At 50.1% G+C, this 57,671-nt stretch carries 43 protein-coding genes, 1 tRNA gene and 1 pseudogene (2 of these 45 running past the window's edge); 32 read left to right on the top strand and 13 right to left on the bottom strand.

What is annotated here, in order from left to right; genetic code table 11:
• Nucleotides 1-84, top strand: partial view of an MATE family efflux transporter gene (locus ACGCCZ_RS14870; RefSeq protein WP_411656410.1) — the final stretch only. The gene continues 1,254 nt to the left of window position 1, outside the view; 84 of the gene's 1,338 nt are visible here — the last part of the coding sequence; the start codon falls outside the window, past its left edge; its stop codon occupies nt 82-84.
• Between the two features lie 31 nt (nt 85-115).
• Here ACGCCZ_RS14870 and ACGCCZ_RS14865 read toward each other — a convergent pair whose 3' ends face one another.
• The 5 genes from ACGCCZ_RS14865 to ACGCCZ_RS14845 form a co-directional block, all read right to left on the bottom strand.
• Nucleotides 116-421, bottom strand: coding sequence for a hypothetical protein (locus tag ACGCCZ_RS14865; RefSeq protein WP_411656409.1), 306 nt, complete (start codon nt 419-421; stop codon nt 116-118).
• A 1,131-nt stretch (nt 422-1,552) separates the two neighbouring features.
• The gene (locus ACGCCZ_RS14860) at nt 1,553-9,268 is read right to left on the bottom strand and encodes a glycoside hydrolase family 2 TIM barrel-domain containing protein (RefSeq protein ID WP_411656408.1); all 7,716 of its coding nucleotides are present in this window, start codon (nt 9,266-9,268) and stop codon (nt 1,553-1,555) included.
• Between the two features lie 1,395 nt (nt 9,269-10,663).
• Nucleotides 10,664-10,740, bottom strand: a tRNA-Arg gene (locus tag ACGCCZ_RS14855).
• 265 nt (nt 10,741-11,005) lie between these two features.
• Nucleotides 11,006-12,916: a glycoside hydrolase family 13 protein gene (locus ACGCCZ_RS14850; protein WP_411656407.1), complete on the bottom strand. Its 1,911-nt coding sequence runs from the start codon at nt 12,914-12,916 to the stop codon at nt 11,006-11,008.
• Nucleotides 12,917-13,158: 242 nt separating this feature from the next.
• The gene (locus tag ACGCCZ_RS14845) at nt 13,159-15,630 is read right to left on the bottom strand and encodes a glycogen/starch/alpha-glucan phosphorylase (RefSeq protein WP_054324598.1); all 2,472 of its coding nucleotides are present in this window, start codon (nt 15,628-15,630) and stop codon (nt 13,159-13,161) included.
• Between the two features lie 400 nt (nt 15,631-16,030).
• On the opposite strand from ACGCCZ_RS14845, the gene ACGCCZ_RS14840 reads away from it, so the two are divergent.
• From ACGCCZ_RS14840 to ACGCCZ_RS14750, 19 genes are all read left to right on the top strand, one after another.
• Complete coding sequence (locus ACGCCZ_RS14840) at nt 16,031-16,588, top strand: cell division protein ZapA (RefSeq protein ID WP_054324599.1); 558 nt, start codon at nt 16,031-16,033, stop codon at nt 16,586-16,588.
• The gene (locus ACGCCZ_RS14835) at nt 16,578-18,683 is read left to right on the top strand and encodes a peptidase U32 family protein (RefSeq protein WP_411656406.1); all 2,106 of its coding nucleotides are present in this window, start codon (nt 16,578-16,580) and stop codon (nt 18,681-18,683) included. The genes ACGCCZ_RS14840 and ACGCCZ_RS14835 overlap by 11 nt, the downstream gene beginning before the upstream one ends.
• Before the next feature lie 121 nt (nt 18,684-18,804).
• Nucleotides 18,805-19,194 (top strand): hypothetical protein, encoded by a 390-nt coding sequence (locus ACGCCZ_RS14830; RefSeq protein ID WP_054324600.1) that lies wholly within the window; start codon nt 18,805-18,807, stop codon nt 19,192-19,194.
• 176 nt (nt 19,195-19,370) lie between these two features.
• Nucleotides 19,371-19,637, top strand: coding sequence for a hypothetical protein (locus tag ACGCCZ_RS14825; RefSeq protein WP_411656405.1), 267 nt, complete (start codon nt 19,371-19,373; stop codon nt 19,635-19,637).
• 59 nt (nt 19,638-19,696) lie between these two features.
• Complete coding sequence (dut, locus tag ACGCCZ_RS14820) at nt 19,697-20,137, top strand: dUTP diphosphatase (protein ID WP_054324602.1); 441 nt, start codon at nt 19,697-19,699, stop codon at nt 20,135-20,137.
• Between the two features lie 11 nt (nt 20,138-20,148).
• Entirely contained in the window at nt 20,149-20,415 is a 267-nt protein-coding gene (locus ACGCCZ_RS14815; protein WP_411656404.1) for a DUF4321 domain-containing protein, read from the top strand.
• Between the two features lie 4 nt (nt 20,416-20,419).
• Nucleotides 20,420-20,974: a Maf family protein gene (locus ACGCCZ_RS14810; protein ID WP_054324604.1), complete on the top strand. Its 555-nt coding sequence runs from the start codon at nt 20,420-20,422 to the stop codon at nt 20,972-20,974.
• 222 nt (nt 20,975-21,196) lie between these two features.
• Entirely contained in the window at nt 21,197-22,210 is a 1,014-nt protein-coding gene (locus ACGCCZ_RS14805) for a rod shape-determining protein (RefSeq protein ID WP_054324605.1), read from the top strand.
• A gap of 275 nt (nt 22,211-22,485) precedes the next feature.
• Entirely contained in the window at nt 22,486-23,439 is a 954-nt protein-coding gene (gene mreC / locus ACGCCZ_RS14800) for a rod shape-determining protein MreC (protein ID WP_054324606.1), read from the top strand.
• Nucleotides 23,439-23,951 carry a rod shape-determining protein MreD gene (gene mreD / locus ACGCCZ_RS14795; RefSeq protein WP_242967170.1) on the top strand — a complete coding sequence of 171 codons (513 nt, stop codon included), beginning with the start codon at nt 23,439-23,441 and terminating at the stop codon, nt 23,949-23,951. The genes mreC and mreD overlap by 1 nt, the downstream gene beginning before the upstream one ends.
• Before the next feature lie 171 nt (nt 23,952-24,122).
• Nucleotides 24,123-26,276 carry a penicillin-binding transpeptidase domain-containing protein gene (locus ACGCCZ_RS14790; RefSeq protein ID WP_054324608.1) on the top strand — a complete coding sequence of 718 codons (2,154 nt, stop codon included), beginning with the start codon at nt 24,123-24,125 and terminating at the stop codon, nt 26,274-26,276.
• A 132-nt stretch (nt 26,277-26,408) separates the two neighbouring features.
• Nucleotides 26,409-27,149: a P-loop NTPase gene (locus ACGCCZ_RS14785; protein ID WP_054324609.1), complete on the top strand. Its 741-nt coding sequence runs from the start codon at nt 26,409-26,411 to the stop codon at nt 27,147-27,149.
• Between the two features lie 35 nt (nt 27,150-27,184).
• The gene (locus tag ACGCCZ_RS14780; protein WP_054324610.1) at nt 27,185-27,589 is read left to right on the top strand and encodes a methylglyoxal synthase; all 405 of its coding nucleotides are present in this window, start codon (nt 27,185-27,187) and stop codon (nt 27,587-27,589) included.
• Between the two features lie 457 nt (nt 27,590-28,046).
• Nucleotides 28,047-29,336, top strand: coding sequence for a histidine--tRNA ligase (gene hisS / locus ACGCCZ_RS14775; protein ID WP_085531267.1), 1,290 nt, complete (start codon nt 28,047-28,049; stop codon nt 29,334-29,336).
• Between the two features lie 156 nt (nt 29,337-29,492).
• The gene (gene aspS / locus ACGCCZ_RS14770; RefSeq protein WP_411656403.1) at nt 29,493-31,283 is read left to right on the top strand and encodes an aspartate--tRNA ligase; all 1,791 of its coding nucleotides are present in this window, start codon (nt 29,493-29,495) and stop codon (nt 31,281-31,283) included.
• A gap of 62 nt (nt 31,284-31,345) precedes the next feature.
• Complete coding sequence (locus ACGCCZ_RS14765) at nt 31,346-31,540, top strand: hypothetical protein (protein WP_152918403.1); 195 nt, start codon at nt 31,346-31,348, stop codon at nt 31,538-31,540.
• Between the two features lie 439 nt (nt 31,541-31,979).
• Nucleotides 31,980-35,240 carry a lectin like domain-containing protein gene (locus tag ACGCCZ_RS14760; protein WP_411656402.1) on the top strand — a complete coding sequence of 1,087 codons (3,261 nt, stop codon included), beginning with the start codon at nt 31,980-31,982 and terminating at the stop codon, nt 35,238-35,240.
• A 412-nt stretch (nt 35,241-35,652) separates the two neighbouring features.
• Nucleotides 35,653-38,877 carry a lectin like domain-containing protein gene (locus tag ACGCCZ_RS14755; protein ID WP_411656401.1) on the top strand — a complete coding sequence of 1,075 codons (3,225 nt, stop codon included), beginning with the start codon at nt 35,653-35,655 and terminating at the stop codon, nt 38,875-38,877.
• Between the two features lie 704 nt (nt 38,878-39,581).
• Entirely contained in the window at nt 39,582-40,310 is a 729-nt protein-coding gene (locus ACGCCZ_RS14750; RefSeq protein ID WP_411656400.1) for an alpha/beta fold hydrolase, read from the top strand.
• 297 nt (nt 40,311-40,607) lie between these two features.
• Here the strand turns inward: ACGCCZ_RS14750 and ACGCCZ_RS14745 are convergent, their stop codons facing one another.
• A complete protein-coding gene (locus tag ACGCCZ_RS14745) occupies nt 40,608-41,675 on the bottom strand; it encodes an NAD(P)H-dependent flavin oxidoreductase (protein WP_085531277.1) in 1,068 nt (355 codons plus the stop codon).
• A 289-nt stretch (nt 41,676-41,964) separates the two neighbouring features.
• Here ACGCCZ_RS14745 and ACGCCZ_RS14740 point away from each other — a divergent pair.
• Nucleotides 41,965-42,629: pseudogene (locus tag ACGCCZ_RS14740) on the top strand (helix-turn-helix domain-containing protein).
• Between the two features lie 7 nt (nt 42,630-42,636).
• Here ACGCCZ_RS14740 and ACGCCZ_RS14735 read toward each other — a convergent pair.
• Entirely contained in the window at nt 42,637-43,029 is a 393-nt protein-coding gene (locus ACGCCZ_RS14735) for a MerR family transcriptional regulator (protein ID WP_411656458.1), read from the bottom strand.
• A gap of 126 nt (nt 43,030-43,155) precedes the next feature.
• Between ACGCCZ_RS14735 and ACGCCZ_RS14730 the strand changes: the two genes are divergently transcribed.
• On the top strand, nt 43,156-44,016 hold the full coding sequence (locus tag ACGCCZ_RS14730) for an aldo/keto reductase (RefSeq protein ID WP_054324616.1): 861 nt from the start codon (nt 43,156-43,158) through the stop codon (nt 44,014-44,016).
• 262 nt (nt 44,017-44,278) lie between these two features.
• Here ACGCCZ_RS14730 and thiE read toward each other — a convergent pair whose 3' ends face one another.
• From thiE to thiW, 3 genes are read right to left on the bottom strand one after another with little or no spacing between them, the layout of a single operon-like run.
• The gene (gene thiE, locus ACGCCZ_RS14725) at nt 44,279-44,923 is read right to left on the bottom strand and encodes a thiamine phosphate synthase (protein ID WP_054324617.1); all 645 of its coding nucleotides are present in this window, start codon (nt 44,921-44,923) and stop codon (nt 44,279-44,281) included.
• A complete protein-coding gene (thiM, locus tag ACGCCZ_RS14720; RefSeq protein WP_054324618.1) occupies nt 44,920-45,756 on the bottom strand; it encodes a hydroxyethylthiazole kinase in 837 nt (278 codons plus the stop codon). The genes thiE and thiM overlap by 4 nt, the downstream gene beginning before the upstream one ends.
• Nucleotides 45,753-46,166, bottom strand: a complete 414-nt coding sequence (thiW, locus tag ACGCCZ_RS14715; protein WP_411656399.1) for an energy coupling factor transporter S component ThiW — start codon at nt 46,164-46,166, stop codon at nt 45,753-45,755. Before thiW ends, thiM begins: the two co-directional genes overlap by 4 nt.
• A 460-nt stretch (nt 46,167-46,626) precedes the next feature.
• Between thiW and ACGCCZ_RS14710 the strand changes: the two genes are divergently transcribed.
• The 3 genes from ACGCCZ_RS14710 (at nt 46,627) to ACGCCZ_RS14700 (ending at nt 47,815) form a co-directional block, all read left to right on the top strand.
• The gene (locus tag ACGCCZ_RS14710; RefSeq protein ID WP_054324620.1) at nt 46,627-46,851 is read left to right on the top strand and encodes a hypothetical protein; all 225 of its coding nucleotides are present in this window, start codon (nt 46,627-46,629) and stop codon (nt 46,849-46,851) included.
• Nucleotides 46,852-47,264: 413 nt separating this feature from the next.
• The gene (locus tag ACGCCZ_RS14705) at nt 47,265-47,471 is read left to right on the top strand and encodes a hypothetical protein (protein ID WP_085531286.1); all 207 of its coding nucleotides are present in this window, start codon (nt 47,265-47,267) and stop codon (nt 47,469-47,471) included.
• Entirely contained in the window at nt 47,468-47,815 is a 348-nt protein-coding gene (locus ACGCCZ_RS14700; protein ID WP_085531288.1) for an RNA polymerase sigma factor, read from the top strand. Before ACGCCZ_RS14705 ends, ACGCCZ_RS14700 begins: the two co-directional genes overlap by 4 nt.
• A gap of 9 nt (nt 47,816-47,824) precedes the next feature.
• Here ACGCCZ_RS14700 and ACGCCZ_RS14695 read toward each other — a convergent pair whose 3' ends face one another.
• The 3 genes from ACGCCZ_RS14695 to yfbR form a co-directional block, all read right to left on the bottom strand.
• Nucleotides 47,825-48,097, bottom strand: a complete 273-nt coding sequence (locus ACGCCZ_RS14695; protein ID WP_054324622.1) for a Smr/MutS family protein — start codon at nt 48,095-48,097, stop codon at nt 47,825-47,827.
• 732 nt (nt 48,098-48,829) lie between these two features.
• Nucleotides 48,830-49,891 carry an LCP family protein gene (locus ACGCCZ_RS14690; protein WP_242967171.1) on the bottom strand — a complete coding sequence of 354 codons (1,062 nt, stop codon included), beginning with the start codon at nt 49,889-49,891 and terminating at the stop codon, nt 48,830-48,832.
• A 218-nt stretch (nt 49,892-50,109) separates the two neighbouring features.
• Nucleotides 50,110-50,736, bottom strand: a complete 627-nt coding sequence (gene yfbR / locus ACGCCZ_RS14685) for a 5'-deoxynucleotidase (RefSeq protein ID WP_411656398.1) — start codon at nt 50,734-50,736, stop codon at nt 50,110-50,112.
• A 436-nt stretch (nt 50,737-51,172) separates the two neighbouring features.
• Here yfbR and ACGCCZ_RS14680 point away from each other — a divergent pair, with 436 nt between their 5' ends.
• The 7 genes from ACGCCZ_RS14680 to ACGCCZ_RS14650 form a co-directional block, all read left to right on the top strand.
• The gene (locus ACGCCZ_RS14680) at nt 51,173-53,653 is read left to right on the top strand and encodes a YfhO family protein (protein ID WP_411656397.1); all 2,481 of its coding nucleotides are present in this window, start codon (nt 51,173-51,175) and stop codon (nt 53,651-53,653) included.
• Entirely contained in the window at nt 53,650-53,811 is a 162-nt protein-coding gene (locus ACGCCZ_RS14675) for a hypothetical protein (protein WP_411656396.1), read from the top strand. Before ACGCCZ_RS14680 ends, ACGCCZ_RS14675 begins: the two co-directional genes overlap by 4 nt.
• 3 nt (nt 53,812-53,814) lie before the next feature.
• On the top strand, nt 53,815-54,795 hold the full coding sequence (locus ACGCCZ_RS14670; protein WP_411656395.1) for a glycosyltransferase family 2 protein: 981 nt from the start codon (nt 53,815-53,817) through the stop codon (nt 54,793-54,795).
• 26 nt (nt 54,796-54,821) lie between these two features.
• On the top strand, nt 54,822-56,648 hold the full coding sequence (locus ACGCCZ_RS14665; protein ID WP_054324626.1) for a MutS-related protein: 1,827 nt from the start codon (nt 54,822-54,824) through the stop codon (nt 56,646-56,648).
• Between the two features lie 312 nt (nt 56,649-56,960).
• Nucleotides 56,961-57,323 carry an ArsR/SmtB family transcription factor gene (locus ACGCCZ_RS14660; RefSeq protein ID WP_085531301.1) on the top strand — a complete coding sequence of 121 codons (363 nt, stop codon included), beginning with the start codon at nt 56,961-56,963 and terminating at the stop codon, nt 57,321-57,323.
• A gap of 23 nt (nt 57,324-57,346) precedes the next feature.
• Nucleotides 57,347-57,565: a cation transporter gene (locus ACGCCZ_RS14655; protein WP_054324627.1), complete on the top strand. Its 219-nt coding sequence runs from the start codon at nt 57,347-57,349 to the stop codon at nt 57,563-57,565.
• Nucleotides 57,566-57,621: 56 nt separating this feature from the next.
• Nucleotides 57,622-57,671, top strand: partial view of a heavy metal translocating P-type ATPase gene (locus tag ACGCCZ_RS14650; RefSeq protein ID WP_054324628.1) — the start only. The gene runs 1,849 nt beyond the window's last position; only the first 50 of its 1,899 coding nucleotides appear in the window; it begins with the start codon at nt 57,622-57,624; its stop codon lies beyond the right edge, outside the window.

The raw sequence follows: 57,671 nt of genomic DNA, 5'->3' as shown, positions 1-57,671 counted from the left end.
TTTGTCGGTGGTGCAGCGAGTTTCATCACCATGTTGTGCACGGTCTGGCCGACGCTAAAAGAACAAAGAAAACGCACTGCCTAGGGGCCCCTAAAATTCCTTGGAAATACGGTTATCAAGAAATGGGATTTGATCGGGAGGGGCGCCTGCAAGAAAGAATCAAAACACCCTTTTTCCTTGAATGGACAGAACCGGCCCAGTAAAGATGCACAGTAGAAAAAGCCTCCCGGTGGAGGAAGATAAAAGGTTCTGCGTCTCGGCTTCTCCCGCCCCCTTTGTTGGTACAATCAAGTAACAGCTGTGAAGCCGTTGCTTGCTCGATCAACAAAGATTTAGAATGACGCTCCGGCTTTTTCATAAATTGTAAAAAATTCTTGTCGCTGAGTTGGTTTTTTATTTTCTCCGTTGCCTCATCCTCCAATCACGCTTTGCCTTCCGGGGCTCGCGTTCTTGGGAAGGGACGTCGTCGGAAAAACGCTCCACAGGAGCCTTTTTCTCTCCTCTACTTCGGGCGCGCCACAAAAACCAACTTAGTGCTTAGTTTAATAGCGATAGGGATACCCTGCCTTTTGCGGCGGCTGTCCCTGTTAAAAATATTGATGGGGAGATTTCTGGTTCATTTTCAACGGGTTCTGAAATGAAGATCTATTACGCTTTTCGATGCTTCTGCCAAATACCGCGCATATTCTCAAAATAGCCGATCATTAGACGTTTGTTCATACGCTGCCGATCAAGTCCTTGGAATATTCATTAAAATCAAAACTGGTCGAAAATCCTTAGCTTTAGAGGAGCATCCATATTATGCGTAGTCCAAAGCCGCATGCTCGTCAGAACTTTTCGATTTTACCGTTGTCCATCCCCCGTGGTCAGGATCGTGCGATAGGATACATCCATTACATAATACGGAATGCGTCTCACAAGCTTTGTGCCAGATACCCAATTTTGAGCTTTTTGGATGGGATTCCATACCGTTGTCGATAGGTTCCCCCATGTAAATGGTCTCATATTTTATGATAGGATTGCACTTCAATTGACATATACCTTTGGAAAAACTGCCAAAGTTTATTTTAGAAGCGCTTATCTTGAAATGAGACAATAAAAAAATGTAAGGTACGAACCGCTTGAAATCCCCCAAAATTCTCGAGGCCTATATGATGAGAGAATCTCTTTGGAAACGTTTTCAGAAAAGTTGTATCGTATAGAACGCATTCTTTATGCAATAGGGATTTACGAGGTCCTTGTTCCGTTCGATAGGGAGCCGTTTTGCTACGTCCGCCCTGATTTCGGAGTGATTGGTCCAATGTTTTCCCGGGAGATCAAAAGAGAGGGTCCATCCGCTTTCAAATTTAAAAGCGGATGGACCCTTTTGCTGGGATCTAGGCATAGATGTTGGTTATAGATTGCCTTTGCATCTACAGAGGACGCCCCATAGCGTTCTTTGCATCTAAGATTGACCGCACCATCTATGCCGGATACCTTCTGTCCGAATGGAACTTTCCGGACCTTATGTTACAAGTTTATTTGGCGGCTTTGGATTCTTGTGCGATAGCATTCAGCCAATTGTAACCGTACAATGCTTGACGGCGTTTTGGCCGGGCAATGTTGTGTACACGCCCGTGCGATCGCCCGGATTCCCAATGGCCCAAATTCTATAATAATAATCGTTTCCAATCTGGGTCAGGAATTGTGTTTTCAGAACGCTTCCGTTGCCTACGGTGAAGCTCGGAACCAGACCGCTTCCATTGACCAGGGTCATCTTGAAGCAATATGCGTTGCCATGCAGCAGTGTGAAGTCCGTGGTCGTGTCACTGCGTACGCTTGCCGGAGTGACCATGTTTTGGGCGGCTGTCACAAGGGCGATCCCACTGGAACCGTATGTATTGGAACGGTTTGCGGAGGCAGAACCGCTGGAGTGTTTCTGCGGCTTCTGGGGAGATTCGGCTTTTACCAGGCCATCCCACGCATGCTGCACGGCCGTGTATGCTGAAGCGAGTTCCTCGTTGCTTGCATGGGGATCTGCGGCAACGGCCTTCGCGACGCGCAGGGCTGCTTGCAAACTTGCCGCACTTAGGTCGGTATATTTGTCCAGATCGATTGCTTCCGCTTTGTCAATCAAGTCCTGTAGTTCCTCGCGCGACGGGATTTTCCGCAGGGCTGCCATGGCGCAGTTCAGTTCCTCGGCAGCGTTCTGCACCTCTTCTTGTGTGGCGTCCCTGTTTTCCAGAACCGTTTTGGCCGCTTCAAGCGCGGATAAGAATTCTTCCTGCCCAACTTCCAGATAGTCCGAAAGGTCGATGTTTTCAGCCGTATGGACGACGGCCTGTAGATGGGTGGTATCGGCTACGGCTTGTAAGCCGGTCAGAGCTTCGTACAGAACATCGTACGCTTTTTCGACATCCGCCTGAAGCGGTTCATCGTCCTGCAACAGGGCTTGCGCCTGTTCCATTGCAGCTTGGAGTGCCGACCAGCTGGAGGAAGTATAGTCCTCTTCTCCCAGTAAACCGGCGATGCCAAGCAATTCTTCCAGTTCGGTAGTATCGCCTTCGGCAAAGCCCAACAGATGAATCGCGTCGAGCAAGCCGCTCCATGCGTTGTTGATGTCCTCTTGACTGGCCTTCGGATTGCCCTCTGCATCCTTTGCGGCCTGTAATGCACGGTCAAATACTTTTTGTACGGTTGGAATGGCAGCATGGTATTCATCGCCGTCGGCCAGACCCTCTGCAACCGCGATGACTGTGCGAAGAATCTGTTTGTCCACAGTGGTGAAAGTGAATTGTAGGGTCTGTTCCGCGGCACTCATAACCCCTTCATAGGTAAAGGAAGAAGTATGTGTTTCTTCATCAAAGACGATTTGATCGCTGTAATCCTCGCCGTTGACCAGGACGTTGGAAAACTCCTTGCCCTCCACTCTGGGGGCAAAGACGAGCGTATAAGTGTCGCCCGGCTTGAAGGAGGACGTATACCGCCCGGTCAGGTTTGCGATTGTTGCATCTTCGCCGTTTACAGTAACCTGTGCATTGGTAGTAAAGTTGGCTGTGAATGCGTATTCTTGATCGGGGTCCGTGGAACCGGAAACCGTTACCGTGCAGGATGCTTGCGCACCGAACCCATCCGCATAGCCATATACCGTAAAGCTGCCTTCCTGTTGGTAGGCTTCCGCGGGGATTTCCTCCCAGACGATGGGGAGGGTTCCTTCAGTACCGTCTACATAGGTGACAGCAGCGGATTCCGGCAAAACCGGGGCTACGCCGGCCGTGGTTTCGGCCGTAGTGGCTGCAATTTCAGAAACTAGATTGATGTCGCTGTATACATACAGGCGGCAGACTGCCGGACGATCGGTGCCTTCCACTGTACCGGTCAGGACGTGTTCGCCGAGAATGGACGTTGCGCTGCTGGGATCGTCCCACGAGACAGCACGGGCTTCCTGTGCGCCGTCTGCCATGGTGACGGTCACCTGCTGCGGCAGGGAAGCCGTTCCTTGGAGAGGCGCCGAAACACGGCTTTCCTCTACTGTGGAAACAACATTGGTCTTATGAACGTCAACGGTACATATGGCCTTGATGGAGGTACCCTCTACAGTGCCTTCTACCGTGAAGGAGCCTTCCTGGGCATAGTCACTGGATGCTATATCGGCCCATTTCAGACCAATCATACCGCTCGTATTGTCCGAATATGTGACACGGACCTCTTCGGGAAGGTTTGGCGCTTGGCCCACAAGGGTAGCGACAGCCTCTTTCTGAACAGCGGTGATGGTCGGCTCCTCCTCGTAGACGCTGACAGGGATGGAATAATACTGGGACTCAAAGCCCTCCTTGTTGAGAGAGACCAGAACTTCAGAATGTCCAGTCTGTTCGCCGGTGATCTGGTTGTTCTGTATGGAAAGTGCGTTATCCGTAGATGCCACGCCGTAGGAGACGGTTACATCTGCGGGAACGGTCTCCACAGAGAGTGTATAAGAAGAACCCTTTTTCAACTGAATTTGTTCGGGTAGGCCGGTGACTTCGATTTGTTCCAGATCGCCTTTCCCTCTGGGGAGGAACCGGGCGTTGGCCCAGTCACTGTGATCGTGTGCATTGGCCCCCAGTGGATCGACCACAAGTTTGAGTTCCTTAGCGCCAATGATATTCAAACGAACGTGTTCCGCTTCGGTGTCCTGTGTCATAATGGGGGAGATGTAGGCCTGTTCGCCGTCCACCCAGATTTCGAACCGGGCTTCACCGCGGGATTCAGAGCCGTCGCTGGCGACACTCCCCAACCAATCCAGACCAAGATACGTCTCGAAGATGTCGTAACCGAGGCCTTCAATGTCGTAGACAATTTCAGAGGCTGCATGGACCCCTAATCCACTGTAAAATTGCTTGCGCTCTCCATTGACGGTCAGTTCCATAGGATTGCCTTCAAGGTTGGTCCCTTTGGTGATCTCTTTCCAACCGGTGGTCGCGGATTTCCATACTACATTCTCCAAAGGAATCTCATCCTGTTTTGTGAAGTGGATGGTATACACCTGTGGATTCCCTTCCAAATCATCGATATAGACCTCTGCCGTGTCATCAAAGGATGTGGGCTGTTTTACATTGGCGGAAATGGAGGAGTGTGCAGGAACCGCTTCCACATGAGGGAGTTCTGTGCGGTTGCTCAGGTAGGGAATGGTGTATGTGTGTTTATCCAGCGAGAAATCGGGCAGGAGGCGTCCATCCACCTCGATGCCGTTGAGTGTCTGGGTGATAATCGCCTTTTGTGCCTGTGCCATTTTCTGTTCGACCGAGTTTGTCTCGCCGGTGACAGGACGCATTCGATAGGTAAACGTGTACTGCTTGTTGGAATTGACCTTGTACTTTTCCAGCATGGTTGGGCCGCAGCTTCCATTGCCAACGCCGGTTTGCATGTAATCCAACGTCAAATAGATTTGATCGGAACGGGTCAACTGATAGGGATGGGCTTTGCTGTTCAGTTCAGAAGCGGAATAGTGCAGGGCGCCGAATTCCATGGGAACGTCGGCTGAGAACAGAAGGCCGTCGCCCTCTTCATCGGTCAGGGAGACCCAGCGGACATCCGTACGGTTGCCATTCTCCTGGGGCTTCATATAGGGGACAAACATACCGTCTACGGTGTTGTCATATACGCCGATCAAGGAACCGGTATTTCGGTCAATGTAGTTTTCTTCCGGACCTCTGCCATAATACGTGATATTTTCATAACCCGCAGGCAACTCCATTTTCATACCGACACGGCCCAACATTTCGGATGCTTTCGAGTCGAATACGCTGTTGACCACAAGGTCGCCTGTCGGGTAAAGCGTGTATGTAATCTGATTGGTGGAGTTGTTCAGAGTAGAATAGGAGAGCGGCACGGTAACGACAATTTTGTTCTCTGATTTCTCGACCTGTACCTCGCCTACAGTAGTTGCCGGATCGCGATACTTGGTATTAATCGTCCCATTATCGATTCGGGCACGCCAGTAATTCGGTTCCGGTGCACGATAAATCTGTTCTTTGCCATTGTTCTTAAAGGAGGTCAATTCACCTTTTTGAATGTCAAAAGTGACTTCAAATCCTTCTCCCTTTGCAGTCAACTGGTTTCCAGATTCACTCACTTCCGTAAATTTCAGAGAGGTATCCAATGCCTCACCGGGTTCTGTCGCATCAAAACCCAATTCAAACTGTTCGAAAGCTACGACGGCGCCTTTGTCCGCCCAAAGGGTATCTTCTTTCAGACGGAACGCAATGTTTAGCAGGAACTCGCTGCCTTCACGGACGGATTCAGGCGCATGGTAACCGATGGTGACCACCTTGGTTTCACCGCCTGCGATGTCCAGTTGATCGTCCGACAAGACGCCGGACTGAACTTTTTCATTGTTGTTATACAGAGTCCAGATTCCCTCGTATTCATTTAAATTGGTGAATTCGAGGAGATTTTCAATCTGAATTTCGCCGGCTTCCAGGTCCTTTGCCGTAAGTTTTACACCCTGATACGCTTTTTTAACCTCTTGGTATGCAGGGTGCAAAGTGCGGTCGGGAAAAACAACGCCGTTGCTGCAGAAATTGCCATCATTGGTATTGTCGCCCCAGTCGCCGCCGTAGCCGAAATAGGACTGTTCATTCTCACCGGTGTCCACTTCGGTAATGGAGTTGAAGTCCATCCAAAGGACGACGCCCTCGTCGTTCGGGGTACGGCCTTCATCACAGATCTCCTCGGGCGAAAGTGCACGGTTATAGATGCGCACGTTATCGATCTTTCCTTGGAATTCGCGGCCGGTACGTTCGGTATCCGTACCAATGGCAACCGCATAGTCATTGGTGGAGATGGTCTTTTGGCTGACTTCTTTGCTGGCTGCCAGTTCACCATCGATATAAATGTTGATGGTGCCGGCTGTTGCATCAAAGGTCGATACCACCTGATGCCAGTTCTCAAACCAGTCGGCTGGAACCTGAGCTTCCAAGCTGATCCACTTAGCGCTCGAACTGCCGGTTGCTGTGGCATCGTAGATAAAGAATTCTATGACGCTCTTATTTTTGGCCGTGTCGCCGATATATTTCATTGCATATTGGCTGTTGCCCTTCGTCACGATGGCGCCGTTCGTGCTACCCGAAACTTTCTTTGGATAGACGAGCGCTTCCAGCGTCAAACTGCCGGTCAAATTAAGTGCTTCGCTGGTGGGCAATGTAGCGGTACCTTCCAGGGCTGTGCCGTTGCCAATGCCGCCGCGGGCTTCTAAGGTCCCCTTATAAGTAGCATGAAGCCCCTTTGGACCAGCATCCATCAGCTTGTTTTCTGAATCCACTGCATTAAAGTCGCACCAGAATAGGACGGATTCATCAGCGGCAGAAATATTTGCCTGTTCAACCTCCTGTGCAGTCAAAGCACGGTTGTAAATACGCACTTCGTCGATCAAACCGGTAAATTCGCGGCCAGGACGTTCCAAATTTTCTCCGATTGTCACAGCATACGTGTTGGTATTGCGTACATTTTTACCACCGGTGGACACAGACTTGATCTCTTGGCCATCGACGTAGATCTTTAAAGTGCTGTCCTCTGCACAGAACACACCGGTGATACGGTGCCAGTGATTCAGCCAATCTGCAGGCGCAGGGACAGTTGCGGAAATCCAGGAACCTCCACTCTTAAAGCAGAATTCCAGATTTCCTTTGGTATATTGCAGTGTGAGTTGTTCGTTGCCTTTTGCAAGGATGGTATCATATCCCTCGCTGTTCTTACCGGTCTGGCAGACCAACGCCTCTACAGTAAAACTTCCCGTTGTGTCAAATACTGCGTCAGCAGGAAGTTCCGCAGTACCTTTGAGGGCATTGTCTGCATCTTTTCCGGCAACAAGGGAACCAGTGAAATCGGCTTGCAACTTATTGGGGCTGCTGTCAGTCAGGACGTTTTTCTTTTCACCGCCCAGTTCAACGCGGATCGACTGGTCTACCCAATCCCAGATACAGCCGCCGATCAACTTATCGTACTTTTCAAATACATCCACATATTCTTGGAGGTTACCTGTGCTGTTGCCCATGGAGTGTGCATATTCATGGGCAAGATACGGCTTTGGATTGTTATCGGTTGCAACCTCCGGCAAACTGATGCGGCCGGAGAAAGACCCATCTACAGACGGATAGGTCGAGGAGCGGGTATCCGAATAATCGGCGTTACCGTCTCCTCTGGAATTGAAGTAATGGACAGGCCGGGTGGCATCGCGCGCTTTGGTCCAATCGTATAAGGTTTGGAAAACTTCTCCCGCGCCAGATTCATTGCCCAACGACCACATAATAACACTCGGATGGTTTTTATCGCGCTCAACCATACTCTTCATACGGTCCAGATGGACAGCGCCCCATTTCTCTTCGTCATCGCCGGGAATTTTATGCATAGCCCCGTGGGCTTCGATATTTGCCTCGTCGATGACATACATCCCATATTCGTCACACAGCTCATACCAGTAAGTGTCATTGGGATAGTGCGCTGTGCGGACGGTGTTGACATTGGCCTGCTTCATCAGGATGATGTCCTGTTCCATCAGTTCATGGCTGACCGTGCGGCCGGTATCCGGAGACGTTTCGTGGCGATTGAATCCCTTGATAATGACGTTCTGCCCATTCACAAATAGACCCGTGTTGTCGCGCAGCTCCACTTCACGGAACCCAATTCGAGAACTGGCAAATTCTACACTGGCGCCGGTTTCGTCACGCAGTTCAAGGACCAGTGTGTATAAATTTGGCTTTTCAGCGCTCCATAGCTTTGGAGATAGCACCATCTGTTCATAGTCCATGGTACAGACCGCATGTCCCATTTCATCGACATTGCTGCCAAATTGAATCGGGAAATCCTGCTCAACGATGGCATTTTGTGCGTCGTCCAACAGGCGAGCGTGAACTGTATAACCATCGGGCGCGTTTTGCGCCAGCTTGCGTGCTTTAATAGAGAGCGTAAACTGTGCATTTTCGTACTGGTCGTCGAGATCCGTAGTGACCTCATAATCGAAGATTTCGACCTCATCTTTGGAATACAAATACACATCGCGGAAGATTCCGCTCAAACGGATAAAGTCCTGATCCTCCATGTAGCTGCCGTCCGACCAACGGTAAACCTGTACGGATACAGAGTTTTCCCCCTCATGTAAATAAGGCGTTATATTAAAATCGGCTGGGGTGTAGCTGTCTTCGCTGTAGCCGACTTGGTAACCATTGATCCAAAGATAAAATGCGGATTCTACACCTTGGAAGGAAATAAAGACCTGTCGGCCACCTTCTAACATCTCTGGTTCTACGGTAAAGCTCCGACGATAGGACCCGACCGGATTATATTCCGTAGGTGCAGTGGCATTGGTAGAGTCGTTTTTACCACCACCGTTTAATGTCCATGGGTATGTGGAATTGGTGTAGATTGGTTTGTCATACCCTTGTGTCTGCCAGTTGCCAGGGACCTGAATGGTATCCCAATCACTGACATTGTAATCCTCTTTATAAAATTCCGTGTTTCGGTCCGCAGGTTTTTCCGCATACTGAAAGGCCCACTCCCCGTTGAGGAGTTGGTAATAGGCAGAGTTTTCCTCGGATCGGGCGAGTGCTTTCTCTTCCGTGTCATAAGGAATGAATGTCGTGTGTGCCGGCTCTCGGTTTACTTGGAATTGAGTGGGCTGTCCTGTCCACTCACTGCCCGTCCACTGAACGCCCGGTTCGGCGGGTGCTGCCATGGAAACAACATTTCCAAGGCCTGTCCCGCTGAACAGCATGGTTATTGCCAGCAGCCAAGCGATCTTTCGCTGTTTCATAATTCTTCTCCTTTTCAATAATCTCTCTTCCCAACATCACACAAAACCTAATAGAATAAGATCGGCCACCTCCTTTTCGGCGAATAGTATAGTACTTTTAAACTTTATCACAAATTTTTCTATGTATTTTTCTTGATCGTTTGTAATTATTTTATTCGCTTAATTTTTTGTATCCAAATTATGGGAAAACGCTCAGAAAGAAGAGAATACAACAATTCCATTGTATTCTCTTCTTTTGACGGGAGGAATTGATAAAAAGTTAGATGTGAATGGATGAAAAGTAGTACTTTTCCGACGATGTCCCATCCCAAGAACGCGAGCCCCGGAAGGCGAAGCGTGATTGGAGGATGAGGCAGCGGAAAAAATAAAAAAACCAACCCAGTGACAAGCACTAAGTTGGTTTTTGTGGCGCGCCCGAAGTAGAGGAGAGAAAAAGGCTCCTGTGGAGCGTTTTTGCGACGACGTCCCTTCCCAAGAACGCGAGCCCCAGAAGGCGAAGCGTGATTGGAGGATGAGGCAGCGGAAAAAATAAAAAAACCAACTTAGCGACAAGCACTAAGTTGGTTTTTTATGGCGCGCCCGAAGTAGAGGAGAGAAAAAGGCTCCTGTGGAGCGTTTTTCCGACGATGTCCCATCCCAAGAACGCGAGCCTCGGAAGGCGAAGCGTGATTGGAGGATGAGGTAGCGGAGAAAATAAAAAAACCAACCCAGTGACAAGCACTAAGTTGGTTTTTGTGGCGCGCCCGAAGTAGAGGAGAGAAAAAGGCTCCTGTGGAGCGTTTTTCCGACGATGTCCCATCCCAAGAACGCGAGCCTCGGAAGGCGAAGCGTGATTGGAGGATGAGGTAGCGGAGAAAATAAAAAAACCAACCCAGTGACAAGCACTAAGTTGGTTTTTTATGGCGCGCCCGAAGTAGAGGAGAGAAAAAGGCTCCTGTGGAGCGTTTTTCCGACGACGTCCCATCCCAAGAACGCGAGCCTCGGAAGGCGAAGCGTGATTGGAGGATGAGGCAGCGGAAAAAATAAAAAAACCAACCCAGTGACAAGCACTAAGTTGGTTTTTTATGGCGCGCCCGAAGTAGAGGAGAGAAAAAGGCTCCTGTGGAGCGTTTTTCCGACGACGTCCCATCCCAAGAACGCGAGCCTCGGAAGGCGAAGCGTGATTGGAGGATGAGGCAGCGGAAAAAATAAAAAAACCAACCCAGTGACAAGCACTAAGTTGGTTTTTTATGGCGCGCCCGAAGTAGAGGAGAGAAAAAGGCTCCTGTGGAGCGTTTTTCCGACGACGTCCCATCCCAAGAACGCGAGCCCCAGAAGGCGAAGCGTGATTGGAGGATGAGGTAGCGGAGAAAATAAAAAAACCAACTTAGCGACAAGCACTAAGTTGGTTTTTTATGGCGCGCCCGAAGGGACTCGAACCCCTGACCTTCTGATTCGTAGTCAGACACTCTATCCAGCTGAGCTACGAGCGCATAAGCAGCTTACTTAAAGCTGCCATAGTATAATAGCATGTTTGTCCGAAAATTACAAGGGGTTTTTTAAAAATTCTTCCAATTATTTGTCGGTTGCTTAGAAAAATCTTTAATAGAGGGAAAATCATCTTCCATCCGGCCACCCAAAAGAAAAATACCATTCTGTAAAGAAGTACAAAACGTAGGAAAACTTGATAGCAAAGCGCAGAGACCGCATTGTCCCTAAACCCTATATAGGAAAAGCAAAATGCGGCTTTCGGCCGGCCTATTGAAGATCCTTTGGACCGGGAGCTGGTTGAGCAGGCATTTCCTTTTCTGTTGGATAAGCCCATTTTAGAACGGTACATTCAAGAGGTGCAAGGGAAAGTGCGTTGCGGTCGTCTGGTAATTTACCAATCATTGGATCTGCCTCCTGCCATTCTGGGGGAAGATAGATACAGTGATCCTGTGCCCCAGCGTTGATGGCGACCAACAGGCGCTCCTTTCCGTCGTCACGCACATAAGCCATACAATGGTCCCCTGCCATCAGGGGATAAAGCGCGCCTTCTTTTAAACATGGACATGCGTTACGAAGTTTGGCGAGATGGCGGTACCATTCGATCAGTTCCTCGTCCTCCTTGCCCCAAGGATAGCAGCCTCGGTTAAAGGGATCGCGGTATCCTTCCAGACCAGCTTCATCCCCGTAGTAAATGCAGGGAATTCCCGGCAGCGTGTACTGCATCAATGCAGCTAAACGCAGTAGACGCAACCCCTTTCGCCTGCGTTCACGGGTGAGATGGGTGGTACTCTGCCAATGACGGCCGTGATTATGCATCGGTTCCCCGGCCAATACGGTGATTGCCCGTTCCGTATCGTGTGTACCGATGTGGTTCATCAACATGCGTAAAACCTGAGGAGGATAATTCTCCACGATATTCATAATGATTTCCATCATGTTGGAGGCATCTGCCCCAGTCAGGAAACCCAGAATGGCATTGCGGAAGGGGTAATTCATCACGCTGTCGAGCTGATGCCCCTGGAAATATTTACGGCGCTGTCCATAGGCTTCCTTGTTGGAAGCATCTTCCCAGACTTCCCCCAAAACAACGGCGTCGGGTTTCTCTGCTTTCGCTGCTGCTCGCAGGTTTTCCAAAAATTCGTCCGGCAACTCATCGGCGACATCCAGACGCCATCCATCTGCGCCAAGGGCCAACCATTTGCGGATGATTCCATGTTCCCCGTTGATATAGTCATTGTAGGAAGGGTCACACTCGTTGACGTCTGGCAAGGTATCAAAATTCCACCAGCAGTCGTAGTGATCGGGCCAGGGATGGAAATTGTACCAGGAAAAATAGGGGGATTGCTGCGAGTGGTAGGCGCCTTGAACCGAATAGCGTTTTTCACGGTTAAAGTAAATGCTGTCGCTGCCGGTATGGTTAAATACGCCGTCCAGAATGATATGCATCCCGTGTGCTTTCGCCGCCGTACACAAATGCTGGAAATCGGCCTCTGTGCCAAGCAGGGGATCGACTTTGGAATAATCTGCGGTGTTATAACGGTGATTGGAATGCGCCTCAAAGATGGGATTGAGATAGATACAGGTCACGCCGAGCGATTTCAAATAGGGAAGTTTTTCTTCAATGCCTTTTAAGTCACCGCCAAAATAATCGGAATTGGTGATTTTTCCCTGTGCATCGGGCTGCCAGTCTGGCTGTTCACCCCATTGTTCATGTAACTTACGATCTTCGGGCACATTTGCCTTCGGCGTACCCGAATTATAAAAGCGGTCCGGAAAAATTTGGTACATAATTCCGCCGGACAACCACTTGGGGGTTTCAAATGCAGGGTCATAGACGGTAAGTTGCCACGGACCATTGTGCGACTCAGTGGACCCTTCACCCCCAAATCCTTTTTTTAGTTCCAAGGTACCGCGCCATGTGTCGATGTAAAAGCGGTAGAAATACAGTCCAGGCGCCTTCGGCGTGAAGTGGCATTCCCACCATTCATGGGTTTCACCATCCATACCGCACCAGAACATGCCGAAATTTTCCGTTTGTCCCCAGTTGTCGTCCTGAACCACCAGACGCGCCGCAGAGCATTTTAAATCGCGCGGAACGTTGATGCGGAAATGAACCGGTGATTTTGCGGGCACTGCGCCCGTTGGGTTTCGGTAAGCTGGATTGCGTGAATTGAACATCGTGTTCTCCCCTTTTAAATGAACAATAGAATCGTTGTATTGATATCCTCTAGTACCATATCTTTCTCGGGACTTACCACATTTACCGTACAAAGCGGGCCCGCCATGGAACACGATGTGTTCCATTACAAAAGCTGTACACAGCTTTTGTGCCGAGCGCCGTGAGGCGCCCGGCGGCGGGCCCGGAATCCATTTTTGATCCGAGAATTGGTAGGAAAATGGAAGCGAACTCCCGATCGCTTTTAGCGCATTTTCTTGAAGATAGGCTTTTTGACCGCTGTTTTGACAGTCTTATCCACAGGTGGTGCCGGCGGGACAGGCGTTGCGTGCCAGATATTGTCGGCGTAGTCCCGGATGGAGCGGTCTGCCGCAAAACGGCCTGCTTTGGAAATATTGACCAGGCCCATCTGGTTCCAACGGCTCTGATCCTTAAAGAGCTCTACAGCGCGGTTCTGTGCCTGTGCGTAAGATTCAAAGTCCGCCAGGACCATGTACGGGTCTTGGTTCAGAAGAGAGTCCGTAATATCGTGGAACGACACGCCACAGAAGCCCTTGTTCATTTCATCGATAGCGTTACGAATCACCTGGTTGTTCTCATAGAAGACGCGCGGACGGTAACCGGAACGCTTCAGAGCCGCAACCTCGGGCGTAGTCATGCCGAACAGAATGATGTTCTCGTCGCCGACCGCCTCATGGATTTCCACATTTGCACCGTCGAGCGTACCCAAGGTAACAGCACCGTTAATCATGAACTTCATATTGCTGGTGCCCGAAGCCTCGGTGCCAGCCAGGGAAATCTGTTCGCTGATGTCTGCCGCCGGGGTGAGGAGTTCGGCCAGTGTAACGCGGTAATCTTCCACATAGACGACCTTGAGCTTCTGATTTACGCGGGGATCGTTGTTGATGGTTTCCGCCAAATCGACGATGAAGCGGATCATCTGCTTTGCAAAGTAGTACCCTGCCGCGGCCTTTGCACCAAAGATATAGGTGTGCGGTGTAAAGTCGGCATTCGGGTTGTTGCGCAGCCACTGATACAGGGTCAGAATGTGCAGTGCGTTCAGGTGCTGGCGCTTGTATTCATGCATACGTTTGATCTGGATGTCGAAGATGGAATCCGGGTCGAGCGTGATGTTATTCGCTTTTTTGATATATTCAGCAAGACGAATCTTATTGTTGCGTTTTATTTTGCCAAGCTGTTCCAACACGGAGGCGTCATTTTTGAATTCGAGGAATTTTTCCAACTGAGCAGCATCGTGGATATAACCATCGCCGATTTTTTCTGTCAGCAAAGCAGCCAACTCCGGATTGGACTGGTTCAACCAGCGGCGGTGTGCAATGCCGTTGGTCACGTTCTGGAACTTCTCGGGCATTTCCGTGTAGAAATCGTTGAAAACAGTCTCCTTTAGAATGTCGCTGTGCAACGCAGACACACCATTGACGGAGTGGGCGCTGATGACCGCCAGGTTAGCCATTTTGACATAACCGTCATTCAACGGCGCCATACGGCCGACCTTATAACCATCTACATGACGCTGATGCATCTGCTCACAGAACCGGCGGTTGATCTCCTGGATAATCTGATAAATACGCGGCAGACGGAACTTGAAGAGCTCTTCGCTCCAACATTCAAGCGCCTCGGACATGACGGTGTGGTTGGTATAGGCGGTTGTGCGGGTAACAATATCCCACGCAGCTTCCCAAGTATAACCGCACTCGTCCAGCATCACACGCATCATCTCCGGGATGGCAAGCACCGGGTGGGTGTCGTTCAGATGAATTGCAACCGAATCCGGCAGATTGTCGAGCGTGCTATATTTGAACAGGTGACGGCGGATGATGTCTTGAATCGTCGCAGAGACCAGGAAATATTGCTGCGACAGACGCAGGCTCTTCCCCTCGAGATGGTTATCCTCCGGGTACAAGACCTTTGTGATGACCTCGGCCATGGCATTCTGCTCCATAGCGCGGAGGTAGTCGCCGCTGTTGAAGCGGGACATATCGAAGGCCTCGCCGCGGGCGGACCAAATGCGCAGGACGTTGATGCCTCTGCCATCCATGCCGGATACATACATATCATACGGCACGGCCATCACTTTGTCGTAATCCTTATGGTTCACAATATGGTATTGGTTGTTCCAGTATTCTTCGATATGGCCGCCGAAGTGGACCTCGACGCGCTTTTCTGGAACTTCCTGCAACCAAACTTTGCCGCCCGGCAGCCAGAAGTCCGGCAGCTCGGTCTGCCAGCCATCGACCAATTTCTGGCGGAAGATGCCGTATTCGTAACAAAGGGAATAGCCCATTGCCGGATACCCTTGGGTGGACAAGCCGTCCAGGAAACATGCGGCCAAACGGCCCAACCCGCCGTTGCCAAGGCCTGCGTCCGGCTCCTTTTCATACAGGTTGTCGAGCTTCAGCCCCATTTCGGAAAGCGCCTTGCGGAAGTCCTCCTCGATTCCGAGGTTGAACAGATTGTTTTTCAGAGAACGTCCCATCAGGAATTCCATGCAGAGATAATAAACACGCTTGGTGTGTGTTTCCTCTGCGCGGGCCTTGAATTCCAGATAACCCTTTGCCATGAGGTCGCGCACGACGAGGACAACCGCCTTATAACATTGATCATCGGTTGCATTTTCCAGCGTCAGGCCAAAGTTATGCTGCAGCTTAGCTACAATTTGTTCTTTGATCGTATTGATCGGCAGCCGGTAGTTCATAAGAAATCCTCCAAATGTCCAAGAAGTATATATATGTGAGAGAACGACCTGTTGGTCATACATACTTATTATATACCAATTATTACTAATTTACAACAAAATCATTCGTTTATCCGCGGATTTCCTTTCCGGGGGAAATTCCGCATGGGGAAGCCAAAAAAGCCAAATTTACCACAGGAAGGGGCTCTGTGTGCCTTGCAAATGATTTTTGGATGAAATTTATGCACTTTTACTAAATTTCAACAATATGACTGTTTTGCAGAGCTTTCCCCTTTTCAGAAAAGAAACGCTTCCTTATTTGACCAAAATAGACTATAATAATAGCTGCTATAGAGATTAAAAAGCCGGAACGGACGGTTTCCCGCGCCGTTTTCGGCTGGGAAATAGGGGGTATGTTTTCATGAGCAGGAACCGTATCCGGTTAAACATCTGCGGGGCGGAATTTGCCCTCACCTCAGACGACAGCGAATCGTATATCCATGCGATAGCAGAGGAGGTGGAGGCCGGAATCACCGAATTGGTGGAAAAGAATCCGCACATTTCGATCACAACAGCAGGGATTATTTCGGCGCTCAACTACTGCGACGCAAAGCATAAAGCGGAGGATGCAGCGGACAACCTGCGTTCTCAGATCAAGGATTACCTGGAGGATTCCTCTCACGCGCGTACAGAGGCAGAAGAGGCACGCCGGGAGGTGGAACGCCTGAAGAAAGAAATGCAGACCCTGCGGGCGCGCCTTTCTGAGCAAACCGAACAGATGGCGAAAGCTGCTCGCGAGCCACAAAAGGCCATCGATGTAGAACCGGCGGTACAACAAAAACCATCCAAGGCGGTTCCGCGGCAGCAGGGCTATGCCCGTACGGCGAGAGAACATATCCCAGGCGAGCGCGCCCAGACTGTGGTGGAGGACCCGGAAGGCTTTATGAGCTTCTTCGAGAAAAAAGACGATGAACGGTAATCCGATGCAACCAAAGGTTCCCGAGGTTTTAGCGCCGGCAGGTGGCCCGGAAAGCCTCCAGGCTGCGGTACGCGCGGGGGCAGACGCCGTGTATTTGGGGGCGTCTGCATTCAGCGCCCGCGCCAATGCAAAGAATTTTGACGGGCAAGCGCTCAAAGAGGCCGTGTACTATTGTCATGCGCGCGGCGTAAAAGTATATCTTGCCTTGAACACGCTGTTACAGGAAAATGAGCTGTTGCCTGCGTTAGAGTTGTTGCAATACGCCTGTACCCTTCCGGTGGATGCGGTGCTGGTGCAGGATATGGGCCTTTTTCTCTTGGCGAAGAGATGCGCGCCGGGGATGCCCATCCATGCGTCCACGCAGATGTCGCTTCATACGCCGGCCGGCGTTCGTGCAGCATATGCGTCCGGAATGGCCCGCGTGGTGCTCTCCAGGGAAATGTCGCTTCGTGAAATCGCCGAGGTTCACACCGCCTGTCCGGTGGAATTGGAGGCGTTTGTTCACGGAGCCCTGTGTATGTCCGTTTCCGGACAGTGTTATTTCAGTTCCATGCTGGGCGCGCGCAGCGGCAACCGGGGATTGTGTGCTCAGCCGTGCCGTCTGCCGTTTTCCACGCCGGGTGGAACCGGCCATGACCTCAGCCTGAAGGATCTCTCGATGATTGAACGCATAGGAGAGCTGGCACAAGCGGGGGTTGTCAGTGCCAAAATCGAAGGACGTATGAAACGGCCGGAGTATGTGGCGGCGGCCGTGCGCGCATGCCGTCTTTCCGCCGATGGGCATGCTCTTCCGCCAGATCTGATGCGCAATTTGGGCGCAGTGTTCTCCCGTTCCGGATTTACTACGGGGTACCTCGACGGACATCTGGGCCGGGAGATGTTTGGAACACGGACGAAAGAGGACGTGACCGGAGCGACGGAAGCGGTGTTTTCAGATCTGCGGAACCTGTACCGCCAAGAGATGCAGAGGGTACCGGTTGTCTTTTCACTGAAGGTCCATGCGGGGGAACCCGTGTGCCTCACGGCCCGAGACCACGATGGCCATGAAACCTTTGCGCAGGGACCTGTGCCAGAGCCTGCGCTGCGCCGGCCGGTGACCGCAGAGCGGTGTACGGACCAGCTGCAAAAAACGGGCGGTACGCCTTTTGGGGTGGAGAAGATTTCCTGCGACCTAGAGGACGGCCTGAGTATTCCGGTTTCGCTGCTGAACCGGTTGCGCCGGGAAGTATTGGAAAAGCTGGAATGGCTCCGCGCGGTGCGGGAACCCGTCGCATTTTCCATGAAACCATTCTCTCCCATGCCGCACCGGGTATACCTCCCCAGTGGAAAATTGCCATTGCGTGCACGTTTTTCAGGGATTGATCTTCCGGAGGCAGCAAAGGAATGCGAGCGGGTGTACCTTCCCTATGCGGCCGCGCCGGAGAAACTGGCGGCTTTGCGGAAAGAAGGGGTCCGCGTTGCTTTGGATCTGCCGCGAGGGATGTTCGGTATGGAAGAAGCGGTCAGAACGCGGTTACAGGCGGCAAAAGAGGCCGGCATCACGCATGTGTGGGCGGGGAACCTGGGCGCTGCGGCGCTTGCAAAGGAGCTGGGGATGACCGTCCACGGCGGCTTTTCATTAAATGTGACGAATTCCGCGGCCCTGGAATGGTATTCTGATTTTGGTTTGACGGACACAGAGCTGAGCTTTGAATTAGCGTTGTCTGCAGCTGCTCAGCTGGGTGGGACGTTACCCCGCGGTTGGGTGCTCTACGGGCGATTGCCGCTGATGTTGACGAGGAACTGCCCTGCGGCCAATTCTGAAAAAGGATGCCTGCATTGTACAACGGCGCCGGAACTGACCGACCGCAAAGGGGTTCGCTTTCCGGTGCAATGTTACGGGGCGTGCAGCGAAGTGCTCAATTCCGTTCCGCTCTGGATGGCCGACCGCTTGAATGAGGTCAAACATGTGGATTTCGGAGTCCTGCGGTTTACCACGGAGACAAAAGAAGAGCAGCAACGGGTGTTGGAAGCGTACCTACATGGAAAGGGAGTGTCTCTTCCATCCGGGACGTTTACCCGGGGGCTTTACTATAAAGGATGGGTGATGAGCTGATCGGAAAAGGGAACGTTTAAAAGCCGCGTGTGCGGGACCCTGCTATTTGGAAAAGCTGCCCGAATCATAAAAGGCTGGTGGTGGCTAGAACCCCGGCAGGCAGTTTTATTGGGATGAGTCCATGGAGAGGGAAGGATGTTCATTCAAAAAGAAGACTTTTGCAGCCTTTGCATGGATGGTGGCAATGGCTCTGATCGTCTCCGGCTGTTCGCTGTTCAACCTTGGAGGGGCGGAAGCGATGGACTTTGATGCGAAGATGGAGTTAAAGGTCCCGAACCCGGTGCCGGGCGAGACACCAAAGATTCTATTTGTCGGAAACAGTCATACGTTTACCAATGACTTGCCGGGAACCTTTTACGCATTGGCCGCGGAACTCGGCTATGAAGCGGACGTTTACGATCTAACCGAAGGGTATTATACGTTGGAAAACTTTGCTGATCCAGAGGATGAACTGGGTTCGGCGCTTGACTTGACGCTGTCCAGCGAACCGTGGAATTTTGTTGTGCTGTAAGAGAATACCAGCAATGCGGTATCCCCCACCGCGGACGAAACGATGTTTCCCTATGCGCGTACATTGGATGAAAAGGTCAAGCGTGCGGGGGGATAAACTGCTTTTTTGATGACCTGGAGCCCTAAAAACGGCGTGAAAAGCGATCTGTTGAAGCTGGACCGCAAGAGGTACCGTCCATGTTGGCGGAGAATTATATTTCAATTGCCGGGGAGTTGGACGACCTGTTGATCCCCGCGGGGGTGGCGTTCATGCGCTGTGCCGGCCCGTATCCAGAGGTGGAACTGTGGGATGAGGATGGACAGCATCCGTTGCCGGTGGGGACTTATCTTGCGGCATGTACTACGTTTGCAGTCTTTTTCCAGGAGTCGCCGGAAGGATGTCCCTATACGGCGGAACTGGATGCGGACACGGCGGCGAAGTTACGGGGATTGCCGCCGATCTAGTGTTGGTATAATTCTTGGAATCGATTTTGTTATTATTGTGGAAGTGAAGGATGTTGTCTATGAAATCCTTAAAAATCAAACGTTTAAATGAAAATGCCATCCTGCCGGAGCGGGCAAGCGCTGGTGCGGCGGGGATGGATTTACATGCCTGCATCCCGTCTCCCGTGACGATTGCACCGCGTGAATTGGTGCGGATACCGACGGGGCTGGCGATTGCACTGCCCGACGAAAATACCGTTGCGTTGATCTTTGCGCGCAGCGGCCTGGGAATTAAACATGGGGTTTCCCTCTCCAATGCGGTGGGGGTGATCGACAGCGATTACCGAGGGGAAATCTGTGTCGGCCTGTGCAACGTAGGAGGGGAACCGTACACCATTGAGCCGAATGAACGGATCGCCCAAATGGTGTTGATGCCGGTCTTGCAGTTGCCTTTGGAGGAAACAGACGACCTGGGCGAGACGGAACGCGGGACAGGCGGTCTGGGTTCCACTGGCCGGTAAGGGGCGTTGCTATGAAAAAGACCTTGATTCGGAGCTTATTGCTCATTGTTTTGCTGCTTTTGGCTGTGGTGCTGGGCAGTGTCATCGGTTCAGCGGCCCAGGGGACTTCCTTCCTGTCCTGGTTGGGGATGAGCACTGGCTTTGGGCTGGAGCCTGTCACGTTGGATCTTGCTATTTTGCAGCTTACCTTTGGTCTGTCCATCCGGGTCAATGTGGCGCAGGCGATTCTGCTTTTGGCAGCCATCCTGGGGTATACAAGAATCCATGTAAAGGAGTAATTTGATGCTGTATCTTGCTTCCTCTTCTCCGCGCAGACAGGAGCTTTTGGCTCTGGCGGGGATTTCTTATACCGTTGCGCCGTCCGATGTGGATGAACATTTTGCGGATGGGACGCCGCCCAAAGAGGCCGTGTGCCTGTTAGCGCGGCGGAAAGCAGAGGCGTGTTTTGCACGTCATCCGGGCGCCGTTGTTCTGGGAGCGGACACGGTGGTCGCGCTGGAGGGGCAGATTCTCGGCAAGCCTAAGACCCCGGAGCACGCCGCGGATATGCTCCGGATGCTCTCCGGCAAAACGCATGAGGTATTCACCGGCTTTTGCATTTGCACCGATGACCGTTGTGACGTGGCGGCAGAGCGGACCGAGGTGACCTTCTATCCGCTCTCGGAGGGGGAAATTCAATCCTATGTCGCCACCGGGGAACCCATGGATAAGGCGGGCGCCTATGGCATTCAGGGAAGGGGCGCGCTGTTGGTCAAGGGAATTGACGGCGATTATTACAATGTGATGGGCCTTCCGATTGCCCGTGTAGCGCGAATTCTGCGGACATTTGCCGTTTAAAGTCGATTTTCTTCATGGCAAAATGTGGAATTTGCCAAAGTTTATTTGTTCACAATTTTTCTGTTGAGAATTGGCATACCAACGGGTATAATAAAGTTTATGTAAAATACCCGTGCCCTGTAGAAATGCGGAGCCGCCGGGTTTACTCATATACAAAGCCGTGCAGCGCGCCGCTTGATGAAAGCCCGGTTGTGGGCGTTGTTTGAAAGGGGAATGTTGGCCATGTTTTCGAAGGACATTGGAATTGATCTGGGTACAGCCAATACACTTGTATATATGAAGGGCAAGGGCATTGTCATGCGCGAACCCTCTGTTGTCGCGGTAGACGTCCGAACCGACACGGTGTTGGCGGTTGGCTCGCATGCGAAAGATATGATCGGCCGTACGCCCGGCTCCATTGTTGCCGTGCGTCCGCTAAAGGATGGTGTGATCGCTGATTTTGATATTACGGCGACCATGCTCAAGCATTTTATCAAAAAGGCGGTGAAGTCCACCGCTTTCAGCCGCCCACACATTGTGGTGTGTATCCCTTCCGGGGTTACGGAGGTCGAACGCCGCGCGGTTGAAGATGCGGCCCGGCAGGCGGGAGCCAGCCAGGTGGAGCTGATCGAAGAGCCCATGGCGGCGGCGATCGGGGCGGGTCTGCCGGTGGCGGACCCAACCGGCAGTATGGTCGTTGATATCGGCGGCGGTACGGCGGAGGTTGCCGTGATCTCCCTGGGCGACATTGTAACGTCCTGTTCCGTGCGCGTGGCAGGCGACAAATTTGACGAAGCGATCATCTCCTATGTCAAAAAGAAGTATAATCTCCTGATTGGAGAGCGTACTGCGGAGGAAATCAAGATTGCCATCGGTTCGGCTTTCCCAACCGGCAGTGAAGAGGACCGCGCGTCTGTCGAAATCAAGGGACGGAATCTGGTGGACGGTCTGCCGAAAAACGTGACGATCAGCGCAGAAGAGGTCCGTGAAGCGCTTTCCGATCCGCTCGCTGTCATTGTGGATGCGATCAAGAGCACTTTGGAAAAGACCCCGCCAGAGCTCTCGGCGGACATTATTGACCATGGAATCATGCTGACCGGCGGCGGCGCGCTGTTGCGCGGGTTGGATCAGCTGGTGGAGCAGGAGACCGGAATGCCCGTACATGTGGCGGACAGCCCGCTGGATTGCGTGGTGGATGGCACAGGCAAACGGTTGGAGGTTTCTATGCCTTCCTCCTATTATAAGGCGCGCAGATAATCGATGAGAAAACGGTGATGTCCATCGCGGAAGTTCCCAGTTGGGAGTGTATCCGCAGAAGAGAAGGTTTTATCCATTCGCCGGGCGGCTGTAGCAGGGGAAACGGCCTGCTTTGGATGTGCCCCCGATGGGATTCTGAGAAAGGCCCCTGGAATTGTGAGGGACTTTCAATAAACGGAGAGGTTCCAAACAATGAATCACGGGCGTGCTTTGTGCGCCCGTGATTTTTGCAACGGCCCCTTTTCCCTCAAAAAGCAACGGGAGGTGTTTGCAAGATGAGAGACTTTATGCATGGAACAAGTGCGAAGGTCCTGCTGGCAGTGGTGTTTGTCATGCTGGCACTGATGCTCTATACAGCGGCCCAGGGCGGGTCGGTTGTGGCAAATGCATTGGGGTTGGTGGCAACACCGATGCAGCGCGTGAGTACCATTATCACAAACAACGCCGCTGTTGCAGCGGAGCCGCTTACTTACTCAAAGGAAGAGCTCCTGGAGGAAAACGCCGCGCTAAAAAAAGAAATTGAAGAGCTGCATGCAAAGTTGGTCAACTACGATCAATATCGTATGGAGAATGCGCAGCTGCGAAAGTACCTAGAATTGAAGGATGAAAACCGCGATTTTAAGCCCGTGCCGGCGGCCGTCATAGGGCGGGACCCGAATGTCCTGTACAAATTTACCATTGATAAGGGCACTAACGACGGGGTTTCGAAAAATGATCCTGTCATTACAGATGCGGGTGTCGTGGGTTTTATTTCTGCGGTAAATGCGAATTACAGCCAGGTGACGACTCTGCTCTCACCGGATACGAAAATTGCCGCGCTTGTGACGACAGAGGAAAAAACAGCGCCGGTCAAGGATTCCGTCGGGGCAGTTCCCTCCATCGACCAAGCGGAACCCACTCTGCGGCGCGACAGCGGCGTGGTGAGTACAGACATCAAATTGGCGGAGGATGGGCTCGTAAAGCTGGGGTTCTTGGCAGCGGACACCCCGGCCAAGGAAGGGGACATTGTGACCACCAGTGGATTGGGCGGTGTTTATCCGAGCGGTTTGGCCATTGGTGAAGTGGTTTCTGTGCAGAACGAGGAATATGATGTATCGCTTTATGCGGAGGTTAAGCCGTTTGTAGATGTCAACTCGGTGCGCGATGTGATGGTAATTACCGAATTTGAGGGGCAGGGACAGGCGCTGGATGATGCGTTCGGCACCAGCTCTGCGGCGGAGGAGCCGTGATGGACCGTTATAAAATCATTCGGTACTTTGCTTATACGATCGAGATTCTCATCTTGTACATGGTACAGGAGACCCCTGGTCTCCTGCCGGAAATTGGAGGCGCACGCCCGGTTCTGCTGATTCCAGCGGCGATTTCCATCGCCATGTTTGAAAGCGAGTTTGCGGGGATTGGCTTTGGGCTTCTCTGCGGGCTGTTTTTGGACATTGGAATGGGAGGTGTGCTCGGCTTCCACGGCCTGCTGCTGGCGGCCGCATGTTATGGAGTGGGGTTGCTCACGGCGGATCTGATTCAGACGAATTTTCTCACGTCCCTGCTTCTGGCAGCCGGAGCGATTGTTGGAATTTTATTTCTGCAATGGGTGTTTTTCTACCTGTTGTACGGTTATGACCATAGCGGCTATGCCCTGCTCACACGATATTTGCCGAGGATGGTATATTCCTTCTGTACCATGCCCCTTTGTTATGCATTCAACCGTGCTCTGGCGCAGCAGATTCGTTCAAAAGCCGAATAAACAACCAGGGTCCGGTTCCGCCGGAGAACGAAGGAACCGGACTTTTTTTGACGAATTCTTTTAAGGCGGGAAGGAATCCAGGGGGAAAATGGTATTCTTCTTGGAGGACGATGGGACAGTAGACATAAGAAGTGTCTCCATTGGTTTACATGGACACGGAGGTGAAACGGTATGAAGTCAAAAATATCGCTGCGCAGTTTTGCACTTGTGGGAATTGTGGTAGGGATTCTTGCAATTTATACGCTGCGATTGGTGGATTGGCAGATTCTGAACGGTGCAGATACGCGCCAACAGGCGGACTCTACCAGCGCTTCGATTGTGACCATGGATGCGGCCCGCGGAGAAATCGTCGATGCTGCTGGAAATCCGTTGGCAGCAAACAAAACGGGGTATGCCATCCAATTTGAACGTCCGTATATGACCTATGGTACAGAAAACGAGAGCATCCGTTTGCTTACAAATTTGCTGGACAGCCGTGGTGAAGAGTGGACCGACGAGTTACCCATTCAGATCGATGAACAGGGCGCTTATGCGTTTATGCCGGATTCCGAAAAAGAAGTGGAGCGTCTCAAAGGCAAGGACTTTGCCGATTTGAATTCCTATGCCACGGCGGACGACTGCATGAATGCACTGATTGAGAAATATGAAATTGATGCGACCCTTCCCAAAAAGGAGATCCGCAACATTGCGTCCGTTCGCTACGGGATGACCAAGGCGGGCTTTAATGCCTCCACACCGTATATTTTTGCCCCGGACATCTCCGGCGAAACAGTGGGGATTGTCAGTGAGAATACGCAGCTTTTGCCCGGTGCAAGCATCAAGATCACGACGGCGCGCACTTATCCGGGCGGGGACTTGGCGGCTCAACTGATCGGTACAATGGGGCCGCTTTCTCAGGAACAATATGAAGAACGTAAAGACCAGGGGTACGCCTTTAACGACCGCATGGGCCAGAGCGGTATTGAATATGCCTTTGAGGACGAGTTGCGCGGAGAAGCGGGCGAAAAGCAGGTGGAGACCACCAGCAAAGGCGGCGTCGCTTCGGAAACAGTCATCAAAGCGCCGAAATCCGGCAATACAGTGTTTCTTACCTTGGACAGCAACCTTCAACGTGTAACGCAGGCCAGCTTGGAACAGAACGTGGAGGCAGCGCGCGAGAACGGTGAGAGGCTTACCAGCACCAAAGGCGGGTGGAACGGTCAGGATTGTAAAATTGGAGCAGCTGTCGTCCTCCGGGTGAAGGATAATGCCGTTTTGGCAGCTGCCGGCAATGCCAATTATGATTTGGAGAAATACACATACGACAGCGCCTACAAGAGCGAGGTGCTGAAGGATGAAAACCATCCGTTGGTCAATCAAGCGTTTACGGGCATCTTTACCCCCGGCTCGTGTTTCAAGCCGGCGGTCGCATGTGCGGCCTTGCAAGAAGGGGTCATCACCAACAACACAACGTTCCGCTGCACGCACACATACCAGCGTTTTGCAGATGTAGGGTTTACGCCGCGTTGCTTGGGAACACATGGGACGCTTTCCTTGCGCCGCGCGTTGGCGGAGTCGTGCAACATCTATTTCTTTGAAACCGGATATTACACCGGGATCGACACCATGAACCTGTACTGCCGGAAATTTGGTTTGGGCGTAAAAACCGGCGTGGAGCTCAATGAAAGCGAAGGAATCCTGGCGGGGCCAGAGGAGTACGCCGAACGAGGGAAGAACTGGGTAGGAGGCGACGTGGTCCAGGCAGCGATTGGCCAGAGTGACAACCAGTTTACCCCCCTCCAGCTGGCAACCTATGTTTCTACGATCGCGAACAACGGTGTGCGCTATCAAAGCCATATCGTCAGTAAGATCACAGACTATGCGCGCAAGGAAGTCGTGCGGGAAAATAGCCCGGAGAATCCCACGATTGTGGCAGAGACAGGCGTTTCACAGGAGAACATCAACTATGTAAAAGAGGGGATGCGCGCAGTAATCACCGATTCACGGGGATCTGCGCACCGCAACCTGGGAAACTATCCGGTTCCAATCGCCGGTAAGACCGGCACGGCGCAGGGCCCCGGCTCTGACAACGTAGCGTTTGTTGGTTTCGCCCCATACGATGACCCCGAGATCGCCTTTGCAGTGATTTTGCAACACGGCTCGACGGGCACCTATTGTCAGAACGTTGTGCGTGACATTTTAGACGCTTATTTCTATGGAAAGACTGTGGATGAGGAGGGGAACCTGGTCATGCCAGAGGAGATTTCCGCATCAAGCGCTGTTTCCGACGCGTCTGGTGAAAGTTCGTCGAACTCCACGTCTGCGGGAACCTCTTCTGTCGGATGACTGTGTGGATTGGCGTGAGATGTCCAATTTGGGAAGTTAAAGTGATTTTTTGTTTTAAATGGATAAAATGAACAATAAAAATCTTTTGACACCCGCAAAATTTTGTGTTAGTATAAAAATGAGGTTTTGTAAATGGGAGCTGTGACGGTTATCACATCAGGAAAAGGCGGCGTGGGCAAGTCCACGCTGACCGCCGGTTTAGGGCTGGCGTTGGTTCGCCGAGGCAGGCGCGTCCTGCTGATCGACGGCGACGCGGGCCTGTCTTCACTGGATCATATGCTTGGCGTTTCGGAACGCCAGGTGTTTAATATCGCAGACATGGCCGCCGGAGAGGCGGACCCGGGCCAAGCGATTTATCCATGTGAATGGGCGGAAGGGCTTTATCTGTTGCCTGCCCCCGGGCGCGAAGAGGATATTGTAAGCCCGGAGATTATGAAGCGGATGGTATCCGTGCTCTCCCGGTATTACGACCACGTGCTGATCGACTGCCCCGCCGGTGTCGGCAGTGGTTTTATGAGCGCAGTTGCACCTGCACAACGGGCGTTGGTGGTTTCTACCCCGGACCCTGTATGCCTGCGGGACTGCAATAAGACACGTATTGCGCTGGAATACGCCGGTGTGCGAAGCCAGCGCTTGGTGGTCAACCGTTTCAGTGGAAAAAGCTTCCGTAATCTGGGGGCGTATCGAGATCTGGATGCAGTCATCGATGCGTCTGGAATTCGCTTGATTGCGATTGTTCCAGAGGATGCGGCGCTTGCTGTTGCGGGGGCATCGGGTTTGCCCGCACCGCTGAAAAGTGCGGGAACGATGGCGCTTGGCCGGCTTGCGGCCAGATTAGAGGGGGAGCAGGTGCCCTTGGCGGTCCGCGTCTAGGAAGCCTGTGCGTTTTATTGAAAGGAATGATACACATGAACATCGCACTCATCGCTCACGACGCCAAAAAAGAATTGATGGTCCAGTTTTGTATTGCTTATTGCGGCGTACTCAGCCGCCACTTCCTGTGCGCCACAGGGACAACTGGAAAGATGGTAGCGGAGGCTACCGGTTTGGAGATCCAGCGCTTTTTGAGCGGCTCGCAGGGCGGCGACCAGCAAATCGCTGCGCGAATCGCCTGTAATGAGGTGGATTTGCTTTTGTTCTTCCGCGATCCGCTGAACCCGAAGCCACACGAGCCCAATGATATGAATCTGTTGCGCCTGTGTGATATGCACAATATACCGGTGGCGACCAATATTGCTACAGCCGAGGTATTGATCCACGGTTTGGAGCGCGGCGATCTCGATTGGCGCAACATTTTGAATCCGAAGGGTTGACCAGCGAGTATGACCTGGATAGTCCTTACAGATGGACAAGCAGTTAGAGCTGCTGTATCTGGGGAATATGAGAATTTTATCTAATGTTGCATATTGGAATTATAAAAGGAACAGAACCGTGTAAAATCACGTTAGGCTTACACGGTTCCTTTTGTTTGCGTATCAGCGCAGACAGACGGCGATGATACGGGAAGAGTACCCGGTTTTCCTGCCACAGAGAGGTGCGCAAAGCTGAGAGCGTGCTGCAAATGGAAGGCCGGCGAAAGACACCCGCGAGCTACGCGCAAGCCCCACGCGGGGACCGGATTTTGGGGCGCTTTGAGGGAGATTTCGATCAGGGAATCTCTGAAAAAGGGTGGCACCGCGAGGATTTTCCCCTCGTCCCTTTCATCGGGGACGAGGGGTTTCTTTTTACGCCGCCGAGGGGAATCGAACAATGCAATAGGGAGGCAATCAGATGGAATTGATTAAGGCACAAAAAGGGACGCAGGACATCCTTCCGGGCCAGAGCGAAAACTGGCAGGTGGTGGAGGATGTGATGCGCAGTGAAGCGGCTATGCACGGTTTCCAGGAGATCCGCACGCCGGTCTTTGAGGATACGCGTCTGTTTCAGCGTTCCGTGGGGGAGACCACCGACGTGGTGCAAAAGGAGATGTATACCTTCCAGGACAAGGGCGGCCGTTCGATCACGCTGCGGCCGGAGGGAACCGCAGGCGTTGTGCGCGCCCTTTTGGAGCACGCGCTATACAATAATGGGCTGCCGGTCAAGCTGCACTATTTTACCACCTGTTACCGTTACGAGAATACGCAGGCAGGCCGCCTGCGCGAATTCCATCAGTTTGGAGTCGAGATGTTTGGCTCCAACAGCCCCAGTGCAGACGCTGAGGTGATCGGTCTGGCAAAGGGGGTATTTGACCGGCTGGGGATTAAAAACCTGCGCTTAGAGATTAATTCAATTGGGTGTCCAACTTGCCGCGCAGAGTTCCACAAGGCTTTGAAGGCGTACTTTGCGCAGTATAAAGATCAACTGTGCGAAACATGTCAGGGGCGTTTGGAACGCAACCCGATGCGTATTTTGGACTGTAAGAGCCCGATTTGTTCCGAAATTGCAGAAGGTGCGCCGAAGATTTTGGACTATCTTTGCGACGACTGCAAGGCGCACTTTGAATCCGTACAGCGGTACTTGACCGCAGTGGGAACAGAATTTACGGTAAATCCGACGATTGTGCGCGGGTTGGATTATTATACCAATACAGTCTTTGAATTTATCAGTGGAGATCTCGGCGCCCAGAGCACGCTCTGTGGTGGCGGCCGCTACAATGGGCTTGTCGAAGAGATGGGCGGCCAGCCGCTTGCAGGGCTGGGATTCGCCATGGGGATCGAACGTTTAATGATGGTGATGAACAAACAGAACATTGAGATGCCGGAACCGGACCGCTGTGAAATCTTTATTGCTTCGCTGGGAGAGGCGGCGCATGTGGAAGCATTCAAGCTGGCGGACTGCCTGCGTAAATATTCCATCATTGCCGCCTGCGATGAAAATGATCGAGGACTCAAGGCGCAAATGAAATATGCGGATAAGATCGGCGCAAAATACAGTATGGTATTGGGCGACGACGAGATTGCCAGCCAGAAGGCGGTCTTAAAAAATATGAAAACCGGCGAAAAGAAGGAGATCGACCTGTCCAAGAACTTTGTCGAGCAGTATGTCTGCCTTTCTACCGAGCAGGAAGATTTCACATTCTGATCGAAAAGGTCGTTTTAGAGCAACCATTGTGCGTACAGGAGCGGTTGGTTCTGCGGCGATGTCTGCAATTGTTTGAAAACCGGCCCCTTAAAACGATTTGGAAGAACGGCTGGTGCGAATGTATAGGAATTGATTATCATTTTGGAGGTGCCATCTATGGCGGAATTTATGACGGGTTTGAAACGGACCCATTACTGCGGCGAGCTACGCAGTACGGATATTGGAAAAGAAGTGGTCGTCTGTGGTTGGGTACAGCGCCAACGCGATCTGGGGCAGTTGATCTTCATCGATCTGCGGGACCGCACCGGCATTGTACAGTTGGCATTTGATGAGGGAACGGATCGTGCCATTTTTGAGAAAGCCTTTGCTGCCCGCGCTGAATTTGTGCTTCTTGCGAGGGGAACTGTGCGCGAGCGTACCTCAAAAAATCCGGAGCTGCCCACAGGAGACATTGAGCTGGAAGTCGTTGAACTGCGTGTCCTGGCGAAGTCTGAGACGCCGCCGTTTGAGATCGTGGAGGATTCCAATGTCAAGGAGGATACCCGCCTCAAGTATCGTTATCTTGATTTGCGCCGCCCGGATATGCAGCGCAAGATCATCGGCCGCCATAAGATTGTTAAAGTGGCGCACGACTACTTTGACCAGAATGGCTTTATCGAGATTGAAACGCCGGATCTAATTAAATCCACGCCGGAGGGGGCTCGCGACTATCTGGTGCCGTCCCGTGTGTTCCCGGGCAGTTTCTTTGCGCTTCCGCAGTCCCCGCAGCTTTTTAAGCAGCTGTTGATGCTTTCCGGTTTCGACCGCTATATGCAGATTGCACGTTGCTTCCGCGACGAGGATCTGCGTGCAGACCGGCAGCCGGAATTCACCCAGATTGACCTGGAAATGAGTTTTGTAGATCAGGACGATGTGATGGCCATCGGCGAAGGGTTTATGAAGCGTGTTTATAAAGAAGTGCTGAACATCGACATTGAAACCCCCTTCCGCCGGATGACCTGGCACGAAGCAATGAATCGGTTCGGCTCAGATAAACCGGATTTACGCTTTGGGATGGAGCTAATTGATTTAAGTGATTCGCTTCGAAATACAGAGTTTAAGGTGTTTGCCGGCGCCTTGGCGGGCGGCGGTTCGGTCCGCGGCATCAACTTGAAGGGGAAGGCGGAAGCGCTCAGCCGGAAGGAGATCGACAAACTGACCGAATGGATTAAGGCCTATGGCGCAAAGGGCCTGGCGTGGACAAGGCTTGCAGAGAAAGAGACTTCTTCGTACGAAAAGTTCCTCTCTCCGGATGAGGTATCGGCCATCCGCGATGCGATGGGGGCTGAACCTGGAGATGTGCTGCTGCTGGTTGCCAGCGATGAAAACAAGGTTGTGTGGGACTCGCTTGGGGCGCTGCGCTGTAACTTAGCCGAGCGCTTTGATATGATCGACAAGAGCAAGCCGTGTTTGCTTTGGATCACAGATTTCCCGATGTTCGAATACAGCAAGGAAGAACAACGCTGGGTGGCGATGCACCACCCCTTTACAATGCCGCGTCCGGAGGACATCGAAAAACTGACGTCGGACCCTGGCGCTGTATGTGCGGTAGCGTATGATATGGTGCTCGACGGCAATGAAGTTGGCGGCGGTTCACTGCGTATCAATGACTCGGAATTGCAGGCAAAAATGTTTGAAGCACTCGGCTTTACTCCAGAGGAGGCGCAGCATCGCTTTGGATTCTTGATTGATGCGTTTAAGTACGGCGCTCCGCCGCACGGTGGCATGGCCTTTGGTCTGGACCGCTTGGTTATGTTGATGCTCGGCTGTGATAGTATCCGCGAAGTGATCGCTTTCCCGAAGGTGGCATCCTCAAGCGATCTGATGACGGAGGCGCCCACCGATGTAGATGCCAAACAGCTGCAAGAATTGGGCATTGCTGTTGTAGCAGCGCAACCACAGGAATAGGATGACAAAATATTCCACTGGATTTTTCTACCCCTTCTTCCTTATAATAAGAGCAGGAGCGTATGAGGGGTGGAGGTGGCGCGTTGCATTTGACAGAAGAGGAATTGGAGAAGATTCTCCAGAAAGTGGCGCGTACAGCTGTGGAGGAATTGGAAAGAGAGGCCGAACAGCAGCCAGTGGAGTTATCCGAAACGGAACGGAAGTCCTTACAGCAAAAGCGAAAGGAACGTCTGACTCGTCGTTCCTATGGAGAATAAAAAGCAAAGAGGCCGGAGAGAATGCATTCTCTCCGGCCTCTTTTTGCGCGCCGTGACTATTTTTATGATGTGGCAATCCGACGAAAAATTCGTATATTCTTTGTATAATTTTTCAGGGCTTTGGTATAAAAACGGCAACTGAAATTGCCAAAGTAGTGACTTGGTTTTGTTAAAGTAAATCGATAAATAGATAAATTAAAGAAAGAATTAAAAAATTGCATGCAAAAAATATCCGAATACCCAAAATAAGATGCAGATTTATGGTTGATTTCACATGTATATGCAGGATTATTCAAATTAATATGCAAAAAATAATCAAATCACCTTGACAGAGAATCTTTTCAGGAGTATCATCAGTCCTATGAACAGAATATGAATAAACATGAATCGTCAGTTGTTTTTATTCTGTTTAAATCAAAGACAAAGCGAGGTTGAGTTTATGAAGACAGGAAAGAAGGTCTTATCCTTACTGTTGGCTTGCTCGATGTTGGCAGCTTCCTTTGCAGGGACGAGCGCTTTTGCAGCGACGGACAAGCCCGTACCCGTAGAGGGTGAGATCGAGACCGGTGCGGTCATGGGATATTCCGGCCCGGGGATGGATACATCCTATATGTTGCGGGATACTGTGAAGCCCAATGTGCTTTCAAGAGCCGCCCGGACAGAATTGCCGTCCGCCTATAATACAGTGGATGCAGGGCGTGTCACCCCAGAGGTACGCGACCAGGGCGGCTGGGGAACCTGTTGGGCGTTTGCCGCCACAGGCGCGGTCGCTTCGAGCCTGTATGATAAACTCGAGGAAGATACACCCGTGCTTTCTCCGACCCATCTGGCCTATTTTGCCTTCCATGGAAAGGCCAATCCGGGCGATCCGGCGGACCAGACGGATGGGGACACCTATCTGCCCTATGAATATGACGAGAGTATGATCGAGGATGATTATCGGGAATATGTCGGCGGTGGCAACACATTCTGCAGCAATGCTACGCTTGCCAGAGGCGTTGGCCCTGTTTTGGACGAAGTGGCTCCGTATCCAGATCCTTTCTATGAGGTGGATAAGACGCCGTGGCTCGATCTGAGTCCGGAAATTCAATTTCAACAGGAGTACCGCCTGAGCAACAGCGACTATCTGCCGACCAGGAATGCGGACGGAGAACTGGATACAACCGCTATCAAATGGGCACTCTTGGAAAATGGCGGCAGCCTGGAGGTTGCCTACGATTCCAACGGGACAAAGGCCCTTTACTATGAGGAAGATTACCAGCCGGCGATGATTGGGGATGACGGCCAGGGAAATAAGGTCATTATGACACATTACACGGGCTCTGAGTTTGGCGATTGCAACCATGCGGTGCAGATTGTCGGTTGGGATGATAATATCCCGAAGGAGTATTTCCAGGACGCGCAGGGCAATTCGCCGGAGCACGACGGCGGCTGGCTGATCCGCAACAGCTGGGGCGACTGGTCTTATATGCACGGTTATTTCTATATGTCCTACGATGAGGGGACCATCACAGAGGTTTCCCAGTATCAGGTAGGGGATGCGGATGAATTCGACCACACCTATCAGTACGATGGAACCGGTTGGTCCATGTCCGCAGGCGCAGAGGACAAGTCCGCGGCAGTACCCATGGCCAATATTTTTACCGCGACAAGCGATGAAACCTTGAAGGCGGTTTCTTTCTACACCACCGATGCAGATGCAGAGTATTCCATCCAGGTGTATACAAACACCAACAATTATAACCCAACCAGCGGCAACAAGGCTTATGAGGAGCCGCAGACAGGTACGGAGAAGTATCCGGGGTATCATACGGTTTACCTCGATGAGCCGGTCAATCTGAAAGAGGGCGAAAACTACTCCGTGGTGGTAACCATGAAGAACCCGCTTGGCAGGGCGTTCCCGGTTGCCTGTGAAATGAATGCCACTCTGGACAATTTCCGCGTACAGGCGGGGATCGAACGCCACCAGAGCTTCATCAGCGTGGACGGCGGCGACAGCTGGATTGATTTGGCGGAGGTCGGCGAGAATTACACGGCGCATTCCAAGCGCGTGGACCCGAATTCGCAGAACCAGGGAGATTGGACAGGGAACATCAAACCCGGTACCAGCGGCGTGCACATTGAGGTTGCGGGCGACTTTGACGGCGACGTATGGGACGATTTGGCCAACGTCTGCTTGAAGGCATTTACCACGGAAGGAAACGAAGACAGTGCCATTACACCGGCAGAGGCAAAGATTCTTACAATCAACTATGACGCGAGCGTCACGCTCAAAGTCAATGGTTCCGCGGATACCCTGGTCAACGCGCCGGGCGTCTATATGGGAAAAGTTGTCCCCGGAAAGCAGTTGACCTTCTCCTTTGCTCCAGTTGTGCCGGGCAGAGAGATCACCGGTGTCTCCATCAATGGGGAACCCACGGACGATTACAGTCAGAATCTGTTTACTTATACATGGACTATGGGCGAAGAGAATACGTCCATCGATTTTGACTTCCGTATTGTCAATAAGATCACCTTAAACGCTGCTTTGCAGTTGGCAAAAGAAGCCCAGAAGAGTGACGAATATGACGAAGCGTTGAGTGACGTACAGGAGGCGCTGGATCTGGCGATTTCCAAAGGGGAAAAGATTGCTGCAAGCACGACGGCTACCCAGGAAGAAATTGACGATGCATGGAAGTTCCTGTTCGATGCTGTACAGGCCTTACAATTTAAGAATGGCAATATGGCTGGCCTGGAGGCAGTGCTTGATATCGCAAATTCCCTCAATCAAAAAGACTTCACGCAGGACTCCTGGAATGCAATGGTTGTGGTGCGGGACGAAGCACAGGCGATGTTGGACGGACAGGATTCCTTGCAGCAGGAAATCGACGAAATGACCCAGGCGTTGGCGAATGCACTGAATGATTTGGTTCCTGCGACAGCGCTGGACCAGCTCCAGGCTTTGGCGGAGGAAGCGCATTCTTACCAGGCAGAAGACTACATTCAGGATAAGAACTGGGAAGTCTTTGAAGAGGTTCTGGGACGGGCAGATGCGCTGCTTGCCTCTACCGATCCTTCCCAGGAGGATGTTACGGCGATGATTGTCGAGCTTACCACGGCGATGGCCAATATCCGTTTGATTCCGGATACAAGCAAGCTCGAGGACTTGATCGCAAAAACCGAGGGCAACACCGATGCAAAGGTGATGGCGCTGCGCAAGCAGGCGATTGAACTGCTTGCAGGCGGGATGGCATCTCAGGAAGAGGTTGACGCGCTGGCAGATGCGCTTGAGACAGCGATGAAGAACGCAAACAAGCCTTCCGGTGGAGGCAGCTCTTCTGGCGGACATAAGGGGAGTTCCTCCGGCTCTGGCGGCGACACTTCGTATGCAGGGGAAGGAATTGCATCAGCGGTTGTAGGTTCTTCTGCAACGGTCGGCACGGCGGCAAAGTCGGTGATTTCAGACACAACAGCGCCATTCATTCTGAAGAGGGGCAGCGCTTATTGCTTTAAGATGACGGTCGTAAATGGCAGCGCGGCCACGCCGAACTTCACGGTTGGAAACGGTAGCGTACTAAAAACACAGTATGTTGCGAAGGTAGGCAACGATTACTATTTCCGCGTTTACGCGATTGGTACACCCGGGCAGAGTACGGGCGTGTATACGCAGATGCCGGGAGAAGCGCCGGTCTTGCAGTGTGTTGTGTCTGTAGGAGCATGAGAATGATTTTATGTCCATTTAGATCCTAGGAAAATCCTCTGAAAGCAATGGCCCTCGAAAAAACCTTCGAGGGCCTGTTGTTTTCATGGGCGATTTATATAGTTTTTTATTGTAAAGTGTTGTGTTTTTACACGAAGTTTAGTGCGCTAAATTAGTGAATTTATGAAATGTTGCAAGAGAAAAAGAAAATCCTTCAAAAATAAGGAAAATTATAGTAAAAACACGCCGTTATCGCAGGAAATTTAGACAACAGATGCAATGAAGATTTGTTGTATATGCAAAACAAAGCCAAAACAGCCTTGACAGGTTTTTCCCGCAGGAGTATGATTCTAATAATAGACAAAATGCGGATCGGAAAGGGCATGTTTTGACACATGTTTTCTAAATTCTTTTGTGAAGTGAGGTTGAGTTTATGAAGTCAGCAAACAAAATCTTGTCCGTATTGTTGGCATGTTCCATGTTGACGGCTTCCTTTGCCGGGACGACAGCAGCGGCAGCCGTGGACAAAAAACCGCAGGAGGGAGCGGTCATGGGAAAAACCATGTCCTCGTATTCCTCCCCCAATATGGATCTGTCGTACATGCTGAACGCTGCTCCAACTGCCAAGAAAATGGCGCGTACTCTGGCAGACAATGAGGAATTGCCCGAGGCCTACAATGCAATTGAGAGCGGAAAACTGACAACGGAAGTACGCCAGCAGGGAGGTTGGGGAACCTGTTGGGCATTTAGCGGCACCGGCGCCATGGCCTCCGATTTATTTGAGGAGATGGGTGAGGACGCGCCTGTGTTCTCGCCGATCCATCTGGCTTACTTTGCTTTCCACGGCCGCGCCAACCCGGATGATCCCGCGGACGGCACCGAAGGCGATACCTATCTGCCGTTTGAGTATAACGAATCGGACGGAGACAAGAAATTTGCAGAGTATACCCGCGGCGGAAACACCTTTATTGCAGCGGCGACTCTGGCAAGAGGCGTAGGTCCAGTATTGGAGGAAGAGCTTCCCTATCCGGCGTCCACCGGTTCGCCGGAAGCCGACAAATATGAGGATCTGGACCCCGATATTCAGTTCGATCAGGAGTACCGTTTGGAGAGCACAAACTACCTGCCGACTCGTGACGCCGACGGCAACCTGGACGGTACAGCGGTGAAAAAGGCCTTGTGGGAAGGCGGCAGCTTGGGAATTTCCTATAATTCCAATGGATACAATTATGTGGAATACAACGGCGTGCCGGTTAAGACCCAGTTCTCTGGTTCGGGATTTGGCGACTGCAACCATGCGGTACAGCTGGTCGGCTGGGACGACAATATCCCCAAGGAGCTGTTTGCTAATGACTTTGGAATGCCGGAACACGACGGCGGCTGGCTGATCCGCAACAGCTGGGGCAGAGACGCCTATGACGGCTTGTTCTACATGTCCTATGACGAGGGCAGTATTACCGAAGTGATGCAGTATAATCTGGACAAGACCCCGATTGATGAAGAATCGTACGACCACCTGTATCAGTACGATGGCACGGGGTGGAGCATGTCTGTGGGCGCAGAGGAAAAGGACGCCCCGGTATCCATGGCCAATGTATTTACTGCCACAGAGGACGAGACGTTGAAGGCGGTTTCCTTCTATACGACGGACGCGAATGCAGAATATTCCATTCAGGTTTACACACAGCTCCCGGATTATCCAAATTCGCCCATCGGCGCAGCGAAGGCGTATAGAGAGCCCATCACGGGCACGGAAGCATATCCGGGCTATCACACGATCTACTTGGATGAAGACCAGTGGGTCAACCTTGCAGAAGGCGAGAAATATTCCGTTGTCGTCACGATGGAGAACCCGCTCGGCAGGGCTTTCCCGGTGGCAACGGAAATGAGCGGAAACTTTGACAATGTTCGCTGTGTCGCCAATATTGGAGCACGCGAAAGCTTTGTCAACGTCAACGGCCAAGACTGGCTCGATCTCGATGAGGTCGGCGAGAATTACACAGCGCATTCCAAGCGCGTGGACCCAAGGTCGCAGAACCAGGGAAATTGGACAGGGAACATCAAACCCGGAACCAGTGGTGTGAACATCGAAGTAGCAGGCGATTTTGACGGCGATATGTGGGGCGCATTGGGCAATGTTTGCCTGAAAGCGTTCACCACGTCGGGAAATGAAGATAGCGCAATTACACCGGAAGCCGGCAATACGCTGATGGTTACCTATACCCCTTCGGTGACCATGGAAGTAGATGGCTATGCGGATGCAATCCTGGATGCGGCAGGCGCCTATCTGGGGACCGTAGCACCTGGCGATGAGGTTACTCTTTCCTTCGCCCCAGCTGCTTCTGGTAGGGAGATTGCGGGCGTTTCCGTCAATGAAGAACCCCAGGACGACTATGAGAAGAACTTGTACACCTATACGACCACAATGGGTGATGAAGATCAGAAACTTCACTTTGACTTTACCATCGTCAATAAGCTGACCCTGAACACTACCTTGCAAATTGCCAAAGAATTGCAGGGAAGCGATGAGTACAATGCGGCATTGAGCGATGTAAGAGAAGCGTTGGATAAAGCGATCGTCGAAGCAGAAGCAATCGCAGAGAGCGCTACGGCCGATCAAGTTGCCATTGACGGTGCGTGGAACAAGCTGTTGAATGCGATTCAGTGCCTGCAATTCAAGAATGGCGACATGACGCTGCTCAAGGCATTGCTGGATGCTTGTGAGAGCCTTGACCCCGCCCTATATACGGCAGCTTCTTGGGAAGCTTTGACCGTTGTTCGCGACGAGGCGCAGGCGATGTATGACGCACAGGACTCCTTGCAGGAAGACATCGATGAGATGGCGGATCAACTGATCGAAGCGATGAACAGTTTGGAACTGGGCGCAGATCTGGATGGCCTCAAAAATCTAATCGCTGTTGCAAAGACTTATGAGGAAGATGAGTATATCAAGGATGCAGCGTGGGATGAATTTGTTGAAATCCTTGCAGAAGCGGAGGAACTGGTGGAGCAGCCCGATCCGGCCCAGGCAGAGGTAGAAACCATGACCAGCCGTCTTGCAGTTGCGATGGCGAAACTCCGCTTGATTCCGGATACAACCAAACTGGAAGAGTTGATCGAAAAGACCAAGGATTATACAGATGCAAAGGTTGTAACCTTGCGGGAGGAAGCGATTGCGTTGCTCGCGGACGGCATGGCAACGCAGGACGAGGTGGATGCGCTTGTGGATGCGCTTGAGACAGCGGTGAAAAATGCAAGCAAGCCTTCCAGCGGAGGTTCTTCCGGCGGACATAAGGGCGGTGGCTCTTCGAACGGCGGCGGTTCTTATGCAGGAGAAGGAACGGTGGCGGCAGTTGTTACACCGGCCACGCCGGTAGTGCCTGCGGCGAAGTCCGTGATCTCCGATACCACCATGCCGTTTGTCCTGAAGAGAGGCAATGCTTATTGCTTCAAGATGACGGTGGTAAATGGCAGCGCCGTGATGCCGAGCTTCACGGTTGGCAATGGCAACACGCTCAAGACACAGTATGTGGCAAAGATCGGAAATGACTACTATTTCCGCGTTTGGGCTATTGGTACTCCGGGTTCCTCCACGGGCGTTTACACGCAGATGCCAGGGGAAGCGCCGGTTCTGCAGTGTGTCGTTTCGGTGGGATAACCCTATCGCAGATCTTGTGGGAATGATTCTGCGGTAAGATAGTTGACCGGGCAGGCCGTCCAAAGAGCACTGCCCCAAAGATTTATAGACAGCACAAAAAGAGGATGTCCCCGGACTACGAATGGTTCGATTCATAGGAGAGGGCATCCTCTTTCCATTTAAAAAAGTATCTGAGTTTCTAAAAAACGAGGGTATCCTTACAGTCAGCTCGTGACTTTTGGGATACCCTCGTTTGTACATGGTTTTTACAGAACTGCGCAGTGCGTTTGGGCCTGTTTTGATAAAAAACAAGTAAAAAACTACGGATCTCCACATAAACACTATATCTATCAATAAAACAAATAAAAGAAAAAGAAGCCATTTACAACGAAATTACAACAAATGAAAGAGCTTGATGTAACGACTTATGCAAAGAAATACAGAGTCATGGAAGAACGACACTTGAAAAAGAGTGTCTTTTTCTATGCCGTGAAATAGCAGACCATTTCATTTCTGCTTGATTATCTTAAAACTTATTAGCTATGGTTTGTCAAGGGCTTGTTGCATAAGCAATGCTGAACAGCACCCTTTACAAAACATAGGATAATAAGTAGCGTTTCAAAAGCAGAAAGGAAATGACAATGCTTATAACAGCATGATATAATGCAAGTAAAGACAGATCGGGACTTATCTTATTGACTAAACCCCAAAAGAGAGGTGATATAATGGCATATTTTAAGTATCAGGGGAAATCTGTTTATTATGAAGAATACGGGCAAGGCGAACCGCTTATTTTTTTACATGGCAATACGGCTTCCTCTAAAATGTCTGAACTTCTCATGCCGCTGTATGCAGAAAAATTTAGATGTATTCTAATTGACTTTTTAGGTAACGGGCAGTCAGATCGAGTAGAAAACTTTTCGCCGGATATGTGGTATGACGAAGCCTTGCAGACGATTGCTCTTGCCGAGCATTTACAATGCGGAAAAGTAAGTCTTATTGGAACAAGCGGCGGTGCATGGGCGGCAGTCAATGCGGCATTGGAACGCCCCGACCTGTTTCATGCAGTCGTAGCAGACAGCTTTGACGGACGTACTCTTAATGAAAATTTTTCCGCTAACCTTTTATCTGAAAGGAAATTGGCGAAAGAAGATACACAGTCAAGACAATTTTACGAATGGTGTCAAGGCGCAGACTGGGAAAAGATAGTTGACCTTGATACAGAAGCATTATTGAAGTGTGCGGAGGAAAAGCGCCCACTATTCCATAAGCCATTGGAGGAATTAAAAACGCCAATCCTATTTATGGGAAGTAAAGAAGATGAAAGTTGCCGATACAACATTGAAGAAGAATACAGAGAAATGGCGTCTATACTTCCTCAATCTTCCGTGTATCTTTTCCCAAACGGGGGGCACCCCTCTCTTTTTCCAATGCTGAAAAGACCGCAGATATAATTTATAATTTCATATTTCAACAAGAACAGTAAATCCCAGTTTATAGAACTGGGGAAATTGGAAGTTATCAAAAAGAGGTGATATTGTGAAATTAGGACTTGAAAAAGCTTCATGCAAGGCTTAATGGAATGGACTTGTATGGAGGTATGCTATCCAGTGAGCTTTGCACATTGATTAAAGAATTTTTTAATGCAAAAGAGAGTCCCTTTGGATTGCAGAAAGGACTCTCTTTTTTAAAGCAGGAACATAATGAAGGGGAGAAATAGATATATTTTAGTGTACCGGATTTATCAATTTTTATCTGTCTTTATCTGCGTTTAATTCTTGCATGAGTGCTTGAACGGTCATGATTTTATCGACGCGCCAAGCATTGGCTCCACAGAATAAAAGTGCATGGTCAACATCGCCATGTGCGGCCCGGACCAGCGCATCCGTAATACAATAGGGGATGGTACTGGGGTCACAGTGCTCCAAGCATTGGTAACAGTGTGTTACAGGCTGACGGTCTGTTTCTCTCTCCCGAATAAAGGCATTCCGAATTGCCCGTCCCGGCATTCCAACAGGACTTTTTACAATGACAATATCCTCTTTTTTTGCCTCGACATACATTTGCTTGAAAGATATGTCTGCATCGCATTCCTCGGTCGCAACAAAACGCGTCGCCATTTGTACGCCATCCGCCCCTAAAGAAAGAGCATGATCGATGTCGGAGCGGTCATAGACGCCTCCGCCGACGATAACAGGAATTTGTTTCCCAAACGGCTCCTCGAAACTTTTTACATAGGCGATTATACGCTTGATTTCCTCATCATAATCCGAAAAATCATCGCCTTGAACTTCTTCTGGAGAGAAGCCCAGATGACCGCCCGCCATCGGCCCCTCGATTACGACAAAATCGGACACGGTATGATAACGCCGGGTCCATAGTTTGAACAGAACTTGGATAGCCTTTAAAGAGGACACAATCGGTGCAAATTTGATTTTGCTGCCTTGAACAAGTTCCGGAAGCAAAGTTGGCAGACCTGCACCGGAAATAATCAAATCTGCCCCATTTTCTATGCAACACCGAACATATTCCTTGTAATGACGCAGCGCACACATAATGTTGACGCCGATTACTCCGTTGTTGGAAATTTCTTTGGCTTTGCGGATTTCACGGCCAAGTGCGCGCATGTTGGCTTCCTGCGTATTTTCCCGAAAATCGGGCTCATTGAAACCGGGCTGTGCAGCGGAAATGACGCCGACTCCGCCTTCCTTTGCGACCGCCCCGGCCAGACCGGAAAGGCTGATGCCGATTCCCATGCCACCTTGAATGATCGGGATACGTGCGACTAGATTGCCGATTTGCAGTGGTTTTAATTTCATGAAGTCCTCCGTGGGGATGCCGCGTATTCAATGGGGCCCGATCTTGGAATCGGGTGAACAAGTTTTCATTAATTTTATAACAATACGCAGGCAAACCGATCCTTATTATGATTTGCTGATAGGACAGGGCTTATTATACAGCAAGGAACCGTTTTCGTAAACCTCTTTTTCAAAAGAAAAAGGTGACCCAAAATTACGGATGGTTCGATTTATAGGAAAGGGGTATCCTCTTTCTGTCTGGAAATATATTTGGGTTTATTATAAGAAACTGCGTTCTTTAGGGGGAAACATGCAGAACGTAAGAAAATGTAGAAAAATGAAGCGACAGGAACTTGCGGATGCCATCGGTATCAATATGCAGAGCTTATCTAAGATTGAAAAGGGCGAAACGGTCCGGCCTTTGACATGCTGGAAAAAATAATGGACGTGTTAGAGGGGACGCCCAATAAATTATTATCGGGAGAATGGAAGTATATCGGCCATACCGATCCATATATCATGAACGTTATTAAACAGGATTTTAATAGTACTTTAGATTATATGCCTGAAGATGAATATTTCAATTTTGAACAAGAATACAGGTTTTACATAGAAACGAAACGGATTGAGTATATCAGGAATTACCTTTCCAACGAGGCCGTGGGGCTGGAAGAACTCATAGAAATCAAGCGGTTACTATAGCGCCAGAAGTTGGAACGAATTATGAGAGTGCATAAAGACATACGTAGCTTAGACCGCTACCGACAACAGCCTAAAAAGCACAATCCTTATGACGGAAGGGTATTGCGTGAGCTTGCGGATATAGACAGAAAAAACAATCTCCTAAGCACTTCGCCAGAACAAGACTTTGATGAAATGGACTTCGACAAATATTTGAAAGACAAGCGGAACAGAGGGCTTTTTCTTTCCTGCCTATGTCGGATCAGAAGAAATAGGAAAGTTTTGTTGCTGTAAATATGGTTCAATCGTTTGAAATTTTAATGAGATTACTTGTGTATGGAATTTTTCCTGATAGGACATCGTCGTAAAATGTTTGTTTTGTGTCGATATATTCAAGACAATCTTTTAATTCCTGTAATTTTTTCAACAACAATTTCTTTCTGTGTTGAAGTATTGTTTTTCTTTTTGGAATAGATTTTTCTCCCTGTAAGCATAATTCTACATACTCTTTCATTTCCGCTATACTCATTCCGCATTTTTTTAAGCAGGAAAGGCTTTTAATCCACGCAATATCTTTATCATCAAAAACCCGATAATTGTTACGGTTCCTTTTGACATTTGGTACAAGTCCTACATTGCAATAAAATTTCAAGGTTTCGTAGGGCATATTTGTTTCTTTACAAACCTCTTTCATGGAATACACATTCTCATCTCCTCAAATTTTTTTAATTTTTCAAAAAACGCTTGACCGGTAGTAACTACCGGATTTTATAATTGAATTGTATTCTGAAGAAGATAAAAAAGCAAGGAGGTAAGAATTATGGAATATGTAACATTAAATAATGGAGTACAGATGCCAAAACTTGGTTTTGGAGTATTCCAGATTGCAAAGGAAGATTGTGAAAGATGTGTTTTAGATGCCATAAAAGTAGGGTATCGACATATTGATACTGCACAGTCTTACTTCAACGAGGAAGAAGTTGGTAATGCAATAAGCAAATGCGAACTGCCGCGAAAAGAATTGTTCATCACAACCAAAGTATGGATTGACAATTATGGGTATGAACAAGCCAAGAAATCAATCCTAAAATCTATGGAGAAATTGAAAGTTGAGTATCTTGATTTAGTCCTTTTACATCAACCGTTCAGTGATTATTACGGTGCTTACAGAGCTTTACAGGAGCTATATAAAGAGAAAAAAATCAAAGCTATCGGCGTTAGCAATTTTGCACCGGACAGACTGGCTGATATGGTTGCTTTCAACGAGATACCGCCACACGTCAATCAAGTAGAAGTCAACCCACTGCATCAGCAGATACCAGCACAAGAAAATATGGTAAAACGCCATGTACAAATGGAAGCATGGGCGCCGTTTGGGGAAGGCAAAAGCAATATGTTTCACAATCCTGTATTGCTGAGTATTGCTGGAAAATATCAGAAATCAACGGCACAGGTTATTTTACGCTGGCTCATGCAAAGAAATATTGTCGCCTTGGCGAAATCAACACACATCGAACGAATGAAAGAAAACATCGAAATTTTTGACTTTCTTCTTTCTGATGAAGAGATGAAGAAAATCTCTGAATTAGATACAAAAGAGAGCTTATTTTTCAATCATCAAACGCCAGAAACTGTTGACAGATTTGTTGCTATGGTTGAAGAAAGAAAAGGAAAAATCTAAAATTAAATTATACTTATTAAACAAGGGAGATGCACGTGTTTGTGCAATCTCCCTTATCCTTTTCTGTCGTATCAAGGCTTATTCAATATGTAGTAAATTCGTGGTATAATAATTATTTTTAGAATTATGAATGGTCTTTAAATGTTGTGTTTATACGGATAACCGGGTTTTCTATATCGGATTTCTAAAAAACGAGGGGGTCCTTCCGTCCTTTCATGCCTTTTGGGGAACCCTCAATGGGAAACAACCAAACTGAACATATTCAATTATGGCCCTTTTGCACCAGTGCCTGGGCCATGACAGCCAGCTCGCGGGCGGATTTTCCGGGGTGAGGGCTTGCCATAATGGCCGATACAACAGCAATCCCGCGGATAGGAGCACCTTCTAATATAGAGAGATTGTCCTGTTTGAGCCCCCCAATCGCGACAACTGGAATCTGCACAGCCCGGCAGACCCCGCACAAAGTATCTACACTGGTGCGGATCGCAGCGGTTTTGGTCTGGGTGGGAAAGATGGCGCCCGTCCCTAGATAATCGGCTCCTTGGCGCTGTGCTTCCAAAGCCTGTTCAACCGTTTTTGCTGTTGCACCAACGATTTTATTTGGTCCCAAGAGATTTCTAGCCACAAAGACAGGAAGATCGCTTTGCCCCACATGCACACCGTCTGCGTCTACAGCGAGGGCGACATCGATGCGATCGTCGATGATGAGTGGAACTTTGTAGTGCTCAGCTAGTTTTTTCACAGCAAGAGCTTCTTCGTAAAAATCCCGGCCGCTTTGTTCTTTTTCACGAAGCTGCAACATGGTCACACCATTTTGTAGGGCTTCTTCAATCACCGAGAGGAATCGCTCCCTTGTAAAATGGTCGCTATTGGTCACAAGATATAACAAACAATTCGATCGATTCATAAGGAAGCTCCTTCCATATATAGATTCCGTACCCATATTTCGGGTGTCAGGGTCGAGAGGGCATCCAACAGGGCTTGATGAAACGTTCCGTTTCCTTTGCCAAGCGCCTTCGTCTCGATTGCTGCCTGTTCTCCACAGATTCCCATGAGGCTTGTAGCTAAGATGGCTGCTTCCAGTGGAGGCCCAACTGCACAGCAAGCGCCGGTTATCGCGCTCGACATACAGCCCGTACCTGTGATTTGGCCCAACATGGGAGAGCCATTGAAAAGAAACCAACAGGATTGTCCATCGGAAACAATATCCACTTCCCCAGAAGCGGATACAACGCAATGAAACCGTTTTGCTGTTTCCAGGGCCCAATGGGCTTGCTGTTGCGCCGTCTTCCGGGTGATCCGATCATTAGCCGCGGCGTCCACTCCATCGGTTGTGGAATCCCCCTTGCACAGCGCTCGAAGCTCTGAACAGTTGGCGCGGATGACAGAAAAGGGCGCAATCCTTGTCAGTTCTTGCACGAAAGATCGCCGAAGCCTGCTGCATCCTACCCCTGCAGGGTCCAACACAAGGGGAATACCGGCCTTTCCGGCGACATATGCAGAACAACGCATCGCCTCCATACGGGAATCACTGATATTCCCCAAATTAAATACCAAAGCTCCTGCGTGAGAAGAAATATCCGCAACCTCTTCTGGGTGTTCTGCCATAATTGGCCGGGCGCCAAGCGCTAAAATAGCGTTGGCACAGTCGTTGATTGAGATATGGTTGGTTATACAATGGATTAACGGCGCTGTTGCAGCGATACGCTCCAACAGTGCTGCGATTTCAACGGTTTTCATTCGTTTGCCATCCTTTGTAACCGGGTCAACAGCCCGTTTTTTGCAAGTGCCTTTAGAAAAAAATAGGCGGTGAAGCCCCCGATCACTGTGCCAGCGACAAATGATGGCACATAAGTAAACAGCACCACACCTTCCATATGGTAAAAGAATGCCATCACTGGATAGGAGGCCATGGCGCCGATGATCCCGGTACCAATGATTTCCCCGATCACAGCAGCGATTTGTTTGCCCGTTGCCCGGTAAAGAAGGCCGGAAAGGACGGCGCCAAAGACCGAACCCGTGACAGCAAGCAAATTGACGCCCATCAACCACATCCGCAAAATGGATATAAGAATGGCACAGGCGAGGGCATACCATGGTCCCAGGAGGACGGCGACGAGAACATTGATAAAATGTTGCATAGGCGCCATGCCGGGAACGCGCAGAATGGGGACAAAATTACCCCCAGTGCAACCATCATGGCGAGAATGGCCATCTTTTTTACATTTGTTTGGGTTCTCATGGCATTCCATCCTTATTCATTACACAAAAATGGGGACACGCTGGTGCATGTCCCTTTTGAAAATGATTTCAAACACAATTATGCTAGCATATTGGAGCGAAACTTGTCAAGAAAAGAGCACGCGATCGTTCAATAAAATCAGAGGTCCTCCATTCACGGTGTTTCCTGGCCTGTCATTCTGGCAGTTGCGTTCATACGTTGCAATGGTTTGGCATACATGGTATCATGATCGTTAGCTGAATTTGCCTATTAGGCAAGTAAGACAGATTAAAAAGACGATTATTACATGTACTGGCCTATATTTGAGGCAACGCGACGAACCAATATTATTATTTATAACAACAGACGAACATTTTGGAGTGTAAAGGATGAAAAAATTCTATCATATACTACAAATCGGATTATGGGGCACGGTTGGAGGTTTTATAGGCAGCAGCGTTTTTCAGTATTATGACTACAGGACACATCCTGCTTTGTACGAGATGCAGTCCGCCCCGTGGTATTTTCGTGTGGTGGTGCAGGGAATAGGTCTTGTCATTCTTGTAATTATTTTTCTTATAGCCATGCGGATGGTGAAAAAGAAAATTCCCTAAATTTTTCTATAAAAATACCGACTGTGTTCTACGAGGAACAAAGCGTTGTACGTTTGTCATATGATCGGGACACGTGAAAGAGAGGACGTCAACCTTGTTTAAGCCGAAGAAAAATAAAAAAGCCATTGAAGATTGCTCTTCAATGGCTGGAATATACGGACCTTACTGTCATCCGACAGTATGCATTGGGTATGCATGGCGCTAATTCAAATATATCACGCGAACTTACGATTGTCCTGTCCTGTATAACTATTTACAGTATATACGATGTTTTTTGGTTTGTCAAGAGTTTTAAAAAATATTTTATAAAAACATTTGTTCTAAAAAGGTTGACTTTTTTCACATGTGATGGTAGCATAAAATCGAAAAGAATCTTATTAAGATTCTAATATCCTTAAAGGAGAAATGTGAAAATGGATTACCTTGCATGGGGGGAGGAATACTTATTGGAGGCGGATCGCCTTCGCGCACGGGTGCGCCTACTGCGATGTCAAGCCGCCTCCTTTGCAGAGGGGAGTGAGGCGGACAAGCTGGAAGAACGCGCACAGCTGTTGTATAGCATGTATCTGGACTGTCTACATGTTGGGAACCATCTGATGAGATGCGGGAGGTTGCGATGAGAAGAAAATCGGATTTAAGCTTGGACCTTTTTGGAGATCGACTGTCCATACCCGTGCATGGGAAAGAACCGGTTGATTTGGAATATCGAAGAATGCTGCGAAGTTTACAAGCCGCTATGGAAGGGGAATTGACTGCACGTCAAAAGGAATGCATCCGTTTGCGATATTTTGAACAGATGCGCGTGAATGAAATTGCAGAAACATTGGGGCTTACGCCGGGGACAGTTTCCGTACATATCAAAAAGGGGAGGGAACGTTTGGGACGGGTATTGCGTTATTCCTTTAGCCGCCTTTCCCGGGGTCCGGCAGAACCCACAAAGGATGAAAGCATGCCTTTGCTGTAAGAAAAAACGCTATTTCTTGTGGCGTTGTAAGGAAGTATGGAGCATCAGTCTTGTTTCTCCGGGGTTTAGACAAAGAATCTTTGCCCGGATACGCGGATGCTTTAAACGTTTGCGCACCATATTGCTCAGCGTTTGCCCGCTGTGATACCCGTGAATCACTACGACTTCCGTTACATCGGGAGGGAGTCGGTTTAAAAGCTGTTCCAATTGCTGCTTGGCGTCCATGGTCGTTAGACCGTGAATGTTGACCTCTACAGAGGTTCCAGTGCGTATTTGAAACATAAAATGACATCCTTATGTAAAATATTCTTAAAAAATATTGTTTTATAAGTTTTTGTGAAAAGATATATAAAATTAAATTAGAAAAATACTCGTAAAAAAACCGGTTCAGGCCGCTATGGGGTGGAAAACCATGTGTTTGTTTTGGAGATAGAAGGAATTCTATTGTATGCTTTAGCAAGCGGAGCAGATGGTGGGGAATGCTTCGAAAGTAAGGCCCAAAACAGATCCACTGGCGGTCGTGGCGATTTCCAACGGGATGGGGGAGGCCCCTCTGTAACGTGATCTGTATACCAAAGAATAAGGATATCTGCAAGCGTCTCGCACTTCCCCAAAGTCTTTAAAACAGTGAAGGAATGGTTTCATACCAGGATAGGGCTTCTAGTAGAATGGCTAAACCCCGAAACAGCCGAGTTCTCCCTGAAAGATGGCAGCGCCGGGCAACTTTTGCGGAATTGGTATGCGCCTATGAATATGGCCGGTTGGATTGTTTTTGCATGGGACTCCCTCATTGTACGGACTTTTTGTGGACGAACCATGGGCGAAAAGACAAAGGCCCCGAACGAGAGCAGGAAGGGAAAGCGCATTTGGTTGGAGGAGGGTGACCCAAAACTATGGATTTTTCGATCCATAGGAAAGGGGCATCCTCTTTCTGTCTGGAAAAATATCTGAGTTAAAAAAATCGAGGGTATCCTTCCGTCATTTCATGACTTTTGGGACACCCTCTTTGCAATTTTAATCCGTGGTCATCTCAGGCCGGTCGTCCTCAAAGATAAAATCGATGAGACTTTCCGAACACATCTCACGATAGGGAACCAACACAGATCCTACATCGACACGGGTTGCATAGTATTCGTCGTCTTCCGGAACACGATGCTCTTCCATAGGATAATTCATATAGGTCAGGGCATTTGCTGCAAGATAAAACACTTCGTCCTTTGTCATGTTGGTTTGAACCAAACCAAGACAGTCGTACAGCGCTTTATTGATCGTACCAATATTGGATGTCTTAAACTTATTCACTAGGCTGGTCAACACATTGCGTTGGCGCTGTGTACGCTCAAAGTCATCGCCGATCGCACGGATACGGGAGTAATAGTGCGCCTGCTTGCCAGAAAGATTAAAGGTGCCTTCTGTCAGGTTGCGGCTGGGGTCGCCGGAATTCTGGTTGATTAGCCGTGCCTCGGCTGCGGTCAATGTGATCTCCACCCCGCCCAGATTATCGATGATTTGGTCAAACGCGGAATTGTCGATCAGGACAAAGCGGTCGATGTCCACACCAAAGTTGGCCTCGATGGTCGAAACAGCCAATTGTCCGCCTGCACCGGCGCCGCCCTGTTGGTACCCCAATGGATAAGCCGCATTCAGCTTGTTGCTTCCATGATAGGGAATGGCAACATAGAGATCGCGCATGAAGCTGGTCAACTTCAACTTTTTATGCCGGGTATCGACCGAAACCATCATCATACTGTCACTGCGGCCAATGTCATTGTCTTGGTAGTCGTCTACGCCGAGCAAAAGGATATTGGTGATGGCGTCATCGTGGTACAAACCACCCAACAGGTTGGGATCTCCGGTGATCTCATCCGTGGAAGAAGTCCCCTCCCCGCCACTGGGCAGAGAAATCGATCCGCTCGGCGGGGCAAGAGAACTCAAACCGTTATAATGGATCTGGCTCAAAAGCATATCCGCATACACCAAGCCGCTGCCAAAGATCACAAAAACCAAGCTCAGAAACAAAACAACTATATTGCGGATCAGACGAATCCGCTTCTTTTTCTTATTATCTTGATTCACAATATCAGTCCTTAAACGCAGCAGCCTGCTGGCCGTGCAACAATTTTTTTGGAAAAGTGCGCATTAACTCGTATATTATACTGGTTTCGTCACGAAATATAATTCTATAATATAATTTTAGTGCTTGTTAAAAACCGGTCTTGCTGGAAAATCTGTCATTCTCTTCGTGATAAACCGCAGAGAGTATTCCACAGAAGAACGCCCATGCAGAGCTAGCTTTATAAGAGGGAATCGCGCCGGCCCTTGTGAGATGATTCGTCGGGGCGGGTTTCGTCCAAGGTGAGCAGATAAGCGGGAAGAAATTCTTCCAAAAAACAGTCGGCCTCTGGAATCTGCATATCACGAATGGATTCCCAAAGGCTGTCTTCTGCTTTAAGAAATTCAGCGTTACCCATACGGCGTTCCTCCAGGCACTTGATGAGGGCGGAGAGCTTGTCCGCTGCTTTGACCAATCGATGGAGTTCCGCATCTGTCTCACTGTCTCCACGCAACAAGGGCGCATAAATATCCTGCAAGTCGCTGGGAAGAAGGGAAAGCAACGTTTGCTCTGCGGCAGATTCCACGGCGCGATAAGCGCCACGAATGTCGGCGCTATAGTATTTCACCGGCGTGGGCAAATCGCCGGTTAATGTTTCGGGGGCATCGTGAAAAAGGGCTAACACAGCAGCGCGCTCGGGGTTGACATGCCCTCCAAATCGGACATTGCGCAGTGTAGCCAGTGCGTGTGCCAATACAGCGGTCTCAAAGCTGTGTTCGCTCAGATTCTCTTGTCGGGTATTTCGCATCAACCCCCAACGATCGATATATTTCATGCGGGAAAGCATGGCAAAAAATTCGGATGGCATCCATCCTACACCTCCAATACCGTTGAAGTTTGCAAGATCTTTCAAAACGCTAAAAAAACCTGTCAGAAGCTGGGAAAAGCGAAAAAAAACCAGCGGTTTGGCTGTTTTTCCATATAGAGAAGCCCGGATCTAACCATATTCCAGAATTCTTTTTTTGGGGGCTGGGACGTCCATTTTTTTGTTTGTTCTCCAATTGCATATGCTATAATGGTTCTTAATGACTGTATCCAGCTCTTCTTTGTGCATCCATCAAAATGCGCGGTACAAAGCATCGCTCCTAGAGAAAAGTCGGATGCCGTCCGCGCTTTTGAACCACGAGTCCGTTTTCAGGCTTGTGGCTTTGCCTCATACGCATTATAATAATACCATCTTATGGAAGAAAATGCCACGATCTACGGCGAAAGAATAAGAAAGACAACGAAAGTCAGGTGATTCTGTGACGCAGTTGCGTTTTCCTGAAAGGGCTTCCAGCTACTATTGGAGGGCTTTCCTCTATGGAATAGGCATTTCCCTCCTGTTTTTTCTCCCTTTTATTCTCTGGGATGACGGATATTTTTTGTTCTATGGCGATTTTAATGTGCAACAGGTTCCGTTTTATCAAATGTGCCATGATGCAATCCGAAGCGGCAATCTGGGTTGGAGCTGGACCACCGACCTGGGAGCAAATTTTATCGGGTCCTATACCTTTTATTTGTTGGGGAGTCCGTTTTTTTGGCTGACGATTCCCTTCCCGAGTGCAGCGGTACCACATTTGATGGGGCCTTTGCTGGTTTTGAAATTTGGTTGCGCGTCTCTGACAGGTTTTATTTACTTAAAGCGTTATGTCCGCACACCGGACTATGCGGTCCTGGGCGGGATGCTCTATGCATTCTCCGGTTTTTCGGTGTATAATATCTTCTTTAACCATTTCCACGAGGCGATTGTTGTATTCCCGTTGTTGCTTTGGGCCTTGGATGAGTACATGGCCACCAAGCGCCGCGGTGTGTTTGCTCTGTTGGTTTTTGCCAGCTGTTTTATGAACTATTATTTCTTCGTGGGACAGGTTGTATTCTGTGTGATCTACTTTTTCCTGCGGCTTATCGTGAAGGATTGGCGAATTGGACTGCGGGATTTTGCCCTGTTGGCCTGTGAGGCTGTGCTGGGGCTGCTGTGTTCCTGTGTGCTGCTGATTCCTACCGTACTTTGTGTAGTACAGAATCCACGTGTGGATAATCCCCCGAATGGATGGGGCGCCCTGCTCTACGGCTGGAATCAACGGTATGTACACATCTTGGAGTGCTTTTTCTTTCCCCCGGATATTCCGGCACGCCCCAATTTTACCCCGGATTCCGAGTCAAAATGGGCGTCTCTGGGCGCTTGGTTGCCCCTGTTCAGCATGACGGGTGTATTTGCCACGCTGCAGGCGCGGCGTAAGAGTTGGATCAAAACTCTGCTGCCCATACTGTTCCTAATGGCGTTTGTCCCCATTTTGAATTCATCTTTCCAGCTGTTTAATTCCAGTTATTACGCACGGTGGTTCTATATGCTCACCTTGATGATGTCGTTGGCGACGGTGACTGCGCTGGAAAACCCGCGCGCGGACTGGAAGCGTGCAATCAAATGGACCCTTGGGTTTACCTTGGGCATTGCGCTTCCCATCGGGCTGATGGTGAAGACGACAACCTCCGGGGATGAAGAAACCATGTCCGTCGGGCTGGAAGCATACCCGTCCCGGTTCTGGGCCTATGTGGCGATTGCGGGGCTCAGCCTGCTATTGCTCGCCGTTCTTATGCGGGACCACCCGATGCGCCAACTCCGTCAAGAGCTTTTGAACCGGCGAGGCAGAGTCTTCTTTCCCCGGCGGTTCGGTGTGGAGAGGACCAAACGTTTTGCGCGCTCCTGTATGTGTGGCGTGGCGGTGATTGCAGTGGTATATTCGCTGTATTTTATCACGCTGGGAAAAACGCAGAGCAGCGATAACCACGATCATATGATTCCCTATTCACTCAATGGTGGAAAAGACCTGCAATTGGATACGAGCAATTGCCGCATCGACGTATATGACGGTATGGACAATCAGGCGATGTTTTTCCAAATGCCCACGATCCAAGCCTTTCACAGCATTGTACCGGGTTCGATCATGGAGTTTTATCCCACCATCGGTGTACAACGCGATGTGGGGTCCCGGCCGGATGTGAAGTATTACGGCCTGCGCGGGTTGACTTCTTGTCGTTGGCTGTTGGACCCCATCACCAGTGGGGAGACCTTTGAGCAGGACGGAAAAACAGAGATGCCCGGGTGGAAATATGTCGATACGCGAAATGGGTTCGACATTTGGGAAAACCAGTATTTTATCCCCATGGGTTTCTGCTATGACAGCTATATCACCCGTGAAGAGTATGACCGCGTGAGCGAGGACAACCGGAATTTGCTGCTTTTAAAAACAATGGTGTTGGATGATGAACAAGTTCTGCGTTATGGAGACATCCTGAACCACTTTGAAGAGATCGATTCTGTTGCCTACACGCAGGAAGGGTATTTCGCCGATTGTCTGGCGCGCCGCAGCATGGCGTGCTCCACATTTGAGCGGGACAACAGCGGATTTACTGCTACAATATCGACCGACAAAGACCGTTTGGTATTTTTCAGCGTTCCCTACGAGGGCGGTTGGACCGCCACTGTCAACGGCGAACCGGCGCAGATCGAACAGGTAAATGTCGGCTTTATGGCGGTACGAGTGCCGGAAGGGGAGAGCACCATCCGGTTTGACTATGAGACGCCCGGCCTGAAATTGGGCGCCTGTGTGACGGCGGGAGCGTTCTTGCTGTTGGGAATCTATTGGTTGGTCACCCGGCGGTTCGACCGCGCCCATCCGCCAAAACGCCGTGCCTTTCGGGTCAAGGAATTCTCGATGAAGAAAGGGGAGGGAATGGAGTGAATCACATTCACCTACAGCTCTTAGGGATTTCTGCAATACTATTTGGGATCGTGTTGATTCTTGCCTTGCCTGGTTCACCTGCCATTGGAGTAATCATCGCGGTGCTCGGCATGACATTTTCGTTAGCCGGTGCATCCGGACGAAAAGAGGAGAAATAACCAATGAAGGAAACGTATATTCCCACGGTCTATCTGGTGATTCCTTGTTACAATGAGGAGGAAGTGCTTCCGGAGACGGTCAAGCGTCTGACAGAGAAACTGCAAAAAATGCAGCAGGCCGGTCTGGCGGGGAAGAAAAGCCGTATGTTGTTTGTAGACGACGGCAGTAAGGACCGTACCTGGTCATTGATCTCCGCGTTCAGCGATCAGAACCTGTTGGTTTGCGGATTGAAATTGGCGCACAACCGGGGCCATCAAAATGCGCTGTTGGCGGGATTGATGGAGGCGAAAGCGCGCGCGGACTGTGCGATTAGTCTGGATGCAGATTTACAGGACGATATCGAAGTGCTCGACGAGTTTGTACAGAAGTTCCGAGAGGGCTGTGATGTGGTTTACGGGGTGCGGAAGAAGCGGGAGACTGACAGCTTCTTTAAACGTACAACGGCGCAGGGATTTTACAGAGTGATGCGCCTGCTCGGAGTGGAAACCGTCTATAACCATGCAGACTACCGGCTGATGAGCCAGCGCGCACTGGACGCGCTCTCCGAATACCGCGAGGTAAACCTGTTCCTGCGCGGAATCGTTCCTCTGATCGGATACCGCAGTGACTATGTTTTCTATGACCGCCATGAACGTTTTGCGGGGGAATCCAAGTATCCTTTGAAAAAAATGATCTCTTTTGCTTTGGATGGCATTACCTCATTTAGTGTGAAACCCCTCAAAATCATTTCCAATTTGGGAATCCTACTCAGTGTATTGAGCGTCGGTGGTCTGATCTACGCTTTGATTTCCTATTTTACGGGAAACGCAGTGGCAGGCTGGACTGCGACGATTTCGTCTATTTGGCTGTTGGGCGGCATCCAGCTCCTCTGTATTGGCGTAGTGGGCGGTTACGTCGGCAAGATCTACAGCGAAGTAAAGGCGCGGCCGCGCTATCGCATTGAGCAAAAAGTAGGGGAGGAAGAGCTTGAGCAACCCAAATAAAACGGTCTGACGGGGAGAACAAAGCATTGGAATTTTATCAGGAACTTTATCAGAACTGTGTGAACGAGTTGGAACAGGATCGAAAAGCCTATAATCGGTGTTCCTTTCTGCGAGGCATTGTTATGCTCTGCGCGATTGGGGCATGTATCGCTGGGTATGTGCAAAACCAGCCGCTTTATTACGAGATTGGCGCATTGGCGTTTGTAGGATTTCTGCTTTTGGTGGTGCGGCACAGCCAAATTGTCGAGCGGCAAAAGAACAACACTGCCCTGCGCGATGTTGCAAAGGCTTATATGGACCGCTGCGGCGACGGTTGGAAGGGCTTTCCGGTGGATGGCGCCGCCTATTTGTCAGAGGAGTTCCCGCAGGGAAAAGACCTCGATCTGTTTGGCCAAGCCTCCCTTTACCAGTATATTTGTGCAGCCAGTACGCCGTATGGCCGGGACCAGTTGGCTGCATGGCTGCGGGATGGATATGCCGGTTTGCCGGAGTGGAAACGCCGGCGGGACGCGGTACAGGAACTGGCGCAGAAGCAGCGGTTTTGCACGGAGTTTCAAGCATTTGCTTTACCGGAACGGGATGCGAAAGAGGGAACCTCCAGCGATGTGTGGCGGCGTTTTCTTCAGAAAGATGGACGCCAACCGCCTGCGATGTTCCAAATGCTGCTTTGGATTCTTCCGGCACTGACGCTGTTGTGCCTTTTTGGAGCTCTATCCGGTATCGCGCCGCAGGTAGGGCAGATCGGCTTCAGCTGCCTGTCTTTGTTACAGCTGGGGGCTGCTCTTCCGTGCCTCAAGGGACATAACCAGCAGTTTGCGCCTGTTTACCGGGTTCATAAGATGGTGTCGCCTTATCGCAAATTAGCTGCTTGTTTGGAACGCGAATCCTTTCACAGCGAGATGTTGCAGGATCTACAGAACTGTCTTCGCCAGCAAGGGGGCGCACAGAAGGCTTTCAAGGAGCTGGAGCAGATTTCGGATTCGATTGCCGCGCGGCACAATGGGTTGGCGTTGATTTTATACAATGCCCTGTTTCTTTACGATTTCCGGTGTGCCAGGCGTTTGGTTGCCTGGAAAACAGCTTATGGTTCGGTTGTCCAGGAATGGCTGGACGCGCTGGGAAAGGTGGAGGTACTCATCAGCTTGGGGGTTCTTTCCCAAGTAAAGCGTGTCCATTCATACCCAGAAATACAGGCTTCCTCGCAGTCGTTTTTAGAGGCAAAGGATCTCCGGCATCCTCTGTTGCAGGAGGAAAGGGCGGTCGGCAATGCGTTTTCCCTGCGGCAGAGGGTTTGTGTGATCACCGGCTCCAATATGTCCGGCAAAACGACCTTTTTGCGCAGTATCGGCACCAATCTGATTTTGGCATACGCTGGGGGAGTGGTGGCGGCGGAGTATTTCCGCGCCTCGCCGATGGCGGTGTGTACTTCTATTCGAGTGGAAGATAGTGTCAGCCAGGGAATTTCCAGTTTTTACGCGGAACTGTTGCGCGTAAAGAAGATGATCGACCAAAGCCAAACGGGCGCGCCTATGATCGCATTGATCGACGAGATCTATCGGGGGACCAATTCCCGCGACCGGATTACCGGCGCGCGGGAAACCATCCGAAGATTGGCGCGGTCCAATGTGCTGACGCTGGTGACCACCCATGATTTTGAACTGTGTGATCTGGAAAAGGACCCGTGTACGCCTACGGTCAATTATCATTTTACAGAGCACTATTCCGGGCGGGAGATCTTATTTGATTATCGCATTCGTCCGGGACGCTGCCAGACGACCAATGCACAGCATTTGCTCCGTTTGGTAGGGATTCTGCCGGAGAATGAATCAAGGAAATATCCAGATTCTCTGTAGAGCCTCCACTGCGTGCAAGATCGTATAATAGTGTTGCGTCCAGCGCAATGGAAAGGGTCTTGCTGCGGCCGTTTTGTATAGATGTATTACAAATAGAATAATATAATATTAAAAATACAAATTGTATAAATTAATAAGCGGTTCTCTGCCTGAAAATTAGGTGGGAATCGCTTTTTTGTATGTACTTTCTTTGATGAAAATAAAGATGAAAATAAAATAGTTGGAAAGAATCCGCAAAATGGGGGTTGACTTTCTAAATATCTTGCATATAATAATATATGAACAATAGCTCATATGAAAGAATGTGAAAATATGACAGACCAAAATGGAGTCGAGCGCTGTGAATTTATCCACGCACATGAAGACATTGTGGAAAAGGTTACCCAGGATATGCCGGACGAGGAGATCCTGTATGACTTAGCCGAACTGTTTAAGATTTTTGGCGATTCCACCCGCATTAAAATCCTGTATGTGTTGTTTGAATCGGAGATGTGTGTCTGCGACATTGCCCAGCTGCTGAATATGACGCAGTCCGCAATTTCCCACCAGCTGCGCGCTTTGAAGCAAAGCAAACTGGTGAAATACCGCCGGGAAGGAAAGACCGTATTTTACTCCCTGGCAGACGGCCATGTCCGGACGATCATCGATCAGGGCATGGAGCACGTAGCTGAATAACAAAATTTAAGGGGGATTTTCTCATGAAAAAACGTTTTAACCTTACCGATCTGGACTGTGCCAATTGCGCCCGCAAGATGGAGGACGCCATCAAGAAGATTGACGGGGTTAACGATGCAAACGTTAGCTTTTTGACCCAAAAAATGATGGTGGATGCCGAAGACAGCCGCTTTGATGCGATTATGCAGGAGGTTGTCAAAGTCTGTAAGCGCGTAGAACCAGATTGTGTCATCCATCTGTAAGCCAAGACTTTTTGAACCGGCGAAATCACTTCATCTTTTGAACAGGAGGGATTTCTATGAGTAAGAAACAAAAAAAGACCCTAGTTCGTATTCTGATTAGCGCGGT

The organism is Anaeromassilibacillus sp. SJQ-1 (genome assembly GCF_046693725.1).
GTDB lineage: Bacteria > Bacillota > Clostridia > Oscillospirales > Acutalibacteraceae > Anaeromassilibacillus.
This window is presented reverse-complemented; position numbering and strand designations above follow the sequence as displayed.

What these genes read in the sequence shown, in the direction of transcription:
- ACGCCZ_RS14860 (WP_411656408.1), bottom strand. Translation starts at nt 9,268, where the DNA reads ATGAAACAGCGAAAGATCGCTTGGCTGCTGGCAATAACCATGCTGTTC.
- ACGCCZ_RS14850 (WP_411656407.1), bottom strand. Translation starts at nt 12,916, where the DNA reads ATGTTCAATTCACGCAATCCAGCTTACCGAAACCCAACGGGCGCAGTG.
- ACGCCZ_RS14845 (WP_054324598.1), bottom strand. Translation starts at nt 15,630, where the DNA reads ATGAACTACCGGCTGCCGATCAATACGATCAAAGAACAAATTGTAGCT.
- ACGCCZ_RS14840 (WP_054324599.1), top strand. Translation starts at nt 16,031, where the DNA reads ATGAGCAGGAACCGTATCCGGTTAAACATCTGCGGGGCGGAATTTGCC.
- ACGCCZ_RS14835 (WP_411656406.1), top strand. Translation starts at nt 16,578, where the DNA reads ATGAACGGTAATCCGATGCAACCAAAGGTTCCCGAGGTTTTAGCGCCG.
- ACGCCZ_RS14830 (WP_054324600.1), top strand. Translation starts at nt 18,805, where the DNA reads ATGGAGAGGGAAGGATGTTCATTCAAAAAGAAGACTTTTGCAGCCTTT.
- ACGCCZ_RS14825 (WP_411656405.1), top strand. Translation starts at nt 19,371, where the DNA reads ATGTTGGCGGAGAATTATATTTCAATTGCCGGGGAGTTGGACGACCTG.
- dut (WP_054324602.1), top strand. Translation starts at nt 19,697, where the DNA reads ATGAAATCCTTAAAAATCAAACGTTTAAATGAAAATGCCATCCTGCCG.
- ACGCCZ_RS14815 (WP_411656404.1), top strand. Translation starts at nt 20,149, where the DNA reads ATGAAAAAGACCTTGATTCGGAGCTTATTGCTCATTGTTTTGCTGCTT.
- ACGCCZ_RS14810 (WP_054324604.1), top strand. Translation starts at nt 20,420, where the DNA reads ATGCTGTATCTTGCTTCCTCTTCTCCGCGCAGACAGGAGCTTTTGGCT.
- ACGCCZ_RS14805 (WP_054324605.1), top strand. Translation starts at nt 21,197, where the DNA reads ATGTTTTCGAAGGACATTGGAATTGATCTGGGTACAGCCAATACACTT.
- mreC (WP_054324606.1), top strand. Translation starts at nt 22,486, where the DNA reads ATGAGAGACTTTATGCATGGAACAAGTGCGAAGGTCCTGCTGGCAGTG.
- mreD (WP_242967170.1), top strand. Translation starts at nt 23,439, where the DNA reads ATGGACCGTTATAAAATCATTCGGTACTTTGCTTATACGATCGAGATT.
- ACGCCZ_RS14790 (WP_054324608.1), top strand. Translation starts at nt 24,123, where the DNA reads ATGAAGTCAAAAATATCGCTGCGCAGTTTTGCACTTGTGGGAATTGTG.
- ACGCCZ_RS14785 (WP_054324609.1), top strand. Translation starts at nt 26,409, where the DNA reads ATGGGAGCTGTGACGGTTATCACATCAGGAAAAGGCGGCGTGGGCAAG.
- ACGCCZ_RS14780 (WP_054324610.1), top strand. Translation starts at nt 27,185, where the DNA reads ATGAACATCGCACTCATCGCTCACGACGCCAAAAAAGAATTGATGGTC.
- hisS (WP_085531267.1), top strand. Translation starts at nt 28,047, where the DNA reads ATGGAATTGATTAAGGCACAAAAAGGGACGCAGGACATCCTTCCGGGC.
- aspS (WP_411656403.1), top strand. Translation starts at nt 29,493, where the DNA reads ATGGCGGAATTTATGACGGGTTTGAAACGGACCCATTACTGCGGCGAG.
- ACGCCZ_RS14765 (WP_152918403.1), top strand. Translation starts at nt 31,346, where the DNA reads ATGAGGGGTGGAGGTGGCGCGTTGCATTTGACAGAAGAGGAATTGGAG.
- ACGCCZ_RS14760 (WP_411656402.1), top strand. Translation starts at nt 31,980, where the DNA reads ATGAAGACAGGAAAGAAGGTCTTATCCTTACTGTTGGCTTGCTCGATG.
- ACGCCZ_RS14755 (WP_411656401.1), top strand. Translation starts at nt 35,653, where the DNA reads ATGAAGTCAGCAAACAAAATCTTGTCCGTATTGTTGGCATGTTCCATG.
- ACGCCZ_RS14750 (WP_411656400.1), top strand. Translation starts at nt 39,582, where the DNA reads ATGGCATATTTTAAGTATCAGGGGAAATCTGTTTATTATGAAGAATAC.
- ACGCCZ_RS14745 (WP_085531277.1), bottom strand. Translation starts at nt 41,675, where the DNA reads ATGAAATTAAAACCACTGCAAATCGGCAATCTAGTCGCACGTATCCCG.
- ACGCCZ_RS14735 (WP_411656458.1), bottom strand. Translation starts at nt 43,029, where the DNA reads ATGAAAGAGGTTTGTAAAGAAACAAATATGCCCTACGAAACCTTGAAA.
- ACGCCZ_RS14730 (WP_054324616.1), top strand. Translation starts at nt 43,156, where the DNA reads ATGGAATATGTAACATTAAATAATGGAGTACAGATGCCAAAACTTGGT.
- thiE (WP_054324617.1), bottom strand. Translation starts at nt 44,923, where the DNA reads ATGAATCGATCGAATTGTTTGTTATATCTTGTGACCAATAGCGACCAT.
- thiM (WP_054324618.1), bottom strand. Translation starts at nt 45,756, where the DNA reads ATGAAAACCGTTGAAATCGCAGCACTGTTGGAGCGTATCGCTGCAACA.
- thiW (WP_411656399.1), bottom strand. Translation starts at nt 46,166, where the DNA reads ATGGCGCCTATGCAACATTTTATCAATGTTCTCGTCGCCGTCCTCCTG.
- ACGCCZ_RS14710 (WP_054324620.1), top strand. Translation starts at nt 46,627, where the DNA reads ATGAAAAAATTCTATCATATACTACAAATCGGATTATGGGGCACGGTT.
- ACGCCZ_RS14705 (WP_085531286.1), top strand. Translation starts at nt 47,265, where the DNA reads ATGGATTACCTTGCATGGGGGGAGGAATACTTATTGGAGGCGGATCGC.
- ACGCCZ_RS14700 (WP_085531288.1), top strand. Translation starts at nt 47,468, where the DNA reads ATGAGAAGAAAATCGGATTTAAGCTTGGACCTTTTTGGAGATCGACTG.
- ACGCCZ_RS14695 (WP_054324622.1), bottom strand. Translation starts at nt 48,097, where the DNA reads ATGTTTCAAATACGCACTGGAACCTCTGTAGAGGTCAACATTCACGGT.
- yfbR (WP_411656398.1), bottom strand. Translation starts at nt 50,736, where the DNA reads ATGCCATCCGAATTTTTTGCCATGCTTTCCCGCATGAAATATATCGAT.
- ACGCCZ_RS14670 (WP_411656395.1), top strand. Translation starts at nt 53,815, where the DNA reads ATGAAGGAAACGTATATTCCCACGGTCTATCTGGTGATTCCTTGTTAC.
- ACGCCZ_RS14660 (WP_085531301.1), top strand. Translation starts at nt 56,961, where the DNA reads ATGACAGACCAAAATGGAGTCGAGCGCTGTGAATTTATCCACGCACAT.
- ACGCCZ_RS14655 (WP_054324627.1), top strand. Translation starts at nt 57,347, where the DNA reads ATGAAAAAACGTTTTAACCTTACCGATCTGGACTGTGCCAATTGCGCC.